The sequence below is a fragment of the Paenibacillus oryzisoli genome (genome assembly GCF_050467285.1).
GTDB classification, from domain to species: Bacteria; Bacillota; Bacilli; order Paenibacillales; family NBRC-103111; genus Paenibacillus_E; species Paenibacillus_E oryzisoli_A.
Genome location: NZ_JBCMUN010000013.1, coordinates 57672 through 115342 on the forward strand (window position 1 = coordinate 57672; position 57671 = coordinate 115342).

General features: G+C 51.0%; 41 protein-coding genes (2 of these 41 cut by a window edge). 6 read left to right on the forward strand and 35 right to left on the reverse strand.

Annotated features, from left to right (window positions below; translation table 11 throughout):
* The 8 genes from ABE504_RS22450 to ABE504_RS22485 all read right to left on the reverse strand — a co-directional run.
* Window positions 1–343, reverse strand: the beginning of a protein-coding gene (locus ABE504_RS22450) for an extracellular solute-binding protein (protein WP_430092895.1). The gene continues 1271 nt to the left of window position 1, outside the view; 343 of the gene's 1614 nt are visible here — the first part of the coding sequence; its start codon is at window positions 341–343; its stop codon lies beyond the left edge, outside the window.
* A 256-nt stretch (window positions 344–599) separates the two neighbouring features.
* On the reverse strand, window positions 600–3497 hold the full coding sequence (locus ABE504_RS22455) for an S-layer homology domain-containing protein (RefSeq protein WP_430092897.1): 2898 nt from the start codon (window positions 3495–3497) through the stop codon (window positions 600–602).
* Between the two features lie 26 nt (window positions 3498–3523).
* A complete protein-coding gene (locus ABE504_RS22460; protein WP_430093169.1) occupies window positions 3524–5401 on the reverse strand; it encodes an exo-alpha-sialidase in 1878 nt (625 codons plus the stop codon).
* Between the two features lie 438 nt (window positions 5402–5839).
* Entirely contained in the window at window positions 5840–6886 is a 1047-nt protein-coding gene (locus tag ABE504_RS22465) for a bifunctional heptose 7-phosphate kinase/heptose 1-phosphate adenyltransferase (protein ID WP_430092900.1), read from the reverse strand.
* A gap of 5 nt (window positions 6887–6891) precedes the next feature.
* Window positions 6892–8877 carry a hypothetical protein gene (locus ABE504_RS22470; RefSeq protein WP_430092903.1) on the reverse strand — a complete coding sequence of 662 codons (1986 nt, stop codon included), beginning with the start codon at window positions 8875–8877 and terminating at the stop codon, window positions 6892–6894.
* Window positions 8878–8896: 19 nt separating this feature from the next.
* The gene (locus tag ABE504_RS22475; RefSeq protein WP_430092907.1) at window positions 8897–9676 is read right to left on the reverse strand and encodes an HAD family hydrolase; all 780 of its coding nucleotides are present in this window, start codon (window positions 9674–9676) and stop codon (window positions 8897–8899) included.
* Between the two features lie 73 nt (window positions 9677–9749).
* A complete protein-coding gene (locus tag ABE504_RS22480) occupies window positions 9750–10892 on the reverse strand; it encodes an ROK family protein (protein WP_430092910.1) in 1143 nt (380 codons plus the stop codon).
* Window positions 10893–10963: 71 nt separating this feature from the next.
* On the reverse strand, window positions 10964–11869 hold the full coding sequence (locus ABE504_RS22485; RefSeq protein WP_430092912.1) for a dihydrodipicolinate synthase family protein: 906 nt from the start codon (window positions 11867–11869) through the stop codon (window positions 10964–10966).
* Window positions 11870–12134: 265 nt separating this feature from the next.
* On the opposite strand from ABE504_RS22485, the gene ABE504_RS22490 reads away from it, so the two are divergent.
* The 4 genes from ABE504_RS22490 (at window position 12135) to ABE504_RS22505 (ending at window position 16111) form a co-directional block, all read left to right on the forward strand.
* Window positions 12135–13457 carry a helix-turn-helix transcriptional regulator gene (locus ABE504_RS22490; RefSeq protein WP_430092915.1) on the forward strand — a complete coding sequence of 441 codons (1323 nt, stop codon included), beginning with the start codon at window positions 12135–12137 and terminating at the stop codon, window positions 13455–13457.
* Window positions 13432–14253: a WYL domain-containing protein gene (locus ABE504_RS22495; protein ID WP_430092918.1), complete on the forward strand. Its 822-nt coding sequence runs from the start codon at window positions 13432–13434 to the stop codon at window positions 14251–14253. Before ABE504_RS22490 ends, ABE504_RS22495 begins: the two co-directional genes overlap by 26 nt.
* Window positions 14254–14361: 108 nt before the next feature.
* The gene (locus tag ABE504_RS22500; RefSeq protein WP_430092921.1) at window positions 14362–14970 is read left to right on the forward strand and encodes a GNAT family N-acetyltransferase; all 609 of its coding nucleotides are present in this window, start codon (window positions 14362–14364) and stop codon (window positions 14968–14970) included.
* A gap of 94 nt (window positions 14971–15064) precedes the next feature.
* Window positions 15065–16111: a hypothetical protein gene (locus tag ABE504_RS22505; RefSeq protein WP_430092923.1), complete on the forward strand. Its 1047-nt coding sequence runs from the start codon at window positions 15065–15067 to the stop codon at window positions 16109–16111.
* A gap of 58 nt (window positions 16112–16169) precedes the next feature.
* Here the strand turns inward: ABE504_RS22505 and ABE504_RS22510 are convergent, their stop codons facing one another.
* The 19 genes from ABE504_RS22510 to ABE504_RS22600 form a co-directional block, all read right to left on the reverse strand.
* Window positions 16170–16964, reverse strand: coding sequence for a TatD family hydrolase (locus tag ABE504_RS22510; RefSeq protein WP_430092925.1), 795 nt, complete (start codon window positions 16962–16964; stop codon window positions 16170–16172).
* Between the two features lie 6 nt (window positions 16965–16970).
* On the reverse strand, window positions 16971–17534 hold the full coding sequence (locus ABE504_RS22515) for an RNA 2'-phosphotransferase (RefSeq protein WP_430093172.1): 564 nt from the start codon (window positions 17532–17534) through the stop codon (window positions 16971–16973).
* 617 nt (window positions 17535–18151) lie between these two features.
* A complete protein-coding gene (locus tag ABE504_RS22520) occupies window positions 18152–19198 on the reverse strand; it encodes a hypothetical protein (protein ID WP_430092927.1) in 1047 nt (348 codons plus the stop codon).
* Window positions 19199–19390: 192 nt separating this feature from the next.
* Window positions 19391–24277, reverse strand: coding sequence for a DUF4132 domain-containing protein (locus tag ABE504_RS22525; protein WP_430092928.1), 4887 nt, complete (start codon window positions 24275–24277; stop codon window positions 19391–19393).
* A 15-nt stretch (window positions 24278–24292) separates the two neighbouring features.
* On the reverse strand, window positions 24293–24712 hold the full coding sequence (locus ABE504_RS22530; RefSeq protein WP_430092929.1) for a hypothetical protein: 420 nt from the start codon (window positions 24710–24712) through the stop codon (window positions 24293–24295).
* Window positions 24713–24820: 108 nt separating this feature from the next.
* The gene (locus ABE504_RS22535) at window positions 24821–28618 is read right to left on the reverse strand and encodes an immunoglobulin-like domain-containing protein (RefSeq protein WP_430092931.1); all 3798 of its coding nucleotides are present in this window, start codon (window positions 28616–28618) and stop codon (window positions 24821–24823) included.
* Between the two features lie 12 nt (window positions 28619–28630).
* On the reverse strand, window positions 28631–29212 hold the full coding sequence (locus ABE504_RS22540) for a hypothetical protein (RefSeq protein WP_430092933.1): 582 nt from the start codon (window positions 29210–29212) through the stop codon (window positions 28631–28633).
* A 111-nt stretch (window positions 29213–29323) separates the two neighbouring features.
* Window positions 29324–33742, reverse strand: coding sequence for a helix-turn-helix transcriptional regulator (locus ABE504_RS22545; protein ID WP_430092935.1), 4419 nt, complete (start codon window positions 33740–33742; stop codon window positions 29324–29326).
* 138 nt (window positions 33743–33880) lie between these two features.
* Complete coding sequence (locus ABE504_RS22550; RefSeq protein WP_430092937.1) at window positions 33881–35533, reverse strand: GTP-binding protein; 1653 nt, start codon at window positions 35531–35533, stop codon at window positions 33881–33883.
* Between the two features lies 1 nt (window position 35534).
* The gene (gene cysD / locus ABE504_RS22555; RefSeq protein WP_430092939.1) at window positions 35535–36458 is read right to left on the reverse strand and encodes a sulfate adenylyltransferase subunit CysD; all 924 of its coding nucleotides are present in this window, start codon (window positions 36456–36458) and stop codon (window positions 35535–35537) included.
* A 247-nt stretch (window positions 36459–36705) separates the two neighbouring features.
* Entirely contained in the window at window positions 36706–42567 is a 5862-nt protein-coding gene (locus tag ABE504_RS22560; protein ID WP_430092942.1) for a DUF3320 domain-containing protein, read from the reverse strand.
* A 144-nt stretch (window positions 42568–42711) separates the two neighbouring features.
* A complete protein-coding gene (locus tag ABE504_RS22565; RefSeq protein ID WP_430092944.1) occupies window positions 42712–43452 on the reverse strand; it encodes a Fic family protein in 741 nt (246 codons plus the stop codon).
* A 41-nt stretch (window positions 43453–43493) separates the two neighbouring features.
* On the reverse strand, window positions 43494–43793 hold the full coding sequence (locus tag ABE504_RS22570) for a hypothetical protein (protein WP_430092945.1): 300 nt from the start codon (window positions 43791–43793) through the stop codon (window positions 43494–43496).
* A gap of 105 nt (window positions 43794–43898) precedes the next feature.
* Complete coding sequence (locus ABE504_RS22575; protein WP_430092946.1) at window positions 43899–44342, reverse strand: hypothetical protein; 444 nt, start codon at window positions 44340–44342, stop codon at window positions 43899–43901.
* Between the two features lie 35 nt (window positions 44343–44377).
* A complete protein-coding gene (locus tag ABE504_RS22580; RefSeq protein ID WP_430092948.1) occupies window positions 44378–44860 on the reverse strand; it encodes a hypothetical protein in 483 nt (160 codons plus the stop codon).
* A 134-nt stretch (window positions 44861–44994) separates the two neighbouring features.
* The gene (locus ABE504_RS22585; RefSeq protein ID WP_430092950.1) at window positions 44995–45438 is read right to left on the reverse strand and encodes a toxin-antitoxin system TumE family protein; all 444 of its coding nucleotides are present in this window, start codon (window positions 45436–45438) and stop codon (window positions 44995–44997) included.
* The gene (locus tag ABE504_RS22590; RefSeq protein ID WP_430092952.1) at window positions 45422–46054 is read right to left on the reverse strand and encodes a helix-turn-helix domain-containing protein; all 633 of its coding nucleotides are present in this window, start codon (window positions 46052–46054) and stop codon (window positions 45422–45424) included. The genes ABE504_RS22585 and ABE504_RS22590 overlap by 17 nt, the downstream gene beginning before the upstream one ends.
* 272 nt (window positions 46055–46326) lie before the next feature.
* Window positions 46327–47442: a slipin family protein gene (locus tag ABE504_RS22595; RefSeq protein ID WP_430093175.1), complete on the reverse strand. Its 1116-nt coding sequence runs from the start codon at window positions 47440–47442 to the stop codon at window positions 46327–46329.
* A gap of 532 nt (window positions 47443–47974) precedes the next feature.
* The gene (locus ABE504_RS22600) at window positions 47975–48286 is read right to left on the reverse strand and encodes a hypothetical protein (protein ID WP_430092955.1); all 312 of its coding nucleotides are present in this window, start codon (window positions 48284–48286) and stop codon (window positions 47975–47977) included.
* A gap of 110 nt (window positions 48287–48396) precedes the next feature.
* Here ABE504_RS22600 and ABE504_RS22605 point away from each other — a divergent pair, with 110 nt between their 5' ends.
* A complete protein-coding gene (locus tag ABE504_RS22605) occupies window positions 48397–48615 on the forward strand; it encodes a helix-turn-helix domain-containing protein (RefSeq protein ID WP_430092956.1) in 219 nt (72 codons plus the stop codon).
* 298 nt (window positions 48616–48913) lie between these two features.
* On the opposite strand, the gene ABE504_RS22610 is transcribed toward ABE504_RS22605, so the two are convergent.
* The 5 genes from ABE504_RS22610 to ABE504_RS22630 form a co-directional block, all read right to left on the reverse strand.
* On the reverse strand, window positions 48914–49756 hold the full coding sequence (locus tag ABE504_RS22610) for an Rpn family recombination-promoting nuclease/putative transposase (protein WP_430092959.1): 843 nt from the start codon (window positions 49754–49756) through the stop codon (window positions 48914–48916).
* Window positions 49757–49949: 193 nt separating this feature from the next.
* Window positions 49950–51605: a family 14 glycosylhydrolase gene (locus ABE504_RS22615; RefSeq protein ID WP_430092961.1), complete on the reverse strand. Its 1656-nt coding sequence runs from the start codon at window positions 51603–51605 to the stop codon at window positions 49950–49952.
* A 124-nt stretch (window positions 51606–51729) separates the two neighbouring features.
* Window positions 51730–52122 carry a hypothetical protein gene (locus tag ABE504_RS22620; protein ID WP_430092964.1) on the reverse strand — a complete coding sequence of 131 codons (393 nt, stop codon included), beginning with the start codon at window positions 52120–52122 and terminating at the stop codon, window positions 51730–51732.
* Window positions 52123–52130: 8 nt separating this feature from the next.
* Window positions 52131–53603 carry an ATP-binding protein gene (locus tag ABE504_RS22625; RefSeq protein WP_430092967.1) on the reverse strand — a complete coding sequence of 491 codons (1473 nt, stop codon included), beginning with the start codon at window positions 53601–53603 and terminating at the stop codon, window positions 52131–52133.
* Entirely contained in the window at window positions 53594–54295 is a 702-nt protein-coding gene (locus tag ABE504_RS22630; protein WP_430092969.1) for a response regulator transcription factor, read from the reverse strand. The genes ABE504_RS22625 and ABE504_RS22630 overlap by 10 nt, the downstream gene beginning before the upstream one ends.
* 190 nt (window positions 54296–54485) lie before the next feature.
* Between ABE504_RS22630 and ABE504_RS22635 the strand changes: the two genes are divergently transcribed.
* Window positions 54486–55190 carry an aspartate/glutamate racemase family protein gene (locus tag ABE504_RS22635; protein WP_430092972.1) on the forward strand — a complete coding sequence of 235 codons (705 nt, stop codon included), beginning with the start codon at window positions 54486–54488 and terminating at the stop codon, window positions 55188–55190.
* 91 nt (window positions 55191–55281) lie between these two features.
* Here ABE504_RS22635 and ABE504_RS22640 read toward each other — a convergent pair whose 3' ends face one another.
* The 3 genes from ABE504_RS22640 to ABE504_RS22650 all read right to left on the reverse strand — a co-directional run.
* Window positions 55282–55674 (reverse strand): DoxX family protein, encoded by a 393-nt coding sequence (locus ABE504_RS22640; RefSeq protein WP_430093178.1) that lies wholly within the window; start codon window positions 55672–55674, stop codon window positions 55282–55284.
* A 205-nt stretch (window positions 55675–55879) separates the two neighbouring features.
* Window positions 55880–56770 carry a hypothetical protein gene (locus tag ABE504_RS22645; protein ID WP_430092974.1) on the reverse strand — a complete coding sequence of 297 codons (891 nt, stop codon included), beginning with the start codon at window positions 56768–56770 and terminating at the stop codon, window positions 55880–55882.
* Between the two features lie 35 nt (window positions 56771–56805).
* A protein-coding gene (locus tag ABE504_RS22650; RefSeq protein WP_430092976.1) for a copper amine oxidase N-terminal domain-containing protein crosses the window boundary here: on the reverse strand, window positions 56806–57671 show its 3' portion. 433 nt of this gene lie beyond the right edge of the window; only the last 866 of its 1299 coding nucleotides appear in the window; its start codon lies off the right edge, out of view — the gene reads right to left on this strand; it ends in the stop codon at window positions 56806–56808.

The window sequence follows — 57671 nt, forward strand, 5'->3', positions numbered from 1 at the left end:
GTTTGACAAGCATGACGTCAGGCAATGTATTGGTTGCGATTAACGTTTTCTTCTTATCATCATAGTTACTCTGTGGAACGCTTTGCAGCTCCAGCTTCACATTTTTACGTTTCTGAATTTCTTGTACAGCCTTCGAGTTAGCCACGATTGCTTGAGAAGGATGTTCGTATCTCATCCATGTAAGTGTTAACGGCCCGGCTGGTGCCGTTGTGCCCGCTGCTGTTGTGGACTTCGAATCTGTTGTACTTGTTGTAGGTGCCGAGTCATTTCCACAGGCGCTTAATACCGTTGATGCTAATAGAAGCGATCCGCTTACTGCCATAATCCCCTTTTTAACTTTCATCGAACAAATCCTCCTAAGTATTTGGATTGGCTTTACACAACGAATCATAGCATACCGTTTTTGCTTGCTAAAATAGCCAAATCGGCGTTTAAAGTGCCGTTTTTCCGCTTTTCGGCGCATGATTCATTTCTCCTCTATGATGCAAAAAACCCCCAATATCCCGGATTCAAAAAGGAAAGAAGCTAATCGGTGTTTATCCGCTTAGCTTCTTGATCAGTGGATATATGGAACAAGTGGTTACATGGTGCGAACGAACTTATTTCAATTTGCTCAAAATACGGGACACGATGACGGCAACTTCCGCTCTTGTTGCTTTTCCGTTTGGATGAATCATGTCGTCGCTGCCCTCAATGATTCCCGCTTTCACAAGCGTTGCAACACCTTCCAGGGCATAATCGGAAATGTCGGACATATCTGTGAACGACTTCAGATCTGCTGCCGATCCCGTTGCAGGCAATTTACCTTGCGATTTCAATGCTCGGTAAACAAGCACCATCAAATCTTGTCTGCTGATCTCTTCCGTCGGATTGAACTTGTTATCCCCAGAACCTTCAATAATGCCTAATGCCCTAGCTACACCAAGCGACTCATAGTAGTAAGCATCCTTGCTAACATCATCAAAATTGGATTCGACTTTCGCATCCAATTTCAGCGCGCGAACGACCATTGTCATAATATCCGCTCTGGAAATATTTTTTTCAGGTGAGAATGTATGCTCAGAAGTCCCTTGGATGACGCCAAGTTCAGCGAGTGCGTTAATCGCCTCTAGTGCCCATGAATAACCGTTCGCAACATCTGTGAACACTGGAGGTGTGACTGGTGTGGAAGGCGTGCTGCCAGTTTCGCCTGTGTCACCTGTGCTACCTGTACCGCCTGTGCTACCTGTACCGCCTGTGCCACCTGTGCCACCTGTGCCGCCTGTGCCGCCTGTGCCGCCTGTGCCACCTGTGCCGCCTGTGCCGCCGGAACCACCGTTATCAGTTGTGCTGACGCTTGCTGTCGCTGTCGCCACAAAGCTGCCGTCAAGTGTTGTCGCTGTGATCGTCGCTTGTCCTGCACTCACGCCGGTTACGACACCGTTATTTACTTTCGCAACACTCTCTTTGTTTGAAGTCCAGATGATGTTTTTATTGCTTGTATCGCTTGGAGTTATGGTAGCCGTTAACGCAAGGGAATCTCCTGTAGATAGCTTCAAACTTGTTGTATTCAGGCTAACTCCCATTGCTGCGACAGTTGCAGGGTACAGAAAGACACGGAAAGACGGGTCATACGCCGGAAGCATATCCGCCGTTACGCCTGACGGGAGATTGTTCACATCCACACTGCCCTTGAACTTTTTGTCAAGTAACGTATTCTGCGCGTAATTCGCTTTAATTGTGCCTACGTCCCAGCTGACTGGCAGGTCAACGGAAGGCAGAATCGCATTGTTTGCGCCCGGCTTGTAAGACAAGTACGCCTTAACGGTTGCCGGCAACAGTGCCCTGAGCTGAGCGTCCGTTGCTGTAGTGACATTGAAAGACGCAGGAACGGCAATTTCACGATCAATGCTTTCGTATTCCCTGATCATATTTTCTGTGTCGCCTTGCTTAATCCAGTCCTCGGTAATTCTCGCGAAGGCAATATTTTTATAGCTGGACATGGATTGATCGCTGGCGTCCTTATCAAGTGACGAGTAGAACCGGCTGAAGCTGATCAGGAGATCCCCATTATCTGCTTGCGTGATCGCAGGGTAATGGTAGCTTCCTGTACTGCTTCTGGTATCCAGAGCAAGATGTCTTCTATACTTCCACGTTTTCCCTTCATCGTCTGAAAGGGCAACGGCCAACGTGTTCCGGTTCGATTCCGTATCTACGTGAACAAATGCCCAGTTCCCATTCTTAAGCTGCAGAAGGTCATGCCCAACTCCTGGATCCTGCAGTTCCGGTACGTCCTTGACCGTCGACCATGTCAATCCCTTGTCCTTGGATTCGGAGGCCACCACACGATAAGGTCTTGGACCGTTGTCACGCATATAAGCAACAATCGTGCCGTCACTCTTTTGAGCCATCGTAGCCTGAATGTTGGCAACCCCGACAATCGGCTCGCTCATTTCCCAACGAACCGAGTTGTCCGCAAGTGGTTGGGAAGGATCGTACTCCGTAAAGGCCATAATGCTCATTTCTACGGAATCTGAATACAAAGGCAGGATCAAACGAACTTTACCGCCCCCAAGAGCTACCTCAAACGGCTTATCTTTGGTTTGCCAACCGAAACGACGGGCATAAGGGTAACCTGAACGATCTTGATAAATAGCGTCCGCGACGGTCGGAGCGTACAGATATTTCGTTGGATCGCCGCCGATGAGCTGCATCGTCTGTGAGACGAGTCCATCAAAGCTAGGTTCATTCGCTTTACGGCTCATGCCCGCGCCACCTTCTGCAGCTGGCGTGAACAAATACGTTTTTTGCTCATCAAGCTTGGCTTTTACCGTTTTCACAAAGCTTTTTGCCAACTCCGGTCGCCCTACGATAGGGGTTGAGGCCCACGATGGTCTAGATGCCATGGGTGTACTACCTCTTTCATCGTAGGAAATACTTATGTAGTCGTCCGCGCTATTTGGATCAACTACACTCCCAATGTTTTTACCGAGTTTAATGTTAACATTCTCGGAAAACGTCCAGTTAGGCGTCCTATTTCCAACATTATCTAACTCATAGCTGCCTTTTTCAGCATAAGCATACCTGGGTTGGGAAGTTTCCCATTTGCCCGCCAACACTGGATACCAGAAAAACCAGAGGCGGTCGCCGGAATCCACGTAGACGACAGGATTGATATCAGCAATATCTTGGGCGTCGGTCATCACAAATGGTGTTTTCCACGTTTTCCCGCCATCCACGGAGCGCGCTCCCATAACTCGTGTCGTCGTCGCATCTCGTTCGCCATTCCCTTGAAACCATACACATAACAGCTCCCCACCCGGTAATTCCACAATACTGGAACCGTGTGTATGGTCACCTGCAGCACCGTTATCCTTGACTGGCGTGAAAATATTTACAGCTTTATCCGAATAGTCAAATGTTCCCGTAGAAGCTGCAAAGGCAGCAGGTACTAGACTTGTTACAGAGATTGCCGCGCAAACAGTCAGTGTAGTTAGTAACTTAAATTTTCTTTTCATCTACAGTACTCCTTTCAATAGGTAGCTTATTTGACTTCAACGATACATTTATAAATGGTTCCGTATTTGTTGCTTACAGCCGTGATCATGGCGGTTCCTGCTTTCACTGCAGTGACGAGCCCAGTTGTAGGATTAATTGTAGCCACAGCAGGCGTGTCAGAAGTCAAAGTAAGTGTATCGATGCTTGGCGTTGATGCTCCCCCGCCCATGGTCAGGTCGTACTTGAGTGTTGTCGTGTTTCCTACGTTCAGTCCAATCGTCGGTAAAGTGACATCCACAGTCGTAGGCAATTGATTCGTTCCGTACGTTACTGACATAACAGAACTAACTAATGGTTCAATTTCGCTGCTCGCGATTTTTGAGAAGCCAATTGCTGCTAGACCAGGCTGTTTATATGTATAGTTAAACAACGCATTCCCACTATGATCAACGACAACCGATGGATATTCATAGGTCTCTCCGTTATTCATACCGTCTTTAATCATGACTTGCTTCCAGGTCTCCCCTTCGTCGGAAGAGCGTAATAAGGTGAAAGAGCTTCTATTTCCGTCTTGTTGAGGCTTGACTACGCCTCGCGAGGTCTCTTGATTGGTAGCCAGCAGCCAGTCGCCATTTGGAAGCTTGGAAAGTTCAAAACCGCCATCATTTTTCAAATAAGGATCCACTTTCGGAACACTCCACGTTACGCCCTTATCGGTTGACTCCGAGTATGTCGTATGCCATGCCATGCGTCCGTTTCTGCCATCTAACTTCCCGCTTCTGAAATAACCGCGAATCGTACCGTCTGCCTTTTCAATCAGCGAGCCTTGAATCGTACCTGATCCAACAATTGGCTCACTAAATTTCCAGGTGATGCCGTGATCGTCGGTATATGCGCAAACGGAATTGGATAACGAATCTGAATATAACGGTAAAATCAATCTGGTTTTGCCATTGCCAAGTGAGACTTCAATTGGTTTATTTTTCGTTTGCCATCCAAGTCTACGGTACATGGCGCCAAAAGCAGCAACGTTATTATCCGCACCAGCAGCGCGTTCTATTGAATTTTTAATAGCTGGCGGCTCGTATTTGGAATAACCGCCACTGCCATTCGGTGTAAAGACCCCCGTAGTAAGCAGATTGATGATTTCATTCGTTCTGCCATCATAGACATCGTCGTAAGGCTCTTCTGCTTTCAAATAGGTAATGTACTGATCATATTTATTTCTCATCGAGACAACAAAGCCGTCTGTAATATAACGTGTATCACTCGGATTGAATTTCGAAGTTACAGATACATACTTGGATGGGGCAAGATAAGTGGCATCCGTTACGGTAGAACTGACTGCACTTGGCAGTACATACTTAATTTCAGAACCTTTGATGCTATAGTTCCACGTTCCATTGGAGAACGAGCCTTTGCCAACCATGCCATCTCCAACATTGGTGTACAATGGCTGCGGGAAGTGCCATTTCGGATTGCCGCCATTGCGAACAGCATACTCATAATTGCCTATATCTGCATACATATACTTTGTTTGTGTCGATACCCATTGTCCATTGTATATGACACCGTAGAACAACCAGAGTCTTGCTTGGCTATCTACAAAAAGGACCGGGTTGTTATCAGGGAAATCCCATGTATCATAAACGACGAATGGCTGTGTCCATGTTGTCCCACCATCATTAGAACGGGCACCGAGTAATTTAGTCTGGTTCCCATCTCTTTCTCCAGCTCCACTAAACCATACAGAGAATAGGGTGTGATCCGGCAGTTCCACCATCGTGGAACCGTGGTTGGCAATGGTGTCGAATGGCATCATTTGTGAATGGGTAATCCCCTCCAATGCTGCTGCATCCACAACGACAGAACCAAACGTACTCATAGCTAAGCTGACAGACAATACGAGGCCTAAACGTTTCATCTTCTTCAAATTGGGGCACGCCCTTTCATGATTGTTTTGATTTTGTAACCGCTTGCATCAAAAATAGTGAATCCCCATAATTCCCTAGTTTGATTTCATGGACTGAATCCCCCTATGTATTCGGTTTGTTTTACATGAGGATCATAGCACAGCATTTTTGAGCATTTGAATATCCAAAAAGGCGATTAAAGTACCGCTTTTCCACTATTTGAACCGTGATTCATTTCTCCACTTTGATGCAAAAAGTCGAATTACACGATACACATAACAGGGGTCAAATGGTCACACGCCTTCGTTTCCATGCTCCATTTTTCCACGTATGACTCATATTTCTTCATAATTAATGATTCATTTAACCTCGTCGCGTTGAGTCTTAAAGAGAAAACGACCTATTCCCGCAAGCTCCTTCATGGAGTGGGTCATAGGCCGTTTCCTGCTTCATAACTGCAAACTCGCTACGATCTCCTCGGGCGTCGCAGTACCTGTCATGCCGATCTTCCGGACAACAATAGCAGCGGTTGCATGCGCGAAAGCCATGGCCTCCATGCCGCTTGCGCCACATCCAAGTGCGCATAACAGGGCGGACGCGAAGCAATCTCCGGCTCCGACAATATCCAGCGGGGGGTCAGCCTTGCGCGCGCCTGCCCAATAAGCTCGGCCTTCTTCAATCCAGATCGAGCCCTTATCCCCCAAAGTCAGACAGCAGGGTGCCCCCGTATGGCCCGCTAACTTTCTGGCAGCAGACAGCCAGCGTTCCCAGCCACCAGCATGCGGATCCAGCCCTGGCTCCGCCCAACGAAGCGCTTCGACTTCATTCGGCTTGGCGATAATGCCCTTGAACGCGCCGATCCGGTCGCGACTGTCCAGCACAACGATCTTCCCCTGCTGCGCCCAATAGTCAAGCCGCTCTCGTACAGCCTGACCGATGACACCGAACGGCAGTTGATCCGTTACAGCAATCACATCGACAACAGCTGCCATCCTGTCCAGTCGCTCCGCCAATTGGCTGACAATGATGCCCGAAAGAGGCTGGTGGTTATGAAAATCAAGCCGCGGATCTTCTTGAAACGCCCCTTGAAGTCCATGCCGAATCGGCTTGATATAAGCGGGCGTCAACCACTCGTCGAGATAAAGCGAGTACCCATCATCAATGCCGAGCTGTTTGAAGGCATCCTTCAGCAAACTGCCCCGCCAATCATTTCCTGCTACTGAACAGAAATACACCTCGCCGCAGCCAATCGCCTTCAGATTTGCCGCCACATTACCGGCTGCGCCCGGCGAGTAACGCTCGTTCACAACGGGCAGCGGGTAATGCGGCGTTTCACGGGAAAGCTCGCTTCGGGTCATATCCGCATGCCAGTAAATATCGATACACCCGTCGCCGATCACCCCCGCCTTGAGCCGTGGGACTTGCACTAGAATGTGCTCCGCACGGCTGCGGGTCAAATCAGCGTACCGTTCAATCCCCAAATCACTGAGCTCCAAGTCTGTCACTCCTTATCGGTAAGTCTGCCCGCAAGCTCCCGCCAAATCGCAGGAATCGTCGCTTGATGCAAGCCTTCAAAATGAAACCCTTTGCCCCCCAGACTGGTAGGCCGGTGAATAATGTTTTTGCGGGGGCGATAGTAGTAGTCCCAATCCTCATATCCGACCTTACGCTGGTAGTCGCCAAGCTTCACGATATCGAAGTTGGCGGTTGTGATCTTTTCTAATGGGTAACCTAGATTTCGCGAAATGGAGAGCGCTTTAAGGAACACCTCCGGACCGGTTACCGTCGAGCCGAAATTAGCAAAAACACCGTTCTCCAGTTGAGATACGGCATACGAATAACTTTGAAAATCCAAGCCGCTGGCCTTCCCCTGAATGGCAAAATCGGAGGCTGGATGCTGCTGCACCGCATCCGTGCCAATGGTGATATGGACCGTATACGGGATGCCAAGCTTCATGCAGCTGCCCAGCAAGCTGACATCCAAATACGGGAACAATTCCGGATGCAGACGCACGTACGCCATTAAACTGCGTCCATAACCGATACCTTGTGCATGCCCAAGCCGCAGCGCTTCATGAAGATGCTGGCCAGGCTCCCGCCACATGCCGAGACGGCCTGCCGCCAATTCGCCTTCGTCGGCTTCCTCCGTTGCGCCATAGGCCGCCAATTCGAAATCTTGAAAAGCGCATGCGCCGTTGACAGCAAGATGCGTGATCCACCCCTTCTCCAATAGCTCGATCAAATAGCGATTTACACCGCTTGGGATGACGTTGCCCCCCAAGGAAACGAGGACTCCGCATTTCCGAGCGCGTGCTTCTGTCCATCGCCCGATAAAATCATGAAACGATTCTTCGCCAGCGATAGGCCACGAAGCCAAGTTCTTCCCGCTGTCAAGCTCCGCCAGCTCCTCGACGCGCAACCGGTTTACTCGCTCTTGAACGGGGTGCAGTTTCAATCGCTCAGGCGCCAATGTCGCTATACGGGCTAGAGGAGAAAATGCCAGACCACGCTCCTTCATTCGCTTCATGACGCCATGAAACAAGTGCGGTATCGTAATTTGATGCAGGCCGTGAAACAAATAACCTTGCCCGCCGATTTGCCCCAGTCTGTCCATGAAATTGCGTCTAGGCCGATAATAAAATTCCGGCTCCTCTTCCGTCGGCCGACGATCGGCGTACACCGGCAAAATATCGAAGTTTGCTGCCGTGATCCCTTCCATTTTCAGCCCCGCGTTACGGCAAATGCTTAAGGCCTTTAAGAAAACTTCCGGTCCGGAAATCGCAGAGCCGAAATTGAGAAACACTCCGCCATGTGCCAGCCCTGCTACCGAGTCGCGCATGGTTCGGAAATCAATCCCGCTTGCACGTCCGAGCGCCTCAAAATCGACGATCGGATGCTGATGGATAATATCCGTCCCAATCGAAATATGGCAGGTGTAGGGAATACCCAACAGCTGGCACTGTGCAAACAGACAATCATCGAAATGCGGAAAGTGTTCCGGGTGCTGAGCCAAATATCGGTAAAGACTCTCACCATAACCGATTCCGGAGGACGCGCCTTGCTGAATCGCTTCATTCATGTAGCGACCTGTTTCTTCCCACATGCCGAACGAGCCGTCCTCGATCGAACGAGCCACATCCTCCGAGGTTTCCCCCAGAAAAGCAAGCTCGAAATCATGAATGCTTGTCGCGCCATTGCCGGATACATGCGTGAGCATCCCATGGCGCACCATTTCAATGATATACCGCGACAAGCCGTTCTTAATCACATGCGCGCCCATCGACCAAATGACAGGTTGGCCAGAGGCTCTGGCCGAAACAATGCGTTCGATCAATTCATCGAACTGCCCCTGCATTCGCTTGGAAATTTGCCATTCAGGCACGGAATCGGCATACGGGTTTGCCATATTTTTAATTGTTACGAGGTTTGTTCGCTGATAGACGGAATTCGTTGTCACATTTGCAAAAGATAATCGACGCTCCTCCATCGTGCACCCCTTTCATCGGCTAAAGATCGAGCCACGCCAGCCAACGTTCTAGATTTGTAAAATCGCCCACGATAATATCCGCGCCAGCTGCAAGCAGCCTTCGCTCCTTCAGTGGATGGACGCCTTCACGGGCAAATTCATCACTTGCAAGGCCGATGGCCAAGCTTCCAATGTCTTTCGCCAAGCGAATTTCGACCTTCCCGTCTCCAACAACGGCGAATTCGTGTCCTGCCAGCTTTTTATGCTCGACTAGATCCTTCATCACTTTCTCTTTGGAACATTCCGCCTTGCCTACCGGTGCACCGGATATTTCATGGAAGAACGACGAGACGCCCAGCACCTCCGCTTCTCTGACAACATCAGAATGGTCTGTCCCGCTCGCCACATACATGTCCACGCCACGATCCTGAAGAAGCTGCAACAATGCGATTGCCCCCTTCATCAAATAGTCTTCTTGCCTGAGCTCACCAGATGCAATACGATGGATCCGCTCCTGTACGGCAAGAAGCAGCCTGCGGTTATATTCCGCCTTGTAAACCCATTCGTCCAGCACCTCGGGATTCCAGCCCTCTACAGCCGTCTTCTCCTTCAGCCAGCGCATTTGAAACACGGTTTGAATCCCTGTAGATTGGTCAATATATTCCGCAATCTCCCTATCCAATCGACCGTTCTCCGCCTCTGACAACTGCCGGGTCCCTACAATGCTTTCTTTCATAAAAGGGACCATTACCTCTTCCCAGCCTGCGCGTAACGTAGAGATGGTGCCATCGAAGTCGAATAGCACTGCTTTCATTGCCATCCCTTGTCATCCCCCCATACAATTTCTTAATGATTAAACAAATTATTCATAGCTAGACGGCTGCGCCATCCAGCTAGCTAAGTATTTCCACCGGCCTGGAAATCAAGGCATCGAGAACAATCGCAGTCGCCCCCATCGCGCTCTGCGAGGGACCAAACGTCGATGGCTGCAATAGTACGCGATCTTTGGCGAAGGCATAAATTCGGCTCCGCATCCGCTCTTGGATCTCGGTCAAATAAGGATTCAGATACGGATACAACCGGCCGCCGAGTACGATCATTTCCGGATCATACATATTAAAGATATTTACAAGTGCCATCTCTAAATACTGCAAGGTTTCATCCATACATTGACGGGCATCGGCTTTCCCATCGCGAACAGCATGCATGAGTTCACCAATATCGCTGCCGCCCCAGCGGCGCAGGATACCGGGGATCGAGCCTACGGTTTCCCAACAGCCTCTATTCCCGCATTCACAGCGGATTCCGTTGGGCTCAATCGTCATATGACCGACTTGACCATACAAACCATTCGCACCGCGCACAATTTCACCACCGGAAATCACACCGCCTCCGATGCCGATCCCCATCGTGACAAAAACCAGATTCATACCGTTTCGCCCCAACCCGTACCAGCTTTCGGCAAGCGCGGATGTGCGCGCGTCGTCCTCAATGAGCGACGGTATCCCAGTGCGGCTCTCAAGAACTTGCTGCAAGGGATATCCATCCCATCGCTCAAAGTTGGGGGGAGCAATCAAACTGCCGCTTGCGTAATCGATCGGACCCGGCACACCGACACCCAGTCCAAGAATTTTATGTCCAGCCGCAATGACTTCCTTCTTGAGCTCCTCCAAATTCGTCCCGATCATTCCCATAAATCCCTCTGGACCCAGGGCTGCCTTCGTATTCCCACTCATCGATTTTATAATCTTACCGGTGAGATCGGTTAGCACGAGTTCATAAGAGCTGCGCCCAATATCCAGACCAATGATTCGGTAATAATGCGGATCGAACGCTAGAAGAACCCGTTTTCGCCCAGCTGTTCCCGTCCCTGACACGGACTGATACTCTCGAATGACCTTCGCTTCAATGAGCTCATGGGTCAAATTCGTTAACGTCCCGGAGGTTAACCCGGTGCTCTCCACGAGCTCGATGCGAGAAATCTGGTCATGCTTCCATATATGTTTTAAAATGGCCGAAATATTATGCTGCTTCACTTGCTGCAGGTAAATCATTTTGTTGGTTGCGATACGATTTCACCCATTCATCTATTTTCTTAATCATTATGTTAATAGGAGTGAAGCTCATCTGTCAACCGTGAAACATAAGCAATGTGTTCGGCCGCAATCCGCTCATGGCATGGGTCGAACGGCAAGATCGGCTCTCTGACGAGCGGGGTATCGTAAATGCCCTGCGCATGCAAGAGTCGTTTGAAAAAGTGGATCGAGATATCCAGATGCTGATTCGCAAACGCCAACACAGGCAGCAGCCGATAAAAGAGTTTGACCGCCTCCGCTCTCTTTCCCTCCGCGTACAAGCGATAAATCGTGGTATACACTTCATGCATACCTGTCGGCATAAAAGCATGAATCCCGCGGTCCAAGCCTTCAATAAACTGCGTCACGGCCCATCCCCCGGCCACATGCAGGCCGCCGCCTGTCGCTTCCAGGACCTGACTATACTTAACGCCCGCAGGTACGACCTCGATTTTATAGCTGCGGAACGCCTCTACTTCGCGGAACAGCTTGGCGATTAGCGGCACAGGCACACCGAAACCGGAAGGATCCCAGTCCTGCAGCATCAGAAAGCCGGGATTGACACTTGCCATCTCCCCTACATCCCGCTCATACTGCTTGTCATCTTGATACGGAATATTGGCGAGAATGCCCTCACAACCAAGTCCGATGAATTGTTCGGCATACTTCAACCTTTCTTCCGACGTAGCCGCTGTTGCTCCTCCGATGACCGGAACTCGTCCGCCAGCCTCCTCTACCACAACTCGGGTCATGCGAAGCCTTTCCTCTGGCGACAGCTTATGCAGCTCGGCAGCAAGACCCGGCACAAGAAAGCCCACGACCCCGGCCTCGATCGCCAACCGGACATTGCGTCGCAGCGATTTCTCATCAAGCTCGTTATGTAAGGTAAAGGGGGTGTTCAACACGGATATAATACCGCGCATTCCTAAGGGATCCATCATGGTCTTACTCCTCTGTCATCACGATTTACGGCAGGTCCGCCCGCAGGAGGCCCCTTGTACAGCCCCAGTATACACGCCTTTCAAAAGAGATGAACATCACCAAATCGCCATCTCATGTGCCATTTTTCCACCTATGTATCCCTCCCTGCTTCAATAGAATGTTAATGCTATTAACTTGTGGCTTTCCTTTTTTTCCATTTCCCCCCTGTCTCCTCCCCTGCTACAATAGAGGAATCAGCTGCAAAGGAACGGAGGACTCGTTTTGGCCAAAGAAAGCTTCGATAAAGAAATTCAGTTTCTGCGTATGCTCGTGCTGACAAGCGGCGCGTTCAATCGGCAGCAGTTCGCCGAGCGGCTCGGGATTTCCGTACATACCTTCGATAAAACGATCCGACGGCTCAAAGAAGTCGTCAGCTCCGTGCATCAACAGGCGTCGCAGGAGCAAAGCAAGGAGTTCGCCGAAACACTGCGGTTCAGCTACTATGATTCCACTGATCCGCTGCTCTTGTTCCTGTTCCGGGCAAAGTCGGTCAAAGAGTCCGAAAGCCAGCGCATTTCACTGCTGCTAGGCGCGATGAATGAGCGAGCTTTAACGACGATGGAACTGCTCGACGTCATCTGCAGCAGTCTGCCTTCCGAAGCTGCGCTGCCCGACGAGAAAACGATTCGTTCCGACCTCAAATATTTAGAGGAGGTCGGCGTCGTGATTCGGGAGCCGGGTGCGCGCCCATACCGATATCGCATTCAGGATGCGCTGGTTCAGCAGCTATCCGAGGCGGAACTTATCGATTTGTATGATTTCGTGGACGTCATGGCGAACACGCAAGTCCCTTCCGTACAAGGCTATCTGCTGCGCGACGGACTGAAGAAACACCTGCTGCGTGGCGGGGTCGAACCGCATGTGCTGGAAGCTTTTTTATATAAATATCACTACTACTCCCGAATCTTGGACGAGGCGCACCTGTTCACCCTGCTGCACGCCATCCGCCGTCATCGCAAGGTGCGGTTCCTCTACTTCTCGCCGAAGTCGGAGAAAAGCTATGCTGCCAAGAACACGAACCCTCTCTTCGAGCGGGACACGGAAGGCAAGTCTGAAAAGACGCTTCCACTGAAAATCGTCTACGATCATCAATACGGCCGGTGGTATTTGCTGGCGCATGGCCGGGAGGGCATCCGGAAGTATCGGATGGAGGGAATGACCCAGATCGAAGAAGATGAGGCTGTGGATGAGGCTTGGTACGAGGGAAAGCAGCTTGAGTTAGAGGAACGGATTGCCCACAGTTGGCTGATCGATACCGGACGTGCCGTCACGGTGCGCGCTCGCTTTTATAATCCGGAGGGCCCGGAGCCCAACTTCGTGAAGGAGCGCGTGCTGCTGCAGGGGCAGTGGGGCCAGATTGTGTCGGAGGATGAGCATACGTTTATCTATGAGATTAAGGTGAATGGGACTTTCGAAATCAAACCGTGGCTGCGCAGCTTCGGCTCGAGCTGCGAAGTGCTGGAACCCGCCTCGCTGCGCCGGGAACTGATTGCCGAATGGAAGGAGATCCAGGCTTACTATGCATCTGTTCGAGAAGATTTTTAACCATCAGATTCTCTCCCGTCTGGAAGATTCCGGCACGTTCATGATCACCTCGCACGAGCGCTCCTGGCTGAAAACGATGCTGGCCCATCCCGCGGCGGCGGGCGCTTTTACAGAGGAGACGTTGCACAAGCTGCGCGTCCTGCTGGCATCCGATGCAGAGCTTGACATCTCACGCCATTTTGTCGAAAAGGCCGCCTCGCTGGAGAAGCAGGTCTATCACCCGCTGCTGCGTGTCCTGCGCCGACTCATTCTGCGCAAGTCGGGCATCCGCCTGTCGTTCGAGATTAAGAACGGCACCGTGAAGATCGACCAGTCGGGCGTCGCCTATAAGCTGGAATACTCCATGGTCAAAAGAGAATGGTACCTGCTCTGGTACAACACCCGGCACAATGCCTTCATGAGCACCAAGGTGAAAAACATCCTCGCGGTTACAGAGGAAGCCGTGGAGAGTCCCGTTGTCGACCGCGTCTGGGAGAAAATCGAGAAGACGCTCGCTTCACGCAGAAGCGAAGCCTTGATTGAAGTCGTCCCGCTTTACAATCGGGAGCTTTCGCGGATTTTGTACGCTTTTTCCAGCTTTGAGAAGAAAGTTGAATACGACGTAGATCGCGATACATATCGGGTTAGGGTAACGCTGCTCGGGGATGAGGCGCAGTATTTGCTATCCAAGCTCCGGTTTCTCGGCATGCGCGTGCGGGTCGTTGAGGGAGATTATTTGAAACACCGGATGCTGGAGTCATCGACGAAGGCGTTGGCGAGGTATGGGGTGTCGGATGAGGAGGAGCTGTTGGGGTGAGCCGCATCACAAGTCTCATACCGGGCTGTATCCTGCAAACACAGCATGGAACGACATTCAATGTCCTTTGTGGAACTGCTTAATACGAATTTGAAAAGAGGTTAGTTGATGCAGATTATTCTACGAACAAGTAAATCAACAGACGAACACGACATTGCTAAGATTATCATGGCTTGCCACTGGAAGATGCCGGTTGCGGATCATGAGTTACTTGCACTTCGTTGGATTAGACAATTTCTTATTACAGAGCCGCAAAACGGTTATGTTCTTGAGCATACTGCTAGTTCTAAGGCAGTAGGATATATTACTTGTGCATCCGATACAATCGCATACGAGAATGAATTTGAGAATACCTATCTTCCGAAGTTGAAAGTACGCTATGAAGAGCTTGAGAAGCAATCTTTTGCCTATTTGGAGGAGAATCGCAAGCTTCTATTCTTCAGACGCAATCAAGATATAGGATTTGATGCAACCGAATACCCTGCTCATTTACACATCAATATCCTACCCGAATATCAACGTTCCGGTTATGGAAGACTGCTTCTCTCTGCATATGAAGAAAACCTTCGTTCGCGCGGCGTACGTGGATATCATTTAGGCACAGGGGCTAATAATTTAAAAGGAATTTCATTTTATACTAAGCATGGACTTGAATTACTTCATACAGTGTATAAAGATGGCCAACCGGTTACTTCCATATTGGGGAAAAGGCTTTAGACCATTCACTCTCTTCCATTCCCTACTATCTATTTTAGGATAAATACGCTATAGTAGATAGGTTATTTTTTACAAAAAAGGGAGAGAGACAAGCATGAGAAAAGTGGGGCTAATTGCAGTAGGGCTTGTACTGGCAGCGGCGTTAACCGGGTGCGGCACTCCGCCTAAAGCGACGCTGGGCAAGGCTTTTGAAAACTTTGAGAAAATGGAATCCTATCAATTCCAGGCTAAAATGACGCTAGGCGGCGAGGTGCCTGCCGACAAACTCGGGGATGCGCAAGCTGAGCAAGTGGCGAATCTATTGAAAAATGCCGAGATGAGTTTCAGCGGCGTCTATCAAAAAGAACCGTTCCAAAGCGAGATTAACGTGCAGCTTAACTTAAAAGGCGATCTGAATGTCGGCATTAATTTACCGATCGTCATGACGAAAGAGAAAATGTGGGTGAAAATACCGAACATCCCGTTCCTCCCACTCCCCAAAACGGTAACAGACAAATATCTGGAGCTCGATCTTAAAGAACTTGAAGAAAAGTCGTCCGGCCAAAAGCAGCCCGATATGACCAAAGGAACCGAGTTCGCCAAAGAAGTCATGGCTGCGTTTGTTCAAAATTTTGACGAGAAAACATATTTTACCGAATTAAATAAAAAAGAGATTACGTTGCCGGCAGGCGTGGAAGCCAATCGATTCGTACAAATTCAAGTTGACAAAAACAACCTTGACGACGCCATCAAGGTATCGATTGGGAAGGTGATTCCGAAGATTTTTGACCTGCTGCTGGATCCGAAGTATGCCGACCTGTTCAACGCGAAGAAAGCCGACATCGAAAAAGCCCGTTCTGAATTCACAGACAAAACCAAAGATCAGGATAAAGTCCTTAACGATATTAAGAAAAACGTGGACGTCAATCAAATCCAGCTCATCTCCGGCATTAATAAATCGAACTTCATTACCTACCAAACATTTAAAGTCGATCTGAACGTCAAAGATGAGAGCGGAAATTCGCACACCGTGGTCAATGTGGAATCTACAATGGATCACATCAACGAAAAAGCACAATTCAAACTAGGGATTCCGACGAGCGACAACATCATAACCGAAGAGCAGCTGCAAAAGGAATTTGCCAAAGGTTTCATGCAATAAACGCAGAAAAGACAGTTCCCGTGGGGGTCCCATGGGGCTGTCTTTTTGTCTTTGCTGCCTATCCCTGACCGATTCCAAAAAAAGCTCGAGCCGTCGCCGTCGTAACCTCCGCTACTTCCTCCACCGTCTTCTCGACGCAGCGGGCCACCGTTTGCAAAATGTGCGGCAAAATCGCGGGCTCGTTCCGCCCATCCGCCGGCTTCTCCTTCAAATCTCGCGGCGTCAGGAACGGCGCATCTGTCTCCAGCATCAGACGATCCAGTGGAATCATCCGAACGAGCTCCTTCAGGTGCTTGCCCCTCCGCTCATCGCAGATCCAGCCGGTAATGCCGATATGCCAGCCCCTCTCCAGATACGCTTTAAGCTCGGCACTGCTGCCTGTAAAACAATGGACAACCGCCTTCTGCACGGCCTGCTCCTTTAGAATGCCAATGAAATCAGGGAATGCCTCGCGCTCATGCAAAAACAAAGGCATATCCAGCCTGACCGCCAGCTGCACCTGCTCTGCAAACCATTTGCGCTGCACATCGCGCGGTGAGAAATCGCGGTTATAGTCCAGCCCGCATTCCCCGATGGCGACGACCTGAGGGAGCGCGGCCAGCGCCTCGAGCTTCGCCAGCGTTTCTCCATCGCAGCTCTTCGCGTCATGCGGATGCACGCCCGCCGTCGCATACAACTTGTCTGGATAGCGCCCGGCGTAGCGGGCCGCTTCTTGGCTGCTGCGCAAGCTCGTGCCGGTTATGACCAGCGGCGTCACGCCATTCGCGGCCGCCTTTTCGACCACCTGCTCGCGATCCTGCTGGAACGAGCGGTGCATGAGATTGACACCTATATCGATAAGTGGTTGATTCATGTGGGTTTACTCCTTTTTCATTTCCAAAATAGAACAACATACAGCCGGCACGTGATCCGCCAACCATACCTCATTGCCTGCATAGTAAAAGGTAACACTGGCTTGTTTCGCCCGCATCACATCGATGGTGAGGATGACGAGTTCTCCCCTGCGGCTTCCAGCCATCGTAGCAAAATGCGTACCTTCCGATAAATGCACATACTGGCGGCTCATCGGATAAAGGCCTTCTTTCAGAATGGACGGCAGCGCCCTTTGATTCGTTCCATGATACAGGACCGCGGGCGGCTCGCCAGGCGCATAGTGCACCTTATTATGACTATGACCGTATCTCGCTCGAATACGGCCATCCTCAAGGGCATACCGCTGTTTGTCCGAATTTCGGACTACTTGCTCAATGTGTTCCTGCTTGACCCACGTCCACTTTGGCTGCGCGTTTGCAGCCTCCACGAGCACACTGACCGGACACGAACCGTCCTCAGGATTCAGCGTAATGCCGAATTCCTCCGGTGCATGGCGAAGCACCTTGCTCATGAATTTGCTTAAACTTCTTTCCATCGCTTCGTTTAACATCGTTCTCACTTCATTTCCCGTATTCTTACAAATCGTCTCCCTGCATTATACCCCATCCCCCCGCCGTGCAACTGGTAGTTTATCGTTAAAGCCAAACGTTCCTGCCTGGAGTACTACGAACGAGAGGAATTGCGGAAGGTATGTAACGGTCGCTACAGCGCTTATTTGCTAAAAAACAGCGAAATCTGGCCGATTTGGATCAAATAGCCGCTGCTGTGAGACTGTCGATTAATTGTTTATACTTTGGGAATCTGCGAGAGAACACAAAATGTATACGAAAAATCATATATAATGTGCTGCATTCACATAAAATCAANNGATTTTGAATATGTATTCGAAAAATCATACACATTCTCTACACGTGTCCGTTCACGGATAAAACTGTCCACAATTAATCGACAGTCTCGCTGTAACCGTTAGCCTTGGAAAAGTGGTGTCTGGCGCAAAATAGGCGCTAGAGCAACCGTTAGCAATGACTCTTCACATGAAGAAACGCGAAATTCCACTTTTCTGCAAAAAGCACCCACAGCCCCCACTCGGGCACTCGCTTTTAACTGCGGGTCGCTCTCCTTCTCCTATCATAAAAAAAGAGCAGGCCACAACGGCCCGCTCTCCCCCTAATTCTGAATCGACGTCAGAACGCCGTTCGTAAAATAAATATACTGCGCATTGAACAGCGACCCGCTGCGATACACCCATTGCTCCGTGGTGCCGAGGCCACTCGTCCAGGTATTCATATCGTCTGGTTTACCCCAGGACAAGACAGCCTCTGATCTCGACATGCCCACGTACACTTGGCGGGCCTTAACTGCCGCTTGAGCTTTAGCCGACAGCCCAGCAACCGGATTCGACGTGAAAAGTCCGTCCTGCGCTTCCTGCAAACTTGCGAACTCTTTGGTGAACTCCCCTTTACTATTGCTAAAAGTAATTTTGTTACCGCTATAACCAACGACAACAACCTCTTCGGTATGATCGTGACCTTCATAGTTCGCAAAGCGGGCATCCAGCCAATACGTAGTTTGCTTCGAGATCCATTCTTCAATAGCCGCGAATCTTCTAAGTTCTTCTGCCCCTGCAGTCACCGAATTATCGATTGTATTGATAAAGTCCTTTTCCGTGGACATGCTGAACGAGACTTTTTTGAGAGAGCCTACCGCGTCTTTATAAAACTTAGAAAGAGACGTTTGGTAGGTGCTGTTTGCGGTAATATCGATCCGCTTATTGTCCCCCCAAGCAACGCTCATGCCCAAGTAGTCTTGCAGCAGCGTTAATGGCGCATAGATGACCCAATTTCTCGTAATCGGATAATAATCTTGGCGGTAAAAATCATATTTTAGCTTCAAATTGTACGAACTTTCATCCAGATTGCCTGTGGCGAAAGGATATTTGAACAGCGCATTGTGATCCGGACGCACCAGCACAACACCATCATTTGTGTTGATCCTAAATATATCTCTACTATAAATGGCAGAATAATCAGCCGCTCCAAGCACACTCCACAGCGGAACATAGATTGCATAATTTTCCACGATCGGCGGATAGTCGCTCTCCAGCTTTTTCCCATTCACGTAAACTTGATACGACTCCTCTTCAGCGAAAGAGACAGCGCCAAAAGATAAAACCAGCATCAAGACAACGAGCAAACTTGCTACATACTTCTTCAAGATGATCCCTCCATTATCTATCAATTTATAACATTATTCTATTATAAATGATAGAAATGCGAACAAACGGTGCGAAAGGATAAAGATTTCACAAAGATTTGATTAAAGAGTCAGCGCATAGAAAAAAAGCGGGCGCTCATCACCCGCTCCAAAAAATTCCTTCATTTAGCATACTGCTCAGTTAAATCCCGACTACGCATACTGCCCCGCCCGCAACTGCTCCAGAATCTGCGGATCCTTGATCTTCGTATCCTGCGCAAGCATCACGATTTTGGACAAAATCTCCGACGTCTTGGGATCCTCATCCATAAACGGCAGGAACAGCTTGCCGCGATGCTGCGCATGCACCGGCAGGATGTACAGCGTGCCCGCCGCCTGCTTCTGCACCGTGCCGCTGCCGAGATGAACCCCGTAATCGCCAAGCGTTCCGGCGATGCGCGCAAAGTTGCCCTCCAAGCGCACATTGGCAATTTTCATCAGGCGCAGCGACTCGGCGACGATGACTTTCCGCAGCTCGATCGTCGTCAGGCTCGCTTCCGGATCGACACCGCCGACGTGAGCGACGCTGACGACCAGATCCACATCCCGCATAATTTCCGAGAAAATAATACCGGGAATGCGGCCGATCTCCAACGGCTTATACGTTTTCCGATCTATAAAAGAAACCGTCTCGAGCGTAGGCGCCTCCACCTCAGACGGCGAGAACCAGTCCGCAAGCGCGTAGATATTCGCGATAATATTACCCTTGTGGTACACCTTTTGCAGTCCCTCTTCATAGCTGACCGTCCAGAGCCGCGTCTTCAACAGCGCCGCTGCCCGCTTCGGCTGAATCTGATGGCCGGCGTAGCGGCGGGATACCGCGCCGCTCTCCAGCTCATCCTGGTTCGGAAGGTACAGCTCCCGGAACACCTGCTTGAACGGCTGCTTGAGCTGCCGGTCGAACAGCAGTTTCTGATAGCGGGCCCATTCCCCGCTCTCATAAAGATGCAGCGGATGCGCGATGTAGATCGTATCCGCACCATCCAGGGGCACGACTTCGCCCATGGCATCAACGAGACAGCCGTCCGCATAGAAGCCGAAGGTCGATCCCCTTTTCAACACGAGGCTCTGCAGCAGCGGAGCAATCGTCGGATTTTTCATCAAATTGGCAAGTTCCGTATACGTAAAACCGCTCTCCGACTCCATGCATTTCTCGAATTCCACCCGCGCCCGCTTAGACTGCTCCCGCAGGATCGCAACCGTTTCTTTCAACTGCGCAACGTCCGGGTGCTTGTTGTACTTGGACGGCAGCGATTTCAGCGGCTTGCCTTTCTTCGTCACCGCCAGATCGGCACGGCCGCTTTCGTCAATGACGAGTCGGACCTCGATCTCCTCAACCTCGCGAGGCTCAAGCAGGTGCAGCACCTCTGCCATTTGTCGAGCCTCCATATCCCATTTGAGCCGAATTACATCGGGGTAGCCGGCATTCCGGGACAAATTGTCCAGTGCGATCGCAGCCGCTTTCGCCTCACTCGCACTGCGCTGCGCGCCGAACGCTTTGCTCTCTTTGAGAAAACGCTGGATATACGTGTACCGTTCGAGCACATCGCGCTCCGAATCCTCCTTGCTAATGGGAATGAGACTGTAGCTGAGCAGGTGATCCTTATTCCGCTTCGCTTCCACGGAAGCCCGAATCTCGCCCAAATCGAGCTTACCCAGCACCGCATCGGCAAAAAGCTGCGACCGCCGATGATTCGCCCCCGCGGAAATGTACTTGGCGCATTGGTACAGCACGCCGAAGCGCTCCGCGCCCAGCTCCTGATAAGCGTCACGGAACCAGCGAATGTCAAAAGCGCCATCGTTAAAATCCGCCGGTGAAATCGGCGAGTAATGCGCGACGATCGTTTCTTTCTCCGCCGAAAAGCTCTCGTTCACATGGGCGTGAAAATACCAGGCGGCGCTGCGCAGCCCCTGCCAGTTCAGATGCTCGGCGACCAGCTCGAGCCACTGCGGGGCGTACATGGCGGCTTCAAGCAGCCTTTTGTCCGACAGCTTCGTTCCTTTCAATTTCTCGGCGAGTTGACGCACATCGTCCCCCGATGACGGATGGCAGGCGCGCAGCAGGTGGCTGAGCGATTCCTTTTTGGTTTTGCCGCCATAAATGTAACCGCGCACAAACGACTCCCGATCCAGCGCCGACAGCATCGCGATCCAATCGTCCATACCCTCGAAATATTGAATGCCCATCGCCAAATCCGACACTTCGCTCGGGAGGTCCCCCCGATTCAACTCCAGCTCCAGAAGCACGGACAACACCTGTTGTTTGAAACGTCCCATCGTCGGATATTTAGCCACAAAATCCACTCTCGTGCCGGTGATCGTCGAAATATGCCTGCGGCTCCTAGGGCGCGTGAGCAGCTCCCGATACATCTCATCGTCGTCGATAAGCCCCAAATCGTGCGCACGAACGAACTCGCCAAGCTCCGGATGAAAGTCCTCGTAGTGCGTAAGGTGATCCAAATTCAGCATCATCGTAAAATAGTCCAGGAACGAGCGATCGTCATAGACGCTGCTTCGGGCCCAGTTGATCCATGGCGAGGACAGCAGTGCCCAGGCTTTGGCATTTTCCTCCATGCCCCGCTTCTGCAAGGCCTGTATGACGCCATTCAAAATCTGGCTCGACATCGCAAACAGCTCCGTCTTGTCGCTGTCATGATAATATGCATGAAGCAAACGTTGCACCTGCTGCACATAAGGAAGCCTCGGCAGCCATTCGGCAAATGCGCGCATCGTTGCGGCAGGATACAGTTTCGTCACAAACGCCCTGCCCCAATCTCCCAAAGCTCTGTACCGATGGGCCTCCCAACCGTTTAGTAAATCCGCACTATATTTATACAAGCTATCCGAGGACAAATAGAACATGATCTGCACGATGTCCCGATCCGAATACCCGCTCTCTTGCCGGTACCGCTCCCACACATCCGCCAGCGGGTAGCCCTCCAGATGCGTCTTTTCCTGCTCCTGTTTCTGATATCCCTGCAGCCGCTCAAGCCTTGCACCCAGTAAAAAGCTTTCCTTATGGCCGGCATAACGCTCGATCGTATATTCGTAGTCACGGTGAGCATGCACCGCGTCCGACAAGCCTTGCAAGAACTGCTGGATCCGAGCCAGCGGCATATCCAACAGGTCCTTCACCGATGTCTCCGGGTATACAGGGAGGGGGTGAAGCTCCGGCTTTTTCTTGGGATCGAAGAGTCCGAATCCGTTATGCAGACCTTTAGTCTCTTGCTGCTGCAGCCGCTCCAGAAGCGGTAGCTCCTTGGGGGTAGGGGCCTTGATTGCAGCAAGATGATGCTGCACCTTGCTAAACTGCGCGGCCCGCTGTTCATCTTCTTTCAGAATGCAGAGCATCTCAAGCGCACCCAGCCGCTGCAGCTCTACCGAGCTTTCGACAAGCGACGCAATCGTATGATCGAGCTGGTCGAGCTCCTGCTTGAGTAAAATTTTGATTGCGCTTTGCCGCAGCGCCCCGGTCTTCAGCTTGAGCGACCCTTGCACCAGCGCAGCGTCCTGCGGCGTGAGCGTCATCTCGTCAATGCGGGCCAGGGCGGCCTCGCGGTTGGACACACTTTTATCCGATAACGAGTCAAAAAGAAACTGCCGCTGCACGGGATCGGACATCTCCGGCGTAAACGACTGAATCAGCGCGATGCGCAGATTAGGGCTCACCCGATCCTTGAGGGCAATCACCTCCGCGATCATTTCCGCATCGAGATCGTACGCAGCGAGGTACAGCATTTTATTCGCAATCGCATCCGTACTGTGGGTGTACGTCCGCCACTCAAACACTTGCGAACGCTCGGCAAGCTCCGCCTTCGGCAGCCCAAGCAGTTGGGCGCGGAGCAGTTCGAACTGGCGTACCCGCTCCGCTTTCGCCTCCAGCATCGGCACACGATCCACAATCGGCTTATGCCTCAGCTGCTCATACGCCGGATGCGACCGCCAGGCTCGCGACCACCTGTACACGTAGTTCGTCAGTACCAGCGACTGCAGCTCAAGATTGGACTGCGCGAGATACGGCGCGGAGAGGGAGAAGCGAAGCGCGTCATTGTGACTCTGAGCAAGAAAGTATTGCGCTGCAATCTGCTGATACGTCGCGCCCTGCTCCATCAAACGCCGGATCAGCGCCGGAAGACGCTCCTCTTCCCGAACTGCCGTAGCCCATAGCGCAAAGTACAACTTGTTCACATCGTTGCTGGTGGCCCATTCCTCGCAGACACGCTCATCGCTAAGGGAGGTGTGTGCATAAGCCATGCATTGCTTCGCCACTCTAGAGTTCGCCGCCTCCAGACCTAACCCCGTCCACACATCAAGCGCGCGAAGCACCGAACTGTAGCGAATGAAATCATGGTCGATGATCACCTGCAGCAATGAGGTAAAAGCCTCCAGCGTCCCCTCGTCCATCGCCTCCACAATGCTTTGGCGCAGCCCTTCTTGCAGTCGTGCGGCTATCAGCATTTGACCAAGCATGCCGTGAGCCTCCGCGTGATGACTGAGTACGATGCCTTGAATCATGGCCCGATTCAGCAGTGCCGTGTTGTTGTCCCCGAAACATATGTCTTTAAGGGCATTAAATACTTCCCGATTATCCCTGTCTAATTCGTAGGCGAGCAGATAAGGGATAAGCGGAGTATCTTTTGGGTTAGGATCAGATAAGGTCGTGAGATAGGTCATCAGGGAAAAATCAGTCTGCGACAAATCGTACAGCGCATATAGCTTGCGTACCATATTTTCGATGTGGACATGCGGATTCTGTGTCCGGAAGGGCCGGCGCAAATACCCCACGCTGTACGGGTACGCCGTCATATGTATTGTCAAATACTGCATAATCTCAGCCGAATAGGCGTCGGCTTTCTTCTCCAGGACAGTAACAAACGGAGCAAAATACGGTTCCTGCTTCCCTTGCGCAGCAATTCGGTCAAGCAGCGTCCCAATCTCCTTGTTTTTCATCTCCCTATCTCGCGGTGCCTTCGCCAGATGATCCAAGAGGAGTCGTTCCAACTCCTTGCGTGCCTCGTCTTTCCGCTGAAAAAATAACACGTCAGGCTCCCTCCCTTACCATTGTCGACCGGCCAACATCGTCAATCGGATGAACGCGATGTCATCCCCGTCCTTTAAGTCTATGCCGGCATCCAGTTCCATAGCTTCCTCTTCGCGAATAAACACTTTGTACAGGCCATCCTCGAATGCCAAAAGGGCCGCATCAACCGCCTCCGCTTCATCTGCTTGACGGTCATCGTACCGCGTGCCAAAGCCGACTTTCCCCTCGGCTCCTCTGGCTTCAATCTCCTCCAAGGTGAGAAAGGGAATCAGCGGTTGATCCTCCGCCCGTTCGTTATAAAGCCGGACGTTATCGGCGACGATCTCGCGGATCAGCTCCCTAAGGTTTGTCGGTGAGGAGGTGAGCTCATATGCTTTTTTCGTGAGATGCGGTTTGCGCTTGCCGATGCTTTTTACCGTAACGTAAATGTTCATGGCCTTCTCCTTTAGCTCCCCTTTTTAATTCCCATATTAGCACACAATAAAATCCAAAAGGGATGGCAATTATGCCATCCCTCCGGACAATTTCATATTGCTTATTTTTTACATATGCAGCCATTCCAATAGTCGATACAGCACCACCGCAGCTTCCGCCCGAGTCACTGAACGCTCAGGATGAAACTTGCCATCCTCATACCCTTGCATCAGGTGCAGCTCTGCCATCCGACGAACCGCGAAATCCGCCCAACCCGGTATCGCTGCCTGATCCTCATAGCCATTGGCTGCAGAGCTTGATGGAGCAGCCTGCTCGTAGGTATCCAGGATACGCCCCATCAGCACCGCCAGCTCTGCGCGCGTCATGTCCTGATCCGGCATAAACGCCAGCGCGTCTCCCGCTGCATAACCTTGAATCCATCCCTTCTGGGCAGCAGCTGCTATGTGAGATTCAGCCCAAGCCGGAATGTGTTCGCCATCCTTGAATGCAGCAGGAGTCTCCGGTGCCAGGTTGAAGGTTCTGGAGAGCATGACCACGAACTGAGCACGAGTTACCTCCGCTCCAGGCAGGTACACGCCTTCCTCCATACCTGACACGACTTGCATGCCTGCGAGACGTTTCGCCTCTTTCTCCGCCCAATGGCCAGCCATGTCCTCAAAAGCAACCGGCGGCCCTGCAATGACAGCAATTGGGCTAAAATGATTCATTTCCGCCTGCAAAGTGCCGGCCTCCGTTATTTCGCCGCCAACATAGATCCATCTCTTCTGCTGCTCATTGTAATAATAAAGTGCAGGCTGCTGACCAGCAGGAACCTTCTCCGATGCGTACCGGATCCTTACGTTCATTGACTCGGTGAGCTGGGTTCCGGCTGAACTCGCTACATTGAACACCTCACTTGTCAGCGTGCCGGACGTCGGCACTGATGGAGTCGAAGATACCGCCATACGAACTTCAGACCCTGTTGGCACGCCTCCGCTCGGAATCCGAATCTCCAGAAGTCCCCTCAATTCCCCCTGCACCGTGGCCCCTGACTCCACTGGAATCCGAATGACGGTGGACATAGCCGGCGGTGCTAACGGCGCTGACGGAACCTCGGGTTCGTTCACCCCTGAATCAGGAGGTGCCTCCGGTGGTGTCACCACGGGCGTCTCCGGCGTCTCCGGCGTCGCCCCCGACTTCACAACCCGAACGGTGCGCACCACTTCTGTCGCCGCATTGCCGGAGCTGTCCGTCACGTTGTAACGAACTGAATACGTGCCCGCCCGATTCGTATCTACATCGGATATAACCGCTATGCTGGAGGTCAGTTCCCCCTCCCACGCATCCTGCGCCGCAGCGCCCGCATCTTCATAATCGGCGCCGACCGGCACGACCACCGGATTATCGCCATGGAGCGTGATGACCGGCTTCTCCGTATCCCTCACGACGACAGTCCTTACCGCAGTCGCGCTCATCCCAACTGCATTCGTGACCGAATAATGCAACTCGTACGTGCCGAGACGACTCGGATCGACCGTCCCCGTCATAACAACCTGGCTGCCGATGTTGCCATCCCGTACATCACTCGCCACAAACCCCGGTTCTTCGTAGACGCTTCCCGCCTCAACATCCATCGTCGTCTCTCCAAGCAGCGTCAACGAAGGGACTCCTCTATAAATCCGAATAACAGCGGAAGCTTCGGAGCTTACATTCCCGGCATAATCCAGCGCTCGGGCGTAGACCTCCGTCTCGCCTTCGGTGTCCACCACTACGGCGCTTCCCGCATAATCCGTCCATTCGCCGCCGACGCCGAACTTATATTGATACTTTTGAACGCCGCTATCCAGATCTGTGCTGCCCGATAGGGTAAAAGTAACCGGCCCCGGAGTCCATCCAGCGGCACTCACTTGAATCGTCGGCGCCGTAGGAGCAGTATGATCGGAATCATCCGTTTCCTGCGCCGACACGTTAACGGTCCGCACCGCTTCTGGAGCCGCATTGCCGGAGCTGTCCGCCACGTTATAGCGGACTAAATACGTCCCGGCCCGGCTCGTATCTACATCGGATGTGACCGTTATCCTCGAGGTCACATCTCCTTCCCACGCATCCTCTGCCACAGCGCCGCCATCCACATACGCTTCGCCAATGGGCACGCTGGCCGGATTATCGCCAAGCAGCGTAAGAATTGGCTTCCCTGTATCCTGCACAACGATCGTTCTTGTTGTCGTAGCCGTTTGCCCCACTGAATTGGTCACCGCATACTGGAGCACGTATGTGCCGAGACGGCTCGTATCCACAGTCCCCGTCACGACAATACGGCTGCTGATGTTTCCATCCAAGGCATCGTTTGCAACGACTCCCGGGTCCGTATACACGCTTCCCGCCTCGAGAGCCATCGCTTCGTTCCCTAGAATGGTCAGTGACGGGGTGCCCCGGTAAATGCGCACAACCACAAAGGATTGCGGACTGATATTCCCCGCGTAATCCTGAGCTCGGGCGTACAATTGTGTCTCGCCCTCGCTATCTATCGTCACGGCGCTGCCAGGGTAATCAACCCAGTCACTTTCTGCTCCAAGTTTATATTGATATTTCCGGATGCTGCTTTCCAGAGCAGCGCTGCCTGATAATGTAAAAGCCACCGGCCCATAAGTCCATCCGGTCACGCTCGTTTGAATGGAAGGCGCGGTTAAGCCCGCAGCGCCTGTATCGACAGGTCCCATCCAGCCGCTGCGCAGCGTCTCGCCGTAGACAACGCCTGTCACAGCCTTCGGCGTGACCTCGAACCCAATCCAGCTCCCTTGATCTTCCGAACGGAGGACATACCATGGAAGTGTCTGCCCGGCAAGCTCCTGCCGGTTGCTTCCGGCAGCGTCACCCGCCCGATACCATCGGTACGACGTATCGCCCTCCAGGTCGCCGTCTGCGTCCAAATACGTGTAATGGGCGTATACCGCTTGGCCTACAGTCCCCTCGCCCATCCATGTCGGCATACTTGCGGTCGGCGCCGAATTGACACGGAAATCGATGATGCGCTGGTTGCCGGGATCCGCTACATACGCCATCCCCCCAGGGGTAACAGCAAGCCCCGTCGGCAGATTCAGCCCATCCTCTCCGGCACCGAAGCGCCCCCAAGATTTCAAGTAGGTACCCGCTGAGGTATAGGCTCGAAGCCGATGATTCGCATCTGCAACATAAATAATCCCGTTCCCATCGCCAGCTATGGCCTGCGGATTGAACAGCTTGTCCGGCCCCATTCCCTTGTTTCCGAACTGAAGCAAGAAATTGCCGCTGCTATCGAACACCTGAATCCGGTGGTTGCCAGTATCGGTTACATATACCTTGCCATCTGGATCCGCCCACAATGCGGCAGGTTGTGCAAACTGCCCCTCCTTGGAGCCCCTGCTTCCCCAAGCGCGAACAAACGTGCCGTTCTCATCAAACACTTGAATACGGTTATTTCCCGTGTCGGCGATATAAATCGTGCCGTACACATCGGCGGTTACACCCCCGGGGGAATTGAACTGGCCGGGCTTGACGCCAAACTGCCCCCACGCGGTCAGAAAGTCGCCGTTCGCAGCAAATACCTGAATACGATGATTGCCACTGTCGGCTACAAATACGCGATCATCAGCACCAATTGCGATCCCTTCGGGACGGAACAGATCCCCCTGCCTGGAGCTGCTGCGACCAAGCGTCGCCGCATAGGTACCCGCCCCGTCATAGATGTCAACCCGATCATTCATCCTATCCGCAATATAAAGTCGTCCCTGCGAGTCCAACGTCACCTGCGCCGGTTCGTTCAGATCGCCTTGACCTGCGCCGGTGTCGCCCGCTTTGGCATCCCAGATGGGAGCAGCCAATGCCAAGGGGCTCCCCAAAGCGGCCACGCCTGCCATAATGCCCACTGCAGCTATATATCTTTTCATCATGGCAGCCCGTTAAGACGTTTTGTTTAAAAAGATGTCGTAAGATAAGCTCTCCGTGGTCCCCGAAGTACGGGTGGTCATTACAATTTTGGTAAAAAACAGGGAAATCGTTTCCTCCGATTTAAACTGATTCACAGCCTTCATCGCGTAAGAACTTGCAAATGGACTGTAGAGCGAATACAGCATAACCTCCTGATTATTCTCGTCGACGAAAGAAACTTCGGCCGGGCCAGTGACCGTCACGTCACCTTTCAGCGTCTGTCTTAGCATTGGCAGTAAGACATGGTTCGTTTTCTTTTTGGTGATCGTCATCGGGGTCCATTCCGGCTTGCCAGTAGCGTAGCTGGTTGGAGACTTCACTAATGGAGTCGTCAGTTCGACTTCAGCGGAGTCTACGATGATCCAACCACTAGCCGCTCCCCCCGTCTTCGCCGGGTTCACATCCGGTCCTGTAACTCCGGGATATTTGAAATAAATCGTTACGATTTGCTCTCCTTCAGCCGGCGCACCGACTGCCGAGGCCGTACCTGGCGTCACCATGCTCAACCATCCGATCATCCAAGCGAACAAGACGTATAACACATATTTTTTCATCACTATACCCTCCAAATGACAAATTTCTTCCCAGAGTATAGGACAATTCTCGACATCGCGCATATATCTTAAGGTATATCTCTTCAAAAAAATAACCGCGCAGGCCGAGGCCTACCGGTTATGGTCATTCAGCAGCTGCAGTTCCTTGGCTTGAGCGATCGCTTTGGTTCTGCGGTTGACATTCATTTTCCCTAAAATGTTATGGACATGCACCTTGGTCGTTCCTACGGCCAGCCCCAGCTTCTGAGCAATTTCCCGATTCGTCATGCCCGTCGCCATCAGGTTCAAAATCTCCATCTCCCGCTCCGTCAATGGCTCGATCAGGTTTCGATTGCGCTCCCTCTGAAGATGATCCGGGGCTGTTGCTCGTTCCGCTTCGGCAGACTCCCCAAACGGATAGAGCAGCTTATAGACAAACACCGCTTGCGAAGCCAACACATCCAATACCTTAGAGCCTGGCGGCTGAAACACATGCCCAGTCAGCTGACTCTCCACATACAGAATGCCGCACAACGTTTCTTTCACCAAGACCGGCATTGCCAGAACGGACAGACAAGGACGTTCTACCCAGTAGGCGTCATGGAAAAATTGGCTCTCCCCCGTATCTCCGCAATAATGCACCGACTCCTTCGTTCGCTCCACCCATTGAATCACGCTGAGAGGAAGGTCCTTGATCTCATAAACAGTTCCTGGCGGATAGCAGGCAAAAGAAGTGTGAGACAACTCGGCCCCCTTCTTCATGCCGTTCCATTCCACTAGCAAATATGCCCTTTGCGCGCCGGATGTTTCAAGGATCAGCTGCATCATTTGCCTAAAAAGCTGGTCCAGCTCCAAGCCATCCGCTATCGTCTGAGACGCCTTCATCAGCGTAAAAAGATCGATTTCTTGCCCAAGCAGGCGAGGAGCAACCTCTGTATCAGCAGGCGGCGACTCGTGCGCGAGTGAAGGCCCGCCGCCCAACGCTTCCGTCTTCGGAACTTCTCCCTCGGCCCCGCGGGCAAGATGCTCGGCCTTGGCGGCAGCCCCCCACTGGAGATAGCAGTGAACCGCATCCTTGCGGTAGAGATCGGCGATTTTCTGTTTTCCCTGTTCACGATAAAACTGGCTGGCAAGCTCGTTGCCGATCGCTTCCTGCTCAGATGCACCCTTCTGCTTAGCCATATGGATGGCCGATTCATACAAGTCTGCGGCGGGCGTATGCTTGCCCCGGACTCTGCACATTTCCGCTTCCACCAGCCAAGACCTCGCTGCATAATGGTTTGGTCCGTCTGCAGCTAGCCTTCTGAGATGCTTGGCATATCCTTTCGCCTGTTTCCACCAGCGCCTCCGGGCTTTAGAGGAGAGCTCGGTCCAAGCGCCGCAAACCGACAACGCCGTGTAGAATCCGAACTGCGGCGCATGCGGAGAATGCATGGAATTGATACGGTATGGAGCAGCCAGTTCAGCGTAGTGAAGCGCCTCCGAATAGCGCCCGAACAAATAGCAGATTTGCATCTTATACGTATAGAACTGAAAAAGCGTAATCGCTTTGCCATCATCCTGTTCCACCGAAGCAAGGAATGTTTCTTCATCCTCGAAGAAACCGTCATGCAGCTGAAAAACGTCGCCAGTCAGCCCTTGGAGCGTCTTGGCCAGTTGAATAAAGAGATACACGTTTTTCGTAACGAGATCGTCCTTTGTAATTTCCAGCGGAGCCAAATAGCTTCTGTTCAGCTCCAGCATGCTCTCCATGCTTTCCTTCACATACGCAGCGTTAATATGCGCCCCAATCGCATAACTCGCATACATATGATCGCCCGACTGGAGTCCAAGCTTCAGTGCCTTCTCCAGATATGGGTCGCCTTCCTCCACTTGCCCAACCCACTGGCACAGCACACCTCCGAACATCGTATAGGCCTGGCATTGGACCGAAGGATTCTGCTGGGCGTCAGCCAGCGATACGGCGGCTTTACCGATGTCGTAACCCATGCGGTACTGCTGCAGAGCAGCCCCGAGCAGAATGCCGAAGGCAACATAAAAGGTCGGCGCATAACGCGATATGCCATGCTGGAGACTCAACCTGACAAAGTAGGAGGTCAGCACAGCGTACACCGGCTTGTTGATAAAAAACGTCGGCGCGACCAAGGCAAACATCAGCTCCATCGCGGCTTTCACCTTGCCGTCTTCCACGTCGGGGAGCAGATGGAGCTTGTCGATCCGCTTGCGGATCCGCCATGTCGCCGTCAGCATTTCCCGAAGGATACGAAGCGTGTTCGGATTCTCCGGAATGTGGATGCCCACTTCCTTCAAGCCGCGCAGCCCTAAGGAGATGGCTTCCCCATACTTGCCGCTTGAGGAGAGCTGGTTCATCTGAATCCGATACACCTGCGCCCTGTCTTCAAAACGCTTCGCTTGAACGAGCAGCTCACGACACAGATGGTCGGCCGTTTCGAAGTTCCCGCTGAGGTACTCACATTCCGCCAAACTCACTTGAAGCCTGAAATATTCATCGCTGAAAGCAGGGACTGGATCGATCCCCTCCAAGGCGCAGCGGTAATAGTGAACAGCGGATACGTAGGCAGAGGCTTCCTTTGCTTTATCCCCTGCCTGCAGGTTCATCTCCGTGCGCCTTGCCTTTTCTTCCGGTGCATGGATATAGCCGGAGCCCGCATTATAGAAGTCCGCCAAGTCGTAGAGGCGATCCCAGCGCTCTGCAGCGGTCCCACGTTCATAGATCGCCCGTCCCAGCGCCAGCAGACTTCTGCTTCGCAGATCCTCATCCAACAAGGAGTAGGCTGCTTGCTGAATCCGATCATGGTAAAATTGGTAAGCCTCGATCTCATCCCCGTTATGCTTGACCGCGAGAAGCAAACCTTCCTGAACAGCAGGCGCCAACCGGATGGCTGCTAGTGTCGGTGTCTCTCCGGTTAACAGAGACAAGTCTTCCAGTTTAGGGCGACTGCCTAGACACGACGCCAGCATAAGCAGATGCCTGGTCACCTCAGGTAGACTCTGGATTTTATGAACCAAATAATCAACCACTTGCTCGACCCCTGGAAGCTCCTCAAGTCCCTCGAGTCTCCAGCACCAGCTGCCGTCAGTACTTTGGAACATGAGCCACTCCCGGTCCCGCATTTCTTGGAAGAGCTGTTTAAAATAAAAAGGATTGCCCGCCGACTTGGCATACAACGCCTCTGCTAATGCAATCACGGACTGCCTCTCGAGCTGCAGCGTGTCCGCGACGATCCGATGGAACACTTCGATGGCTAGTGGCGATAGCTGGAGGCTGCGACTCGTGATCCCGTGTGAAGCCACGAAGTCATGGAAGCTTCCCAGCAAAGAGCGCGGATCCGCATCCATCTCCCTGTAAGCGCCAATGACCAGCAGGTTCTGGCTCGATGGGTCTGTCAGCAGTGCTCGCAGCAATTGCATACTGGCTTGATCGGACCACTGAAGATCATCCAGGAAGAGCACGAGCGGGCGTTCCTTGGCCACAGACTGAATGAAGCAGCGAATCGCGTGCTCCAATCTGCGGCCTGCCTCAGCGGGAGCCAGCTTCTCTGCGGGAGGCAGCGTGCCGATCGCCATCTTCAGCTCAGGGAGCACCTCCATCACGACTGAAGCCGCATTTCCCGCAGCTTGGAGGAACCGTTCCCGCAGCCGCGAAAGGACCTCTTGCGGCTCCGTCAACAGCTGGCTAACCAGTTGGCCGAACGCAGCAATCATGACGCCATAAGGCGTAATGCGTTGATATTGATCGCATTTGCCCCAGATCCAATAGGCTTTGCCGACAGCAATCGTGCGCAGTGCCGAATCGACCAGCGCCGTCTTCCCAATCCCCGGCGGGCCGCTGATCATCACTAGCTCATTGCTGCCCAAGCATGCGCATCCGAAAGCATCCAAGAGCTCGGCGGTTTCTTTTTCCCGTCCATACAGATGCTCTTGGATCTGGAAGGTCCCCCGCGCATCCTCCCGCCCAAGCTCGAAGTCCTCGATGTCCCCTGTTCGGTTCCATTGCTCCAGACAACGCGCCAAATCTGCGCGCAGCCCGCTGGCCGATTGATAACGGCGATCAGGCTCCTTCTCCAGCAGCCTCAAAACAATCCTGCAAAGCGGCTCAGGCAGCTCAGGCCGATACGTCTGCGGATGGACCGGAGCCACAGCCAGATGGGCATGCGTCCACCCGACTAAATGCTCGGCGGCGTAAGGCAGCTTGCCTGTCAGCATTTCATACAGGATTAGCCCCAGCGAATACAGGTCCGATCGCCCGTCGACGCCCCGGTTCATTCGGCCGGATTGCTCCGGCGACATATAGGAAGGATTCAGCTCGGGCGTCGCTCTATGTCTTCCGGGCACTTCTTGCACCTGTAGTGTGCCAGGCTCTACCCCGATTGTCTCCGGGGACAATCGGCCTGAAACTAGATTTTCCACATGCAGCGTTTCCAATTGCTCTATGATTTGAATGGCTACTCTTATGAGGTCGGGCAAGCGAAGTTGTCCATCCTGCAGACAGTCTCTCAGCGAACTCCCTTTTACCCGTTCCATGCTCATCTATGCCTCCGTTGCAGCGCTATGCTGCAATTGTAATTATACATCTGGTGTCATTTTATCATCTGAGAAAGGGTTTGTCCTTACTGGGGCTTTTAAAAAGAAAAAAGCCCGGAACATGATCGTCCCAGGCTTTCAACACTAAATCGAATAATCCATATCTTGGTTATGAATCAGACGCTTCACTACGCGTTTTACGACATCATTCGCATCCTCTTCGACGGAGGACATTCTCGCATCCGCTCCGATTTCGATCAACGTATCGCCAATCAGTTCCCGCGCGCCCGCGTATGCAGCATTCGCCGCTACCAAAGCAACAAGCCCCGCGTCATTCATCAACTTCGCGACTTCCGCCAAGCGCTGAGGCGATTCGTCTGCGCCGCTCTCGAGCAGCATCGTATGGTAGCCTCTCGCAACCAAACGTTTCTCGACTTCCCTCGCAAGGGTTGCTGTCGCCGTGCCGTCAAACCAGATCGTTAAAGGATTTTGGCCTTTTTGCTCAGCACGAACATCTCTTGTGACTTCTGCAAACGACTGCGTTCCTTTGTCAGCGCTTTGAAGCGCTGCGTCAATCACGCCGCAAGCGGACGTCATATTAGACACGCGATCGATCAGAATGAAGCCGCCGATGCTTTTATTTTGCTCGAACGAATCAAAAACGATATCGTCCGACAGTGAAAATTCGCATTTCGCCAGCTCATTCTTCACCACTTGGTCGGCTGAAACCGTATTGCCGGTATTAATATCGATTTTATGGTTGATGGCTGTCACCGTACCCGGCAGTACTTTCGTACCCACTTTAACCAAATAGTTTTTCCCCGGCGTCAGCACGGAATCGTCCATCCACAGAATAGTGGCGCTAAAGCTATGCGCCTCCTGAATGCGGCTGTCTTTCGTAAACACATTGCCCCGCGAAACGTCGACCTCCCGATCCAATTGAATGGTCACGGGTTGTCCGGCGTAGGCATAATTCCGATCTTGGTCGGTCACGAGAATGCGTTTCACTTTCGCCTTCTCACGGCTCGGAAGCGTCGTCAGCTCATCGCCAACCGCGATACGCCCAGCCTCGATCTGACCTTGGAAGCCGCGGAACGTGTGGTCAGGACGGCATACCCGCTGAATCGGCATCATAAAGTCCTTCGCATTGTCATTCTGATGCACATCCACATTTTCCAAATACGGCAGCAAGGCAAGGCCTTCGTACCACGGCGTATTTGGCGATTTTTTCGTAATGTTATCGCCTTCCGTTGCCGAAACCGGGATCACCTGAATGCTTTCAAAGTGGAACTCAGCTGTCAGCTTCGCGAATTCTTGTTTGATCGCATCGAACTTCTTCGGATCAAAACCGACCAAATCCATTTTGTTCACGGCGAGGACCAGATGTTTAATCCCCATCAATGCGCAAATCCGAGTGTGCCGCTTGGTTTGGGTGATAACCCCTTTCGTTGCGTCAACCAGAATGATCGCCAGATCCGCAAAAGATGCGCCAACGGCCATGTTGCGTGTATATTCTTCATGCCCCGGTGTATCCGCTACGATGAAAGAACGATGGTCCGTCGTAAAATACCGATACGCCACGTCAATCGTAATCCCTTGCTCACGCTCGGCCAGAAGCCCATCAAGGAGCAAGGAGTAGTCAATTTTGCCGCCGCGGCTGCCCAGTCTGCTGTCCAGTTCCAACGCTCTTTCTTGGTCAGCGAACAAAAGCTTAGCCTCATAAAGCATATGTCCAATCAACGTGGATTTTCCGTCGTCCACACTTCCGCAAGTAATAAATTTAAGCAGACTTTTCATTTTAGAAATAGCCCTCCCGTTTGCGTCTTTCCATACTTCCCGCCGCTTCTTGGTCAATTACCCGAGTGGTCCGTTCGGATGAAACCGCACCGAGCGTTTCCTCGATAATCGTATCCAGCGTATTCGCCTCCGACTCAGCGCCGCCAGTCAGCGGGTAGCAGCCTAAGGTGCGGAACCGCATTTTCTTCATTTCAATTTTCTCATGAGGCTCCAGCTTCATGCGCTCATCGTCCACCATGATGAGATGTCCGTCGCGTTCGATAACAGGTCGCTCTTGGGCAAAATAGAGAGGCACAATATCAATATTTTCTCTGCGAATGTATTGCCAGATATCTTTCTCCGTCCAGTTGGAGATTGGGAAGACGCGGATGCTCTCACCTTTGTTGATTCTTGTGTTAAAAAGCTTCCACATTTCCGGACGTTGGTTCTTCGGGTCCCAGGCGTGGTTCTTATTGCGGAACGAGAAAATCCGCTCCTTCGCACGCGACTTCTCCTCGTCACGCCGTCCGCCGCCGAACGCAGCCGTAAATCCGTATTTGTCCAATCCCTGCTTCAGCGCTTGAGTTTTCATAATATCCGTGTACGCGGAACCGTGGTCGAACGGGTTGATCCCCTGCTCAATCCCCTCTTGATTGGAGTGAACAATCATCTTAATTCCGAATTCTTTGGCCTTACGATCGCGGAACTCAATCATTTCCTTGAACTTCCACGTCGTATCGATGTGCATGAAAGGAAACGGCGGCTTTTCCGGATAAAATGCTTTCAGCGCCAAATGCAGCATCACGGAACTATCCTTCCCGATCGAATACAGCATCACCGGATTTTCACATTCCGCCGCTACTTCTCGTATAATATAAATCGCTTCAGCCTCGAGTTGATCCAGATGTGTCATTTCATCTATGGAATCAAGCGTCAATTTCTCCATGGAAAGGTGCCTCCTTTTAATCCTCACTAAATCTATCGCCTTTCTTTATATAGTATCAGATTGTGGCTTTTATGCAAAGTGGAAGAAAGTAAAAATATAAATTTTTCTACCACTTTCGTCGAAATTCGTTAAGCCTACACTCACTGTATGACATGAAAGTGCGATGCGTTACGCCTAGTTTCGCACACGGAGGGCGAACTCCTGTTCATTGTCTCCATGCCGGCGTGAATTATTCTGCGCGCGATGCTCATCGATCCTTGATAACAATCCGCTCCTGCTCATCCAAAAAGGCGTAGCCAAGTTCCAGCGCTTTGTGGATCCCGCTCTTTACTGCTTTCTCGAGCGCGCTTCCCGACCTTGCATAGCCGAGCGCTTTACTCACTTGCTTCACGACTTCCTCTTGAGGCAGGCTAATCTGAGAGGCAAGCACGGATTTCACCGCGGCCGCGACTTCCTCTGGGGGCAAATCCTCTGCTGATCGGCGCTGCGATTCATCCGCTGAGACTCTGAACATGCTGTAGCGGTGCGGTTCGATGCCTTTTGGCCAGTAAAATAAAGTGCCTTCCGTCTCCGTTGTTTGCAGCTTGAGCTTGGCTAATAAGCTTGTAAATCGCTGATCCAGCTTAGTTCCCATGCGCGTAATGCCCCAAGCTTGTAAAACACGCTTCGCCAACAAGCCGCGGCTGATCGGCCCTTCTTCCTGAACCACCTTGTTCATTTGGTCAAGGATCATTTCCGTATAGTTATCGGCATTAAACATTTCTGTGCCTAAAGACACCGCCTCAAGCACGCAAGCCTTATAGGCCTGGGCTTCGCCCGCTGTGGCTGATGGAGGATAGTCCGCCATGCTTTCCACTTTTTGAGCAGCATCTTCCTGTACCGATGCCATCACTGGTTTCACAGGTACGGTTGGGATAGCCTGCGTTTTATTCACTTTGGCTTTTTCTATCGCTTGGACGATGTTTCGCATGATGCTTCCCTTGTTCTCCCACCAATCCGGACTCCAAACGCGATGCAGCGCCCAACCTAACTGCCGCAGCACCTGTTCGCGCAAAATATCCCGATCACGCGCAGATTCAGCGTTCCGGTAAATCGGGCCATCGAGAAGGAGGCCCATGATGTACTGCCCCTGCTGCTCCGGATCCAAGATGCCGATGTCCACACGGAACCCCGATGCTCCGACAGACAGATCCGTTGCATACCCGAGCGCTTGCAGCTCATCTGCCAGGCTTCGATGCAGGTCTGTTACGAGATAGACCCCCTGGGATGCTTCGCCCACCGGCAAAGCCTGCTTTCCTTTCTCTGCGTAATCCAGGAACGCTCTTAATCCGAGCACCCCTTGTGCGCTGATCCGGCTTGCATTCAAATGTTGGGCGCGCAGGGTCGAGAACACATGCATTTCATACCGAGCCCGTGATACGGCTACGTTCAGACGCCTCCAGCCTCCTTGCCGATTCAAAGGACCGAAGTTAAGGCTGACTTTGCCCGCGGCATCCGGGCCGTAACCGACGGAGAACAAGATAATATCCCGTTCATCCCCTTGCACGTTTTCCAGATTTTTAATGAAGAGCGGTTCCGGCAGCTGCCCCATGAACAGTTCCAACTCCGGCTCTTGCCTAAGGGCCTCGTCGAGCATATCCTCAATCAGCGTCTGCTGAATGGAGCTGAAGGTAACCACTCCCATGCTGCTCTCACGCAGCGCCGGATCCTTCAACCGCCGAGTAATCTCCGCAATGACAGCCTCCGCTTCCGCCCGATTGGTTTTCGTACGGCCGCGATCATAGAAGCCTTCCACCGGGTGCCACGCGACACTCGAAACCGGCTCATCCGGCGACGGGAATGTCATTAATTTATTCTCGTAGTAATGCGCGTTGCTGAACGCAATCAGACTCTCGTGCCGGCTGCGATAGTGCCAAGTTAAATGGCGCTCCGGCATCCCAAGAGCCAGACAATCATCCAGAATGCTCTCCATATCCTGCAAGGCTTGATCTTCCTCCTCGGCGTCCGTATTGCTTTTGGAGAAAAAGCTGGTCGGCGGCAATTGCTTGGGATCGCCTACGATGACCGCTTGATGGCCTCTGGCCAAGGCGCCAACCGCTTGCGCCGTCGGCACTTGCGAGGCCTCGTCAAAGATCACAAGATCGAACTTGGCCCCGCTCGGATCCAGGTATTGGGCTACAGAAATCGGACTCATTAACATGCATGGCGTGAGTCGAGGGAGCAAATTCGGAATCTGTTCGAACAGCTTCCGGATCGAGATGTTCCTGCCTCCGCTCCGAATCGCTCGCTGCAAAATGCCGGCTTCCGAGCTTTGCGCCGCCTCTTGCGTCATGTGAGGCACCCTGGCGGAAAGCCGTGCGGCCAGCTCTTCCTGCGTCAACTGTGCAAAACGATGATCGGCCTCTCTAAACCGCGATATCGTCTCTTCGAAAATATGCCCAGAGAACGCACGCAGACTGGCATCGCGAGCAATGATGTAATTGGCCGCAGATTTATACAAACCGCGTTCAAAGGCGACTTGAAGCTGTTCCGTGGCGATCACGCCCTGCTCATACGGTTGGACGAGCGGAAGGAGACCTGCCTCCGCTGCCTGAGCGCGAATTCTCCGCCACGTACTCCAATCTCGCAGCCGATCCAGATTCGACGACCACAGCTTCGCTTTTTCCAATATATACGGGCACCAATCTCCCGCTTTCGGCGCAGATCGTAATTGGTCGTATTGAATATGAAGCAGCTCGTGCAGCTCACGTTCATCTGCCATGATCTCATGATAACTTTGATGGACATCCGCAAGGAACTTCTGCTGAGCAAGATCATGACGCACCTGCACAATGAGTTCCGCCATGTGACCACGCGCTTGATTCGCTTGCGAGCGATTTTGGAACCATTTTTCAAGCAGTTCTTGCCATTGAGCCGCCCACTTACTAGCCTCTGTAATCTCGTCCCATTTGCCGTCCTCGTGCCAGATCAATGCAGGGCCCAGCCAAGGAGCAGCCTGCTCTCTCCACGCCCGCAGCTTCTCTTCTTCCTCCTGCCACGTCACAATCTCAAGCAGCGCGTTTTTTACCTGGTCCTTCGTCAGCGTTTTGCCGGGAGCGACAAAGCCCTTCATCATTTTGAAAATACGATTATGACCGCTCCATCTTGGCAGGAACCATTGCAGCTCCAATCGGCTCCATTCGGATAGTAGCGTCTTGGCATCCAATCGAGCGAGCTCAGATGAGTTGAACTGCGCGTACACTTTCTCCCTGATACCATCTCTGCGTCTGCCTTGATTAGCAGCAGCTTGTAGCTTAGCCAGCGATTCCTCCAGATCGGATGCTTGCAGCAAAGCCGCTTTCAAATCCGGAACTTGACGAACCCATGCCCCCAATTGAACAAGAACCTCTATATGGTTGAAGTCCAGACGTGCAGTGTCCAGCTTGAAGGTTTCAGCCGCCTTGTGAAGCGCAGACCTCAATTGCGCTAAACGCGGGATATACCGCCCCAGCACCAACTCAGCAGACGACTTCACCGTTTGTGTATAGTCGGTGATATCCGCATCGCTCCATGGATGCTGGTACGGATTGCCGCAGCCCGCTCCGGCAACATGCAGCTGCGCCGCGAGGTCGTGCCACGCCACCACTTTCTCCGGCGTCAAGCCATCCAAGGCCGCATCGTCAAAGCGCACAACATCCGGCCCTTCGCCAGCCTTCTCATAACCGGAGATCGCTTCAAACACGGTTAGTCCAAAATGGCTCTTCCGATGCAATGCTTCTACGTAGCCATTTAATTCGCTTCGCAATTGCAGCAGGCGATCCGCCTGACTCTGCCAAGTCCCCGATGCCGGGACTCGCTTGGTTTCAATGGCTGAAGCCAATTGATCGAGAACGGATTTCTTCGTGCTCTTGTTCGAGTGCAGCTCCAGGCAAAATGACCCGAGCCCGATCTGCTCCAGCCTCCGTTCTACAACGGATAGAGCCGCCATTTTCTCAGCGACAAACAGCACCCTCTTGCCTTGCGCCAGCGCATTTGCAATCATATTCGTGATCGTCTGCGACTTGCCTGTCCCCGGCGGTCCGTGCAGCACAAAGCTTTGGCCGTCTGATGCGGCTCGAATAGCCGATAATTGCGAGGAATCGGCGCTGATCGGGATCGCCAGGCTTGTCGGATGATCCTGATCAAGCGGGTTACTTCCCTCCGCCGCAGTCTCCTGCCATTTCAGCTGGCCTTCCATGAGGCTGGCTACGATTTTATTTTCAGCCAATTTGTCCGCACGTGTACGGATGTCATTCCACATCACAAATTGACCAAAAGAAAATAAACCCAGATAAGCGGCTTCTTCCACATCCCAACGAGCAACATGGATCAGCGCATGTCTGAACACATTGAAAACCTGCTTAAGCGCAATCCCCTTCTCGTCCCTTGGAAGCGGATCTAACCCGTCAATTCCGATCCCGAAATCCTGCTTTAACATTTCCAGTAACGTAATATTCATCTGCGGCTCTTCATCTCTGGCTCGAATCACATAGCCCAGACGCGATGACTTGCGTATAATATCCACCGGAATCAGCACCATCGGCGCATACCGCGGCTGCTCACTTAACGGCGTTTCGTACCATTTTAACAACCCAAGTGCCAGGTACAGCGTGTTAGCTCCATTTTCCTCCAGCGCGGTTTTCGCCGAACGATAAATGTGCACGATTCTCCGATCCAACTCTGCAGCCGGCAAGTCCGCTCGCAGCCGTTTGCGCGTAAACTCTTCCCGAAGCAGCCCGGCAAGCGGATGATCCGCATTTAGACTTTGATACAAATTGGCACTGCGCCCGTTGTCCTCCCAGTCGCTTGGCTTCGCCAGCAGTTGGAACTCCTCGCCATCGGCAAGCGCGTCTTCCAGATCGCCCAACTGCACTGTGATAAGCGGCAGACTCGACTTGGACAGACGGAAATTCAGCAGCGAATTGCGAAGCGTTAAATCCAGCAGCCTGCGCTCCCACTGCTTCTGTCTTGTGGCTGGCGGCAGCGCATCGACTTCCCGAGGTTTTTCAAGCACATCCAATAAGCCAGGAACCGCGTGGGCGTCCATGGACCGCTGGTCCTTCTCCTCCGACTTCCATCCGTCCCCTGCGGCAGTTCGGAGCGGCAAGGGTCTTATCGCACCAGCCCGCGCCCGCCGTATATCAACTAAGCAGTCAAACTTGCTTGGATCCTGCAAATGAGCTTCTGCCAATGTGACGGCACGATCAAAGCTGATGGACTCCCCTTCCACCAATGCCGTTGACTCCAGAACGCAAATTTGATTGATCCCCGGGGCAATTCTTTTCGTAACGACAGACAGATCGTCCTGAACACTCTCCGAAAACGTCTCCTCTTCCAGCCACACCCCTGCAAAAGCATGCCCTTCCGTGAAAACGAGAAGCGGATGCAGACCGACGGCCTCCAGGCAGGCGGCAACTAACAAAGACAGGTCCAAGCAATTCCCCATGCGATGCGTAAAAATCGACTCTGGAAGGCGAACACGCTGACCAATCATCTCAAAGCTTGGCGGAGCTACACAGTAGGCGATCCCTCTGCTCTGTAGAGCCGCATAAATCGCGGCCGTCTGAAGACGAACACGATTCGGATCTTTCGTCTGATACGCGGTAAAAGAAGCGCTGCCGCTCCACTTATTCAAAATCGTTGCCGCATCACGAACCACTTGCGCAATCTCCGGATGATTCGGCGTCACGAAAGCAGCCGTCATCTCGGGCAATATCGCCAGCCCGCTCCACTCATCAAAAGCAAGCACCGAGATGTTCCCGCGCTCTTGATAAATCTCCGATTCCCCCTGCCAAATGGACAGCGTCAACGTGCCGTTGATTCGTTCAGATAACGCTCCGAGGAACGAAGCGGACATTTGCAAAGGAATCGCCCCAAGATCCACCGATTGACCGACGGGCAGCACATCACAGTTTTTCGTCCATTCGTAGGCGAACTCCGGTTCCGCGCTCAACTTCACCGTAATTGCCCGGATTTCTTCCTGCGTCGTATTGGTAAGCACAATTCGCTTGATCACCGGGACGTGATTCTGCTGCATGCCGTAATTCACCGTCTCACTATATAACCAGTCACAACTGAGTTTTTTCTCCATATCACCGTACTCCCATCCATAACTTCCAATTAGTTCTATAATAACACTAATTTCGGCGTATTTCTGCGGTTTGCGACAGAAATAGCGGATTTCAGATAGACCAAAACAAAAAAGCCCATCTATTGAGATGGACAGTTGTCGGGATTATTTTACCGTACCTATGTACTTATGCAAGCTCTCCTCAACGCAGACAGCAATGAGCTTTACGAATGGTTCAAGATCGTTTCCTGTGCTCGCTATTTCTAGCGTCTCATAATACTTCAAACGAGCTTCATTTGCTGCCTTTACAATGGCTGGCGGGAATCCATGTTTCATTAAAATTAAATTCATTAAAAGCCGCGCCGTGCGCCCATTGCCATCAGAAAAGGGATGAATATAAACAAACCGGAAATGAAATTCCGCCGCTAATGCAACGGGGTGCATGTGATCCTTCTGCTCAGTATACCACCCAATCAACTGCTCCATCTTTTCAGAAAGCACTGTAAAATGAGGCGGAGTATGCTGTGAACCTGATATTCTAACATTAATCGATCGATATCGGCCGGCGTTCTCATCGTCAATATTTTTCAGTACGAGATGATGAATGCATTTGATCACATACTCAGATAATTCAAGATTTCTACTCACAACATCTTGCACGTAGCTTATAGCTTCCGCATGATTGATAACTTCAAAATGTTCACGCAGCTTTTTACCGCCAATCGTTAACCCTTCTTCTAAAACGATCTTCGTTTCCAGAAGTGTTAAGGTGTTGCCTTCAATCGCATTGGAGTTGTACGTCCACTCGACCCGAAACACTTGCTCCAAATTTCTCACCGCAGCCGATGGCAGAGGACGTAATTGATCTAACTCATTTTTTAATGCATCTATGATTGTAAAGTTCATGCTGCCCCTCCCCATCAGCTTTTTGTTTCAAAATCGTTGGATTAATCCAGCCACACAGGCTTTCTCGCAAATCCCACATGATAAGCGACGTATTGCATTTCCATTTCGCGCTCACCCATTTTCAAAATATGAACTCCTTTTTCTAGACCTATTATCTTTCCCTTGGGCAGTTCGTTTAAACATCTGTTTAATAAAGCGATCTGATCTTCAATTGCGTTCGCGTCTAAAACTTGTTCAGAATCATTATTTCCGACAACAACTCTTTTAACGAATGATATACTGGTAGTGTCAAGGCGTTCCACTATTCTGTCCTCCGCTCTCAGATACTCTTTAAATCCCATAAATTATTCCACTTTCAGGCTCTAAATTCCTTTAATTTCCGTCAAAATAATGCAATTATCGCCTTGCTGCACTCAACGATATCTTCGGCCGCCGGTAGGGCAACCTTATACCGTTCTGCGTTTCCCTTGCCACGCCTTGGCCTGCAGCCCCACCCAAAGCAACAACGTCGGCAGCTCCGTCATCCAGAGCATGTGTACGGGCCGTGGTGTGAAGGGAACGACCTCCGACAATCCCCAAGCATACACGTAATAACCAAAGTAGAGCATCCAACTGTATCCCATTGGACTTGGAAACAACTGGGAATTGACGCCGATACAGAGCCCCAGTAAGCTGACAATACTAACCGACAGCAGGTTGCCGATGGCCGACTTCAAGGGCACAAGGAACGCATAGCCCAGCCCGACATACCCCATCAGCGCCACGCAAAATGTCGCGATCATCAACCGATGCGACGTGCCCGCCATCAGCAATCCCACCGAGAACACCACAATAAAGATATGAATAAGGAAGGCAAAAACAATATTCCGATACAAAGGTCTCCTAAACATACAGCTTAGCCCCTAACCGCCCGCAGAGTTCACGCTCATAGCGGGAATCCAAACTGCTTCATTCGCTCAGATAGACTCTCCGGATACTCGGCCGTGACCGTCATCTTATCCTTTTGCACCCAGAATCTGACGATCTTGAGATCGGACAGCGCTTTATTCAGCCGCTCCACCTGCTGCCGAATTCGTGGCGTGTCCGGATTGGCGATGGCGAGAACCGTGCGATCATCGATATGTTCATAAAGCTTCATCATGAGCTGAATCTGCTCGGCAAGATGAATGCTGATCTGGTTAGAATCAAAAACCGTATTCGCATCATGCGCGATCGCTTGATTGCCCCTTGTCTCGATCAGGAGCTTGTGCCCCGCCTTCGCGGCTTGTAAATCAGCGTCGTTCCTGGAATCAATCACTTTCAGGTCAAACCCTTGTCCCTGCAAAAAAGAGCAAATAATCTCCTCACACTGCTGCTTATTTACAATGAACGGATCCGGATTCGTAAGCTGGCTATTCGTCGAAGGCATGCGCATTCCTCTTTTCTCTGTAGAGATAGGAACACTATAGCACAGATTCGGTTCAAGTTTTGTCGGACTATGTAGGCATGCTGTTCGCTTATCATGGCCGTCAGCTTTACGAAAAACGGACAAGTCCAATGAAATCATCGAAGCTTGTCCGTTTGTTTTTGCTTATCAATCTCTCGAATCATGTACACGGTTTCCATAATTGTATAAAGGTCATGATGCCCAAAGTTCGGGTACTTCCGCTCTTCATGCATTCCCACAGGTTTATGGTGCATGTGGTCAGGCTCAGTTTCCGTCTGATGCAGCTTTTGATCGTGAGGCTCGTTATGCCACTTCCATAGCTTTCCACGTTGGTATTCCCAATCGTACTGGTACTTTTTCTTCCTCCCCGTCCTAGTTTCGATTAACTCAAATGCAGTCATATAAGTTCCGTCCACGAACTTTATGGTTTTACGTACGAATGGTCCCTTGCTAGGCTCTTCGCCGAAGAAACCATCTTCGATTGAATCGATAAGGTCTGGAAATGCACGTTTTAAAAAATCAAAATTGGTACCATACAGCTCATCACTTTTTCGCTTCATTTATTCCCCTCAACTCATCAAGCAGCGCAAGCCAAATGGATGCATCGCGATCCTCGCTAGTCGTCCGTCCTGCCTTAGTGCCAAGTGTCATTTCGTAAGTACCGCCATACTTTTTCATAAAACGGGAGACCTCATCCAATATCGCATTTCGGTGCTCGTCAGGGTTCAACTCTACGACTTCATGTTCCTGGTTCTGACGCTCGTACATAGCAACAACATCGCGGACCGCAGTCAACTCACCAGTTCTCATTACAAAGGAAGTATTTTCAGAAATCCGGTTATGTCGATTTTGGCCTTCCCGCTTATACCCAAGAAACCGTCCTTCATCTATCCACTTATTGATCGCTTGTACCGAAACACCAAAAATTCGTGCCAATTCACCTGTCGTGTAGACTTTAACCGGCTGAGCATGATTCACAACCTCTGCCATTAATCGGATCAAATCACGAAGATCCTTTTGGTATTCTGTAACTTTTTTGGGGTTAGTGACAGTAATATAATCATAAAGCATGTTACTAAACGCGCGATAGAACTCAGGATCCGTTTGCTTGATCGTATAGTCAAGTATTTGCTCGCTCTTTTCAACGACCAATTGGCGTTCTTGTTGTGTAGACATGAACATCACCTCATACCTCCATCCTATCAAACTTAAACTAAAACTTCAATAAAAGTTAAACGCGAACTTCAACTTATTCTATGCATAAGTGTTACCTCTAAGGACTCAATTATTCATTTGAACAATAAAAAAAACGCCTGCAATCAGACGTTTAAGAAATTGCAATATCCCCGCTTCCCTTCTATTGACCCTTGATCCACGCCCAATACCGGGACGCTCAGCTTAACCCCTGAACGTTTCGGTTTGATTAAGGAAAAGCTACTTCCTGTTCATCATTTGCTCGCTGCATTCTTCTCACCCAGCAAGGAACTCAACCGCTCCAGCAGATCCCCGCCCCCGGTAAAAGAGATCGATCCGATCTTCTCGCATATCTTCTCAAGGAATTCCAGCTCCTTCAGACGGTATAACGTTTGGTTCTCATCCATGAGCTTCGCGGTATTCAGCAAACTCCGAGTCGAAGCCGTTTCTTCGCGACGCGTGATGAGATTAGCCTGCGCCTTCTTTTCCGCAAGGAGGACCGTGTTCAAAATATCTTTCATATCTCCAGGCAAAATGACATCTTTCACCCCAGCGCCTAGGAATTGTACGCCGAACGCTTCCCCTTTCTCACGTAGACGGGATAAAACGAACGACGCTACCTCCTCCTTCCGTTTCAGGAGATCGTCTAATTTCAGACTTCCGATGTATTCGCGCAGCGCGAGCTGCAGCTGGATATGAATTTGCTCATCGAACGATTTCATGTCTAGCGCACGTTGCGGCTGTATGATCTTATACTGGCAGACGAAGTTTAGGCGTAGTGTCACTTTATCCTCCGTCATGATTTCTTGGCCGACGAGATCCATTTGTTGTTGCCTTACATCAGCTGTTTTGACCGTAACGGAAACCGGCCCTTTCCAGAAGTAGTACTTTCCAGGTGAAACCTCTCGTTGCAAGACATGATCGTAAAATAAAAAACCACACTCATAACTAGCGATTTCAAAGGACTGCACGTACGGGGCAAGCCTAGGCAAAATGGAGCGGTTGATCTCCGCAGGCAATTCGGGTTGTCGGATATCGGCATGCATGAAGACGTGCTTCTTAAGCCCGTTCCAAAAAGCATAAACACCCGGTTTTAGCAGTTGAACGAATTGTCCATCTGCATAGTGCAGAGCGTACTCGTGATCTTGTACACGTACGAGTTCAAGTTCGCGCATGAGGTCCGCATCATGAAGGAATAACGTTAACTCCTTCCCTTCTACGTGAAAGGGTTTAGCGATATTCAGCACTACAACCGTCGATTTTGACCATGGCATAAAAGAGTAAGTTCCCGGCATCAGCATTTTCACATAGCTGCCTTTATCAAATAGTAAACCACGCTCGTCGGCCTGGATGATCACCTTTTTAAACATCATAGTTAACCTCCTTAATGGATTGATCAAGGGCTGTAGAATCCCACGGCAACCTCAGCGGAATCTCGTTTGAGATGAGCGATTTCCCCTTCGTTCTCAAGAGTTTTCGTGTAACAGGATGACTTGATTTCAGCCACGCCTCCTCCACTTTCATTCAAGAGAACCTCCAGGAATGTCACGCCATCGGTATCCACGGATTGCAAAGCCTGATTGCCGCACGCTGAACTAGCCGCGAGGGATTCTACCCCATGATCTGTTTTGAAATTTTCGCTCGATGGGTAATCGAGTGCTCTACCAGAATCGCTTAAAAGGCGATTGGGGAATCGAACCCCAAATAAATGGTGGATTCTCTTCGACCCGATCGTACAGGATACCGCAACATAGCATGTACGGCACTGCGGGATACCTTGATATCCTCGCCTCGTTACGACCGTCCGAACAAGAACCGATGTCTTACAGGGACTATCATCGCTCATTTCAACTTGAACGAACATGGCGTAAGTATTACGAGGGGGGGGATGAAATTATTCATTTATTGTCCATCTTCCCCGCTGCCAGAGTAGCTGCTCCCATTTATCGACTCAGCTTGGAGTTGCTGACATCTTAGCTTGTTATCGAGGATTCCCTTCTCAAGCCTTACATGAAGCAGCTCTGTTTCGAGATCTTGGGCGACGTTATGCACGGATGTCAGAATATCCTCGGCTGTGAGGATGGGAATAGCGTGCGCACTATGAGAGATGTAGGCAAGCAGAACGTCGATGAAATCTTGGCAGAGGCCGATTTTTTGAATTAGTACGGCTTCTTCTTGGAGTGTTGTTTCGAGTTGAGTTTGGATGGGGTGCATGGGGGTACCTCCATAGGTAAATGATACGTATTTACGTACCAGTTTTCAAAATATTATATGGTACGCTATCGCGTATAGTCAACCTTATATAAGTGGATGGGGATCACCCAATGGCCCAAAAAGTCGTAGTTAAAATCGCAGAACTGACTCAAAAACATAACATCTCTTTACGTGAACTGTCGAGACTGTCTGACGTAAGACATGCAGCGCTTAGTGAGTTAGCCAATGGAAAGCGTGAGAATATTAATTTTAGTCACATTGAACGGATCGCGGAGGCACTAGGGATTAAGGATATACGGGAGATTTTGGATTTGGTGGAGGAAACGTAAAAAAGCGGCTACGTAGTTTTGCGTATTCGCTTTTTGTTCAAGTGACAGAAGGCGTTAAGCGCATGGGGGAGATCGTCAATTACTAGTGGCGGTGCAAATACATTTACCTAATTAACTGACATCCCTGTATTCCACCACATCAAAGCTCGATCCCCCTCCCAAGGCTGACAGATGATTGTGCAGTATTAATGTCAGTTCTTCTATATCCCCAATATGGCGCTCATTACCTTACCACGATGAAAGCCGAAAAAAGACCGTTCTGAAAAAACGGCCTGCATATAGAAGATATTATATCCACTTAGTGGCGAACATCCTTTAGTCTTTGGACTTCGCTTGCCGACAAACCCGAAATTTCGGACGCTTCCACAACTGTCATACCTCGCTTTAAAAGCTTAAGGGCTACTTCTGTTGCTTTCGCCAGTCTTCCTTCCTCTTTCGCACCGTCTATCATGGAAGCTTCATCGTGCAGCGCTTTTTGGCGCATTTCATAAAGCCTCCGAGCTTCTTCATTTTGGCTCAAAAATTCAAGCGTATCCATTGCTTTTTGCAAAGCAGGCTCGTTCATGGCAATAACCTCCCATAGTTCCGGTTCATCTACACCTTTCAAGAACAACAGCCATTTGACAAGTTTATCGGATAAGCTTGCTCTCTGCTCTTGCAGCTTGGGTAACTCCATAAAATGAATTTCAATATGATCTGTCAACATCAGCCCTGAATGGTCTTCCCGTAAATGAAATAGATTGTAATAACGTTCATTTGGGATGAAGTTAAAGTTCAAAATGTTAATGGTGATTGTTTTCTTTAATTCTTTGTATGTTTGCCCTTCTTCAAGTTGGCCTGCATACATCTTGCTCCAGTAATATAAGGTACGCTTCTCAATATCGTAGCGATTGAACAATTGAATTTCAATATTCACCTGCTTGCCGTCCGCCGTACGCGCATGTATATCCAAAATCGACTGTTTATCGTGTACTCCATTTTTATCTATATACGGGTTTAAAATCTGAATGTCGGTGATAGGTAGAGGCTCGCTTTCCCTTAACGTTACATTTAAAAAGTCAAGAAGCACATCCTTGTTCTCCTCAACGCCAAAGATGCGTTTGAACACAAAATCAACTTTCGGATCGAGTCTATCGAACATGCAATCAACTCCAATTCATCTTACCTTATTAGTATACCATGGCGATTTATATTCAGACATACATGACATACATTCTGGAGGAAAAATAGTGCTTTCGCCGCGCTTAGCCCCTTCAATTACCACAATAAAATTAAGAGGCTGTCCCAAAAGTAACTTTTGAGATGCCTCCTTTACTTCTATACAAGCAGGGAAATCACCAAGTTATCGTATAATTCGTCCCAGCCGTTGGCGTCGTCCACGCATTATTGGCGCCAGGTTCCCAGCTTTTCAAATTGCCTCCGCTATCTTTAATAATCGCTTTGAATTCGTAATAGCGGGAAGCCCCGATGTAGGCGGTGCCGCGCCAGTCAGCTGTGGAGCTGTTGTACGTCAGCTTGAACGGATACACGCCGGTTGTCCAGTTCCCCAGTTCCCAACGGCTGCCCGTCACATACACGGTATCCCCTGTTACGGTGGGTGCGTTCTTCACGATAAAGGTAACCGGAATCGGCGTCATCGCAATCGCATCCCGGTAGGCGTCCATCAAGCCTGATTTTGAACCGTCAGCATTGACGAGACTGGACATCCGAAGCAGGGTAAACCCGCCAAAATTATAGTTAAACAGCAATTCGGCCACGTTTTGATAGCCGCTTCCGTCGCTGATCGGCAGTGCGTTCTCGCCATTAATGCGGATGCCCTTCTGATTCGCCAGATTGGCCACTTGGATTACTAGCGATTTGGGCGCGGAATAATAAGGGCTCGTAGACGCTTGGCTATCGGTCATTTCCAGGCAGGTAAAGGTGAGATCGAGGTTCGAGTTTTTAAACTGATCCAGCAGTGTACTGTAATTATAGTAGCCTGCGGCATACTCAGCGGCATGCGGCATCGATGGGTTGTTCATCTGCCAATGGATCCCAGCTACCTTCGCGCCAATCGGAACGCCAAAAACAGAATCAAAACGGCTGTGTGCTTTGGCCGCAATGGCACTTAGATGCTTTGCTAGCACGCCTTGATACCAGGTCATGAAATCCTTGCCATACGTTCCCTTAACGCCATTAATGAAAAAGTTGTCGCCGTCGCTTGGCGGGCTTATTTGCGAGAAGGCGGTGAGACTCGTCCCCCAGGCGCTGTTGAGCGCGGCAAGCGTGCTGTATTTGGTTTTCATGGCATTTTGAAAATCCAGCTTCGCCGCATCTGTGTACGCCTGCAGCTTGCCGCGGCCCGGGTAGCTCCAACCGTCAGCCGCATTATAGGACGGGAATCGGAGTTCGCCCGCCGGGCCGCCGGAGAGATAGATTTTAGCGATAATATCTTTGTATCCGCTAAAATTTGAAGCAAATGAGGCGTACAGCTCATCATATTGCGTCGCCGTTCCTGTCCACCACGGAGACAGCGTTTCGTAATCGTTATAGCCCGTTTCACTGCGCATGGTCATCTGGTCCGCCGTGCCTTTGCTCCAGAGCCACGAAGGCAGCTTAATATTGCAATCGTCACCGACGTTGCCGCCGCATTGATGTGTGGAAATGATCGGAATCCATTTCAAGCCCGCAGCGCGCACCGTGTCGGCATAGGTTTTGTAATACGACCAGTCAAAAACGTTGTCGCCGCCTTGCTCCACATCCCCCCACCACACGTCGGTTGTGAGGGCATATACATTGTTATTCTTCAGCGGCACCAGTTGGTTGCGAAAGGCATTCCAATCCGTGATCTTCGTTAGGGGTGCCATGACATAAGCCTTATAATCACTGCGGATGCTGGATGCTTCGGCTTGAGACGCCGGAAACACGATGGAGACTGCGAGTATGATCGCGAGTGAAGCGGCTGCATACCTTCGAGTTCGGTTAATCAATGACCGCACGGCCTGAAACATGAATCTACCTCCTTGTGTGTGGGAAATCCAATCCTTATTCTTCAAAATGTAAACGTTTACTATGCCATTATAAGAAATTCTCACACATCAAGGGGACAGATAATATTGTTCCGCCAGGTGGAATTTATTGTCTATTATTTTCTGCAAATATCATGGCAGGTTGAACAAGAATGCGCCAGGAGCTGATTTCCGGCACTGCGCAGGGGAAGGAGGAACCGAGAAATCCTTCGGATGGAGCATCAAGCCGGATCAAGCCTGCAAAAAGGCAGGAATTTTCCACTTTCACTCCCTGATTCGAAGTAATGCCTGCAAAAAGGCAGGCATTTCCGGTGAGACCTCCCTTTTTAAGCGGGTCTCTCCTCAAAAACTGCTTTATCGCAGGCATTTTGTAATAACGCCATATTTTTTCCAAAAAGCCTGCCTTTTCGCAGGAATCTCCCCCCTCTTCTTCGACTAAGTAATAAACCAAAAAACCGCAGAAAAGGCTCTCCCCTTCTCTGCGGTCTCCCCATAACATAACAAAACCTACCCAACCAAACTCACCACCGGCTGCACAGACGAACGGTTGTCAGAAAGCGGAATCCTAACCTCAAAAGTGCTCCCGCCCCCCAGCTCGCTGCGCACGCGAATGCTGCCATTGTGCAGCTCGACAAGCTCGCGCACGATGGCTAGCCCCAGGCCGGATGAGCCTTTATGCTTCACGGGGCGGCCTCGCTCCACTTTGAAGAAGCGCTCCCAGATGAGCTCTTGATCCTCCGGTGAGATCCCGATGCCCGTATCGGTCACCGTGATGAGGACGCATCCTTCCGATGGAACCGCCATCGCCTTCAATTCGATGCTTCCGTTCTCGGTGAACTTCACGGCATTTTTGATCAAATTGTTCAAAATTTGTTCCAGACGATCCGGATCGGCGTGAGCCTGCGGCGAATTTTCGTCCATCAGGCAGTGAATAACCGTGCCGCGAAGCTCTGCTTCCGGTTGGAATTTAAAAGCCAGCTTGGACAGCATCGCCTGAACATCGACCGAGAGCCACACCAGATCGATTTCCTTGTTTTCCAGCTTCATTAAGTCGGTAATATCATCGACGAGCCGGTTCATATGTAAAGTTTCGTTGTACATGATTTCGTAATATTTGTCCCGCGCGCCTTCTTCGATCAAACCATCCTGGAGCGCCTCCAAAAACCCCCGCATCGCCGTAAGCGGCGTTCGCAGTTCATGGGAGACGTTCGCCAAAAAGTCATGCCGCATCTGATTCAGCTGTCTCTTTTCCAAATCGACGCGTCCAAGCTGATCCATCATGTGATTAATGGTCGTGGCCAGCTCGCCGATCTCGTCTTTGGAATCGATTTGAATTCGCTCACTGTAATCACCGATGGCAATTTTGGCTGCCGCCTTGTCGATCTGCTGGATAGGTCGGCTAATGGACCAGGATAAGTAGAAGGATACGCCAAACGAAAAAAAGATACCGAGCAGGGTAACCCACAGGATGGTTTCTCTCAGCTGACCGATGGTCTCATTCATCCCTTTCAGCGGCGAATGCAGGACGATACCACCGTAGACGTCGTTGTCTTCTCCCCAGGGGACGGCAATCGAAAGCATACCTTCCTTAAAACCTTCGGACTGATTCCATACGATGGGTTCACCGTTCAGGACTTGGTTAATCACTTCCTTGCTAACGGCCTTGCCTACATTCACCTCATCCTTGGAAGAGGTCGCCACGATGTTTCCGTTTAAGTCAAATATCCAAATACGCGCATCAAAGGCTTGATCGAAAAAGCGCAGCTGCTCCTTAAATCGATCATTCGGTACCGTCTGATCCTGAATGGCGAGATTCACCTGCTTGGCTTGCCGGATCATCTCATTACTTTTGGAGTCGACGATATAGTCCTTGGCAAACAATGAAATCACAAGCCCTACCGCACATAACCCGAGAAGCACCGTAACGATGGAGCTGGTCAGCATTTTGCGGAGAATGCTTTTATTGGCATTTAAGTACATGCTGCTACCTCAAATTTATAGCCCACTCCCCAGACGGTATGAATGCAAACATGATGACACGGGCTTAACCTTTCACGAAGTTTTTTAATATGAACGTCCACCGTTCGCATATCGCCTAAAAAATCATAGCCCCACACCTGCTCTAGCAGTTGTTCTCTCGTAAACACGTCGCCCGGAGATTTCGCAAAAAAGGTGAGCAGTTCAAACTCCTTCGGGCGCATATCGATCTTCGTACTCCCCGCGAGCACTTCTCGGCGGGTCACATGGATAACCAAATCATCAAACTCATATTGGACAGGGGCATCGACCTCAGCAATCGGCTGTCCCTTCTGCATTCTGCGAAGGATCGCTTTAATGCGCGCCACCAGCTCCCTCGGACTGAAGGGCTTGGTCATATAATCGTCGGCACCCAGCTCAAGGCCCAGCACGCGATCAAACTCGTCGTTCTTTGCTGTCAGCATAATGACTGGCACATCATAACGTTTCGTAATCTCTCGGCACGTTTCATAACCGTCGAGCCCGGGCATCATCACATCGAGTATCACAATATCAGGCTTAACTTCCGCTAATATGGTCAGGGCCGAGATACCGTCAGGGGCTTCAATTAATTCGATGAGCTGCTGACGGAAGTAGAGCCGGATGATTTCTCTCACGTTGGGATCGTCATCTGCAATCAACACTTTCCAAGGCACAAGCGGTCACACCTTTCTATGATCATCCCATAGATTTCTGACACCACTTCCATTTTAAGGGGGTATTTGAAAATGTGTTGTGAATATTACAAGGTAGATGTGAGATAACTTTGTTTCAATTCTTCATTTTCTTGTATTCGTAAACGCCTTGTGCGAAAATAAACGGGAATACGTGTGAGGTGCATAATATATGAAAACAATTGGTCTAATTGGCGGGATGAGCTGGGAATCCTCCCAGCTGTATTACCAAATCATAAATGAAACTGTGAAAGAAAGACTCGGGGGACATCATTCTGCGAAGAGCCTCATGTATTCGGTGGATTTTCAGGAGATTAAAGCCCTGCAGGAGCAAGGGAAGTGGGCTGAAGCAACGAAAATAATGGTAGCGTCGGCGCAAAAGCTTGAAAGGGCCGGGGCAGATGTCATCGTCATTTGTACGAATACCATGCATAAGATGGCACAAGAAGTTGAGGAAGCGGTAACGATTCCGTTCCTTCATATCGCAGACGCCACCGCGACTGAAATTGTGAAAAATGGCATCAAGAGAGTCGCTTTACTTGGCACTGCTTTTACGATGGAACAAGAATTTTACAAGGGGAGACTCACTGAAAGGTTTGGGCTTGAGGTGATGGTGCCGGATAAACAGGAGCGCAAGCTCGTCCATGATATTATTTATCAAGAACTGTGTCTTGGCATTCTGAATGAAGCTTCAAAGCAAATCTACGTCAACATCATAGATCATCTTGAGAAGCAAGGAGCTGAAGCCGTTATTCTGGGCTGTACAGAAATAACCCTCCTCATCTCGCAAAAGGATAGCCGAATTCCAGTTTATGATACCACAAGGATACATGCTGTGCGTGCCATTGATTTTGCTTTAAACGACGAAGTAAAGTAAATAATTGTCACGTGTTGAAAACCTCAGGGCATCTCTACTAGGACGCCCTGAGCCCACTTTTTTCATACCCCGAGGCTTTATACCCCCCGTTTCATCTGCTACTCCAAATCAAATTTCGAAATCTTCGATCCATGAGCCATATCGGTGCCCAGGCTACAATCGCAAAATAGACCGGAAACAGCGTATTGGACCACAACGGGTTATCCACTCTGAGCTGCGCAGCAACCGCGCCTCCCAAAAAGCCGGTGAGCAGAAGCGCACCCAAAAATCGAGTTCGCGGTATCGCATACAGAATGGTGCAGACTAAACTGAGTACGCTGATGACCGCTAAGTGATTCTCCGCAAAACCTAGGCTAAGCGTACCTTCGATTACTTCCTTGGGCTTGATGATTTTGCCAATGCCATCGAACAGCATGAACAGGATGACAATTCCGCATAAAATTCGTGCCGCCCATAACCGTCCCTTAGATATCTCGGTTGCCATTATTGCCGATTGGATTCCGGCTTCCAATTTGTTCATTTGCTTCTTCACTCTCCTGATTCGAATTAAAAGACTTCAATTTTCCTTCTCATTTATTTAGACGAATATGAGTTCCAATATTCATCGGTCTCATTGTTCAGGAAGCCCAAAAATCGAAAAAAAATGGCCTCAGTCTCGATTTCAAGACTAAGGCCGCTTAAATTTATTTTCACCACGAAGCCAACGCTGTTCGCTTCCATGTATTAGGTGCTACACACACATACACATACCCATCATCCCACGCCATCTCCCCCACTTCGCCGGGGGCTGTAGACGAGGCCGGTGTCATCGATTTTCGGATGCGAATGCTGTCATCATTGATGTCCAGCTTCGTCTTCGCGTCCGAGTTGCCAATCCCGATATTGCCGCTGCTGCGGTTAATCGTTAACGGATTGTCGAGGGCTTTGCCGTCATCCGAATACCGGATAATCTGCAGATTGGAACCGGCATTGCCGCCTGTTTCCTTAGCGTTATCAGCCCGCATCGCCCAGCGGGGCGTCGTCACGTTCCCCTCATCCGCTTTCGCCCAAGTCAGATCACGATTGACACCTTCCGTTCCGGCAACGCGTAGAATGCCATCCATCACATTAAAATTAGCGGAATGTGTGCGAATTTCAGCCACATCCTGGTCGAATGGAATTTCGAGGCGTGTAAATAGCTCGTTCGGGTTTTTGCCGTCAGGGGACATCGTCGTTTCGAACGACATATGGTTATGATCGTGCTGCTCCGGGTTATTCGCTTTGGCATGCGCGATGATCGCCGCCTTATCCTTGCCGTTCTCATCCAGCCAGGCGATGGCCGGCTTCGCTCGGTCTTTGGTCCACTGCAGCCGGATGAGATCCGACAAGTGGCCTTCCGAGGAGATCCACTGTTTATCGGTAGAGAGATGAATCCGATCATTATGGGGGACCTCCAGGCCTCCTCCCGGTAAAGACGATTCCTGAAAGGCGCCAGCCGCTCCGGCCGTCTCATGGCCGCCTGTGTAAGCAAAGGCCATCCCCGAAACACCGAGCGCCGCACCAGCCAACAGAGAGATCACCAACCCTGTCATCATTTTCATCGTACATCCTCCTCCTTCATGTTCATCGAATCCGCTCAGCGATTAGCGTTCAATAGGTCGATCCACCTCACGTAATCATGGATAGCGATGCCGCTATAGCTCGGATAAAGGGAGAGGCTTTCCTTGACCTGTTTCAATTCCGACTCCATAAGCGAAGCATTCGATTTATAAAAGGTCGTATGATCAGCTTCCTTACTTGGCAGCGTATCCACGGCAATAACGGCCTTTTTTTTCAGCGTAGCTGCTTCTAAAATAATGGATTTGGCAGTGGCAATGATGCCGTTGCCCCCGAGCGCCTGATTCCGATAAGCCATAATGACAACGCTGTCCGCCTTCTCCAGCAGCCAAGCGCTAAAGGAATAGCTGGAACCCGGAACGCTCAAGCTATGAATCCAAAACGGAATATCGAAAGCCATCGTCATGCTGCGATCCGCGCTTTTCACTTCGGATTCAATGAATCGGATCGTAGCCATCCACCGTTCGAGCACCCAGGTCTGATTGGTTTTCCACATGTCCAAGGTGTAAGGTTCAATATCAAAATGGAAGCCCTGGAAGCGTTCCAGCGCACTGACCGACGCGTTATATTGCGTAACCGCTGCAATCCATTGCCGAATGACGCTCTGGTTATTCTCATAGATCCAATCCGATTGGCCGGCCAACGCCTCCACTTTGATCCCCTGCTCATTCGCCCTGCGGATAAAATTTCGGTAAACGTCCTGACTCGGATACGTTTTTTCATAGCGGAGATAAATGGCAGTCAGTTTCTGATTCGCTGCAAATTGAAGGATACGGTCACCGTCTGTCTCAATCAGCTTGCTGTCCCAGATCCAAGTGGACTTTTGCGCTTTGTCCGCCGAAGTGATCAGTACCATATTGCGTTCACCTGCCCAATCGACATCGG

Coding starts and splice junctions, on each gene's coding strand:
- ABE504_RS22485 (WP_430092912.1), bottom strand. CDS start 11,869: ATGGATCCCTTAGGAATGCGCGGTATTATATCCGTGTTGAACACCCCC.
- ABE504_RS22540 (WP_430092933.1), bottom strand. CDS start 29,212: ATGAAAAAATATGTGTTATACGTCTTGTTCGCTTGGATGATCGGATGG.
- ABE504_RS22575 (WP_430092946.1), bottom strand. CDS start 44,342: ATGTTTAGGAGACCTTTGTATCGGAATATTGTTTTTGCCTTCCTTATT.
- ABE504_RS22560 (WP_430092942.1), bottom strand. CDS start 42,567: ATGGAGAAAAAACTCAGTTGTGACTGGTTATATAGTGAGACGGTGAAT.
- ABE504_RS22510 (WP_430092925.1), bottom strand. CDS start 16,964: ATGAATCAACCACTTATCGATATAGGTGTCAATCTCATGCACCGCTCG.
- ABE504_RS22595 (WP_430093175.1), bottom strand. CDS start 47,442: ATGTTTAAAAAGGTGATCATCCAGGCCGACGAGCGTGGTTTACTATTT.
- ABE504_RS22645 (WP_430092974.1), bottom strand. CDS start 56,770: ATGAAAATGATGACAGGGTTGGTGATCTCTCTGTTGGCTGGTGCGGCG.
- ABE504_RS22455 (WP_430092897.1), bottom strand. CDS start 3,497: ATGAAAAGAAAATTTAAGTTACTAACTACACTGACTGTTTGCGCGGCA.
- ABE504_RS22530 (WP_430092929.1), bottom strand. CDS start 24,712: ATGAACATTTACGTTACGGTAAAAAGCATCGGCAAGCGCAAACCGCAT.
- ABE504_RS22470 (WP_430092903.1), bottom strand. CDS start 8,877: ATGGAGGAGCGTCGATTATCTTTTGCAAATGTGACAACGAATTCCGTC.
- ABE504_RS22600 (WP_430092955.1), bottom strand. CDS start 48,286: ATGCACCCCATCCAAACTCAACTCGAAACAACACTCCAAGAAGAAGCC.
- ABE504_RS22585 (WP_430092950.1), bottom strand. CDS start 45,438: ATGAAGCGAAAAAGTGATGAGCTGTATGGTACCAATTTTGATTTTTTA.
- ABE504_RS22640 (WP_430093178.1), bottom strand. CDS start 55,674: ATGGCAACCGAGATATCTAAGGGACGGTTATGGGCGGCACGAATTTTA.
- ABE504_RS22495 (WP_430092918.1), top strand. CDS start 13,432: ATGCATCTGTTCGAGAAGATTTTTAACCATCAGATTCTCTCCCGTCTG.
- cysD (WP_430092939.1), bottom strand. CDS start 36,458: ATGGAGAAATTGACGCTTGATTCCATAGATGAAATGACACATCTGGAT.
- ABE504_RS22500 (WP_430092921.1), top strand. CDS start 14,362: ATGCAGATTATTCTACGAACAAGTAAATCAACAGACGAACACGACATT.
- ABE504_RS22590 (WP_430092952.1), bottom strand. CDS start 46,054: ATGTCTACACAACAAGAACGCCAATTGGTCGTTGAAAAGAGCGAGCAA.
- ABE504_RS22475 (WP_430092907.1), bottom strand. CDS start 9,676: ATGGCAATGAAAGCAGTGCTATTCGACTTCGATGGCACCATCTCTACG.
- ABE504_RS22550 (WP_430092937.1), bottom strand. CDS start 35,533: ATGAAAAGTCTGCTTAAATTTATTACTTGCGGAAGTGTGGACGACGGA.
- ABE504_RS22535 (WP_430092931.1), bottom strand. CDS start 28,618: ATGAAAAGATATATAGCTGCAGTGGGCATTATGGCAGGCGTGGCCGCT.
- ABE504_RS22460 (WP_430093169.1), bottom strand. CDS start 5,401: ATGAAACGTTTAGGCCTCGTATTGTCTGTCAGCTTAGCTATGAGTACG.
- ABE504_RS22505 (WP_430092923.1), top strand. CDS start 15,065: ATGAGAAAAGTGGGGCTAATTGCAGTAGGGCTTGTACTGGCAGCGGCG.
- ABE504_RS22605 (WP_430092956.1), top strand. CDS start 48,397: ATGGCCCAAAAAGTCGTAGTTAAAATCGCAGAACTGACTCAAAAACAT.
- ABE504_RS22545 (WP_430092935.1), bottom strand. CDS start 33,742: ATGAGCATGGAACGGGTAAAAGGGAGTTCGCTGAGAGACTGTCTGCAG.
- ABE504_RS22610 (WP_430092959.1), bottom strand. CDS start 49,756: ATGTTCGATAGACTCGATCCGAAAGTTGATTTTGTGTTCAAACGCATC.
- ABE504_RS22635 (WP_430092972.1), top strand. CDS start 54,486: ATGAAAACAATTGGTCTAATTGGCGGGATGAGCTGGGAATCCTCCCAG.
- ABE504_RS22615 (WP_430092961.1), bottom strand. CDS start 51,605: ATGTTTCAGGCCGTGCGGTCATTGATTAACCGAACTCGAAGGTATGCA.
- ABE504_RS22565 (WP_430092944.1), bottom strand. CDS start 43,452: ATGAACTTTACAATCATAGATGCATTAAAAAATGAGTTAGATCAATTA.
- ABE504_RS22515 (WP_430093172.1), bottom strand. CDS start 17,534: ATGTTAAACGAAGCGATGGAAAGAAGTTTAAGCAAATTCATGAGCAAG.
- ABE504_RS22620 (WP_430092964.1), bottom strand. CDS start 52,122: ATGTTATGGGGAGACCGCAGAGAAGGGGAGAGCCTTTTCTGCGGTTTT.
- ABE504_RS22570 (WP_430092945.1), bottom strand. CDS start 43,793: ATGGGATTTAAAGAGTATCTGAGAGCGGAGGACAGAATAGTGGAACGC.
- ABE504_RS22625 (WP_430092967.1), bottom strand. CDS start 53,603: ATGTACTTAAATGCCAATAAAAGCATTCTCCGCAAAATGCTGACCAGC.
- ABE504_RS22580 (WP_430092948.1), bottom strand. CDS start 44,860: ATGCCTTCGACGAATAGCCAGCTTACGAATCCGGATCCGTTCATTGTA.